The following is a 56376-nucleotide window of genomic DNA, read 5'->3' on the forward strand; positions in this document are numbered from 1 at the left end:
AGCCGTTCGGCTTCGACGTCGACGAGGCCCCCTACGAACACCTCACCGCCGTCACCGAGGAACTCCTCGGCCGCCGGTTGCCCCCGATCGTGCGCCGGTGGGCCGGTGTCTACAGCCAGAGCACCGACCCGAACGCCATCGTCACCCGCGCGCGAGCCGACGACGACGTGTGGGTCGTCACCGGTCCCGGCGGCCGCGGCATGACCCTGGGCCCCGCCATCGGCGAGGAAACCGCCGACCTGCTGAACCTCTGAAGGTCCCGACTCCGCGAAGGGAAATACTTTGTCCGACGAACGCATCGAGTTGGCCGTACTGGACATGGCCGGAACCACGGTCGCCGACGGCGGCCTGGTGTTGCGCGCCTTCGACGCCGCCGCCACCGCGGCGGACATCCCCGCGCGGGGCCCCGAACGCGAGGCGGCCACCGATTACGTGGTGCGCACGATGGGCCAGTCCAAGATCACGGTATTCCGCGCGATCCTCGGCGACGAGGAGCGCGTCCAGCGGGCCAATCGCGCCTTCGAGGCCGCCTATGCCGGTTTCGCCGCCGAGGCGACCCCCATTCCCGGTGCGGCACAGGCGATCACGCGACTGCGCGAGGCCGGGATCAAGGTCGCGCTGACGACAGGTTTCAGCCGCGGCACCCAGGACTGCCTGCTGGACGCGCTGGACTGGCACGAGATCGCCGACCTGACCCTGTGCCCCGCCGAGGCCGGACGTGGCCGCCCCTATCCGGACATGGTGCTCACCGCGCTGCTGCGCCTCGGCGCGGATGCGGTGGATCGTGTTGCGGTACTGGGCGATACGGCCAGCGATATCGAAACCGGCCTGGCCGCGGGCGCACGCGTCGTGGCGGGCGCGCTCACCGGCGCGCACACCGAGGACCGGCTGCGCGAGGCCGGCGCCACCCACATCGTGCCCTCGGTGGTCGAATTCGCCGACCTGCTGCTGGCCGAACACCCCCGACCCTTTCATCGCTCTCTTCCGCTCTGAACGAAAGTTGCAGTCATCGTGCGTATTTCGATCTCCCGCCTCGCACGCACCACGTTGATCCCGATTTCCGCCGCCGCCCTGACCCTGTCCGTCGCGGCCTGCGGCGGCACCGGTACCAGCGCGGGCGACGGCAAGACTGTCACCGTGTACTCCGCCGACGGCATGGCCGACTGGTACAAACCCGAATTCGCCGAATTCACCAAGCAGACCGGCATTTCGGTCAACTACGTGGAGGCCGGTTCCGGTGAGGTGGTGAACCGGATCGACAAGGAGCAGTCCAATCCGCAGGCCGATCTCGTGGTGACCCTGCCGCCGTTCATCCAGAAGGCCGCCGAGCAGGGGCTGCTCCAGGACAGCGGCGTCGACACCGGCGCGATCGCCGCGGCCGACAAGGATCCCGCCGGCAAGTACGTCACCCTCGCGGGCAACTACCTGACCTTCATCGCGAACCCGTCGGTCCACACCGAGGGCATCACCTGGGACGATCTGCTGAAGCCCGAATACAAGGGCAAGCTGCAGTATTCGACGCCCGGACAGGCCGGGGACGGCACGGCGGTGCTGGTTCTGCTGCAACAGCTCTACGGCAAACAGGGCGCACTGGACTACCTGGCAAAGTTGCAGGCCAACAATGTCGGCCCGTCCTCCTCGACCGGCAAACTGCAGACCAAGGTCGACAAGGGTGAGCTGCTGGTCGCCAACGGCGACATCCAGATGAACCTCATCGAGATCAAGGACAACGGGGCGAAGTTCGGCCTGTTCTATCCCGCGACGGCCGACGGCAAGCGCAGCACGGTCGCCCTGCCGTACGTCATGGGGATGGCCAAGGGCGCACCGCATCGCGACGCGTCCGCCAAGTTGATGACCTTCCTGCTCTCGGCCGATGTGCAGAAGACCCTGGGCCCGGACGCGATGGCGATCTCGGCACACACGGACCTCAAGGACGCCCCCGCGGGAACTCCGTCTCCCGCTTCGTATCTGAAGGACGTCACCGTGCTGACGCCGGACTGGAACAAGGTCCTCGACGATCTCGACGGCGATGTCGCCGCGTATCAGAAGGCCACCGGCAGCTAGACCGAAACCCCCAGGAGCGCAGCATGTTCGCACCGGCGACCTCCGCCACCGGCACCGACGCCGCCACCGGAACTTCCACCGAACCCGCGATCGTCTTCGATCGGGTCGGCGTCAGCTACGGTCGCGGCCGTCGGGCCACGACCGCCCTAGCCGAATTCACCCTGCGGGTGGCCGCCGGTGAGACGGTCGCGCTCCTGGGGCCCAGCGGTTCCGGGAAATCCACCGCGCTGAAGGCGCTGGCCGGATTCGTGCGGCCCACCTCGGGTGCGGTCCGGCTGGCCGGACGCGATGTCACCGATCTGTCGCCCGCCAAGCGCGGCATCGGCGTGGTCGTCCAGTCCTACGCGTTGTTTCCGCATATGCGGGTGTTCGAGAACGTCGCGTTCGGCCTGCGCTCACATCGGGTGCCGCGCAGGCAGATCCGGGATCGGGTGCGCGAGGTGCTGGAGATGGTCGGAATGGCCGACTACGCGCAGCGGTTGCCGCGCGAGCTGTCCGGCGGCCAGCAGCAGCGGGTGGCGATCGCGCGGGCCCTCGCGATCCGCCCCTCGGTGCTGCTGCTGGACGAGCCGCTCGCGGCCCTGGACGCGCAGTTACGCCAAGCCATGCTCGCCGAACTCCAGCAGCTGCGAAAAGCTCTGCCGGACACGGCGATGCTGTACGTCACCCATGACCAATCCGAGGCGTTGGCCCTCGCGGATCGGATCGCGGTGATGCGCGATGCCCGTCTGGTCGACGTGGACACCGCCGAGAACCTGTGGCGGCGACCGCCGAGCAGTTTCACCGCGGCGTTCCTGGGCGGGGCGAATCTGTTGCCGTGCACGGTGAAACATATTGCCGGTGACACCGCACTGGTCCAGTGCGGTGAACGCACCTTGCGTGCACAAGCGCCGAAACCCGGTGTCGGGCAGCTCGACTGGAAGCCCGATGACGACGGCCTGCTCTGCATGCGCCCGCACACCGTGCAGATCTGCTCCACCAACGAGCGCGACGCCGTCCTGGCCACCATCGTCTCCCGCGTATGGCGCGGCGCGACCAGCAGACTCCAACTGGACGTCACCGGCCTGCCGATCGAACTCACCGCCGACGTCCCCGGCCCGCTGGACATCGCGGACGGCGCCGTCGTCGGCGTCCGCCTCCCCGACCCGGCGGGCACGCTCATCCCCACCGCGGTCGGTGCGAGGCCGGGGGCTTTCACATGATCCGCACCCGCCCCACCGAAGCGGCCTCAGCACAACATAATTCAACCGTCATGCCACGAGCCGACGACGCACTCGATCCCCGCGCGGAGGCGCGTATGCGGCCACGCGACACTCGACGAACTCGGTACCGCACGCCCATCGGGCCCTGGGGGCACACGGAGGTCGATTGGGGGCAGCCGGATACCGAGAACCTCCCCGTACGGTGCCATCACACCACAAGAGTTGTTGCGGTCAGACCACATCGACCGGCCGGTTCGTCGGCCGGGTACCCGGTCCATGAGGGGGATTGGGTACCCGGTCGCACCATGTACGCCGGAGGGGAGTGGGCCCGATGAGCACCTCACTCGCCGTCGAACCGTCCGTCACGGGCGCAACCTCCGAACGGGAGGCGGCGCAGCGCAGCTGGCGGCCGATCGTCTGGTCCACCCCGCCGCTGCTGGTGGTGTTGCTGTTCGCGGTCTACCCGGTGGTGCGGGTGCTGACCGAATCCACCGCGAAGTCCGGGGCCTGGTCCCAGGTGCTCGGGTCGGCATCGTTCCGGAACGCGTTGTGGCGCACGGTATCCATCGCGGTCTGCTCGACCGCCGGATGCCTGGTGCTCGGTTCGTTCGTCGCGGTGGTACTGGCCTTCGTCCCCTTTCCCGGATCGGGCGCGGTGGGGCGGCTCATCGATACGGTGCTGACCCTGCCGTCCTTCCTGATCACGCTGGCGTTCACCTTCCTCTACGGCAGTGCCGGCGCGCTGGACGCGCTGCTCGCCCAGCTGACCGGAAACCACTCCCGCGCACTGAATTTCCTGACCACCCCCACCGGAGTCGTGCTCGCCGAGATCACCTACTTCACCCCGTTCGTGGTCCGGCCGCTGCTGGCCGCGTTCGCCCAGCTGCCGCGTGAGCAGTTGGACGTGGCCGCGAGCCTGGGCGCCTCACCATGGCGGGTGCTGCGACGCGTGGTGCTTCCCGAGGCGTGGCCCGCGCTGGCGGCGGGTGGCAGTCTGGTTCTGCTGTTGACGCTCAACGAATTCGGCATCGTGCTGTTCACCGGGGCCAAGGGCGTCATCACCCTGCCCGCGCTGATCTACACCCGCGGCATCGTCACCTTCGATCTGCCCGGCGCGGCGGTGCTGGCCACGGTGCAGGTGGCGCTGTCGCTGGCCCTGTACATCGCCTACCGCCTCGTCTTCGCGCGGCTCGCCGTCTCCCGCACGACCCAGGAGGGCTGATCATGCTGGTGTGGACCCGTCGCGGACGCGCGGTGGTACTCGCGGTCTTCGCACTGGTGGTTCTCGTGGTGTTCGCCGCCCCGATCGCCACCGTGGTGGCCGCGGCGCTGGCGGGCCGATGGACCGGTGCGCTGCCCGCGGAGCTCGGGCTGGGCAATTTCCGGCACGAATTGTCCGGCGAGCAGGCCGCCGGCCTGTCGGTGAGCCTGCAGACCGCCCTGCTGGCGGGCGCGATCTCACTGGTTCTGGGCACCTGGGCCGCGCTGTCGGCCCGGGAAGCGCCGAGCTGGTGGCGGCGGCTGACCGACACGGTATTCCATCTGCCGGTCGCGGTGCCGTCGGTGGCGATCGGGCTCGGCGTGCTGATCGCCTTCAACCAGCGGCCCATCCTGCTCGGCGGCACGAAATGGATTGTCATCGTGGCACATTCGGTGCTGGTACTGGCCTACGCGTTCAGCGCGGTCGCCGCGGCGCTGGACCGGCTCGATCCGAGTTACCGGCAGGCCGCCGAATCCCTCGGCGCGAGTCCGGCACGCGTGCTGACGCGGATCACCCTGCCTCTGCTGCTGCCCGCACTGGGCGCGGCCGCCGGTCTGGCGATCGCACTGTCCATGGGCGAGCTGGGGGCGACCGTGATGGTGTATCCGGCCACCTGGAAGACGTTGCCGATCAGCATCTTCGCCGATACGGATCGCGGCCGGGTGTTCGATGCCGCGGCAGGCACCACGCTGCTGGTGGCGGTCACTCTGCTGGTCCTGCTGATTCTGGGCCGGGTACGCGGCCGCGCGGTATTGCGTTGAGCTGGAGGGTATTACGCCGGACCGCAGGTTGATCCGATCACTGCTCGGGCAGCCTGCGACGGCCTCCGGCCACATCGATGACGAGATCGGTGTACCCGTCGACGAGTTCGGCCAGGTGGTACCAGTGCTTGTGGGTGGTGTCGCTGCGAGCGCCCTCCCGGTCGATGGCCTGGTTGGCCTCGACCCAACTGCGTGCCATCCGGTCGATCACCGCGCCGAGGCTTTCGGTGTGCAGCGAAGCGCCGTTGCGGTGCTGGGGCATCGCCCGCTCGACCCAGCCGTTGATGTCGTCCACGAGTTCGCCCCGCTGACAGTCGATCTCGGCGGCCATCATGGGGTCGCGCAGCCGCACGCGACGGGCGTGCATCTCGGCCAGCGCCCGCGCCGATCGCAGGAGTACCTGGTCATCCAAGCGTCGTCCCTGAAACGCGCACAACAATTGCGGCGCCGTCGGCAGCACACCAGCTATCGACATCGTCATTGCCGCACCCCGAAAAATCGGGACTGCACCAATATTTGCACCAACATAATTGGTCTCCGGATTGAGTTGTACCGGTCATCGGATCGGTGGAACACGACTAGGTTAGCTCGAATCATGCACGCACAAATGCAAGAACGCAAGATTGCATCCGCATCGGTTCGGTCAACCTCCGTTACCTTCTACCTGCGCAAGGATCGCCTGAGCCACATCGGCTTTCCGCCACGAAAGCACACCGGCCGCCCGGTTTCCGATCATTTACTGGACACGTCATCGCCAGACTGCACGGTACGCATTCCCCTGCGTCGACCTCCGGTGAACAACCGGCCTCGATTCCAGCCGGAACAATCAGCGCCGCAGCGGAAGTTCGCCGAAAGTATGCTGAAAAGTCCTCGGAAATAGCTCGGCGGATCAACCCGGACGGACGGTCCGGTATCCCGGTCACGGTCGGTGCGCCGACTCCGCCACGAGAACCGAAGCTCCGACTTCGCGAACCAGCCTCTCGTCGCGCCGCGTCCGGCACGAATCCCCCGTCCATTATGATCACCCACCTGCCACAACGCACGGGCGTGGTCCCGAATCGTGCACCTGGATCCCGATGCCCGGAACGTCCGGAACATCACGAACCGCATATCGCATCGATTCCCGATCCGTATCGTTGCGTGCCGGTTGCGGAGGGTCGGCAACCGCCGATATCCGCAGATGGCCGGGTTCGTGCCCCACTCGGCACGCAAGGCGAATAGGCTCTGCCCCAGACACATCGACGCATGCGGAACGCACGAGCGCATTCCGACGAGTGCACACGGGAGAGGGCGCGATGGCAGGTAAGCGCACTGTGCTGACGGTCCAGCTCAGACGGCTGGCGGTACTGCTGCAGGAGATGCGGGAGGAGGCCGGGATCAGCAAGGAGGAGGTCAGCTCCCAGACCGGGATCAACGTGACCACGCTGTACCGGATCGAAACCGCGCAGGCCCGCCCGCAACGACGCACGCTGATGACGATGCTCGACCTGTACGGCGTCGCGGAGGAGCGTCGCAACGACGCGCTGAAGCTCCTGTCCGAGGCGCTCAAGCCCGGTATGTCCCGCCCGTTCGAGGCCGCGGTGTCCGAGGTGTACGCCGCCTACATCAATTTCGAGACCGAAGCCCTCTCGGCGCGGCTGTTCCAGACCTCGTTCATCCCCGGCCTGCTCCAGACCGAGCGGTACGCCTGGGCGGTGCTGGACACCGCGATGCCCAAGGTCGAGGCGTCGGTGATCGAACAACGTCTGCGCGCGCGCGTGGAGCGCGGCAAGGTCCTGGCGCGCGAGGGCAATCCGCTCGAGCTGTGGGTGGTACTGGACGAGGCCGCGATCCGTCGCGTCGTCGGTGGCCGGGACGTGATGCGCGATCAGCTCGAACGGCTCAGCGAGTACTCCGACAAACGCAACGTCATCCTGCAGGTGCTGCCCTTCGACGCCGGCGCCCATCCGGCGATGGTCGGCTCGTTCGTGGTGCTGGACTTCCCCGAACCCGGCGACCCGGAACTGGTTTACGTCGAGGGCATCGCCGGCGACGACATCGTCGAGGGCCACAACGAGATTCGCCGTTTCGGGGTGATGTTCGACCAGCTCCGCGCGATGGCTTTGAGCCCGCGCGATTCGGCCGCCCTGGTCGCCGAGGCGGCCGCGCGACTGCGCTGAGCGGTTCAGGTCCGGCTGGCGCGGTTGTAGCCGACGACGGCCGGTATCGCGAAGACGACGATCGCACCCACCGACCAAGCCACGGTGGCCAGCAGCGGCACCCGGACCGGACCACCCAGGGACAATCCGCGCATCGCCTCGATCGCATACGTCATCGGCTGGTGCGCCACGATGGGTGCGGCCCAGCCCGGGTAGGCCGCCAGCGGCACGAATCCGGTCGAGAAGAACATCATCAGCGATGATCCGAGCGAAATCGCTTCCACCAGTCCGGATTTGGCGGTGAACACGGCCGCGGCGGTGACCAGGGTGGCGAAACCGAGGCCGTACAGCACGGGCACGCCGAGCAGCGCTATCGCGGCCGGAATCCCTTGGTGGAAGCGGAATCCCAGCGCGACGCCCACCGTGAACAGCACGACCGTACAGGTCAGGATCCGCACCGCCTCGGCCACGATGCGCGCCATCAGGCCCGAGGCGCGATGCACCGGCAGCACCCACAGCCGCGCCAGCAGTCCCGCATCCCGTTCCCGGCCCAGGGTGATCGCCCCCGCCAGCGAACCCGACATCACCCCGACCAAGGTCACCATCGGCACCGAACCGTAGAGCGCGCTCGCTCCGGAGAACGCCGTGACCTGATGCCCCAGAACGGTATTGATCATCACCAGCAGCAGCGCCGGGAAGCCGAGCGACTGCACCATCGTCACCGGATCGCGACGCCACCGCACCAGCAGCCGACGGGTCTGAATCATCGTCTGCGGCAACAGGTTCCGCAGTATCTCGGTGCGACCGGCCACCCGGGGCAGGTCCGTGACGGCCGTCATCGATGCCTCCGTCCCGCGACCACCGCCGAGGCGACGCCGAACAGCACCAGCCCGGCCAGCAGCCACAGCAACCCCGGCCCGAGCACCGCCCAGCTCACCGTATCCGTGTCACCGGACAGCGCCCGCATCACGTTCACGAATCCGGATACCGGCTGATTCCGCGCGAAGCCCTGGATCCAGCCCGGGAATTGATCGGCCGGTGCGAATCCGGTGGACACCATGCCCAGGATCAGCTGCGGCAGCACCAGCGCCTGGGTGGTCGCCTCCGGACTGCGCGACAATGCGCCCAGCAGATCACCCAGCAGACCGAGCAGCAGTCCGACCAGTACCGAGAAGAGCACGAAACCTACTGTGTGCCAGGCAGTTCCACGGAATCGTGCGCCGATCACGTACCCGCACACGATCGCCGCCGATACCGCGACGACGATGCGGTACAGCGTGGCGGTGGTGCGGGCGGCCAATGGCGTGACGACCGGCATCGGCATCGAGGCGAACCGGTCGTCCAGCCCGTCGCGCGCATCGGTGGCCGCCCGCAGCGCCGCCGCACCGGCGCAGAACGAGACCGCCTGCATCACGATCATCGGCATGAGGAATTGCGCATAGCTGCCGAACCCGTGCCCGAACGACATCACCCGATTCAGCGGAACATAGAACCCCAGCGTGAACACGCTGGGAGCCAACAGCGCCGTCACCAGCTCCCCGTTACGCACCGACGCCCGCACCATACGCAGCGTCAACACCCACCACTGCCGGGTCGCGGACGGCACGGATGCCGATTCGCCGCGACCCACAACCGCGGTGTACGCCTGCATCGCCGCACCTCGTTCCGACTCACGCGCCGACCGGATGAGCTCTCATCACACCAGACGAAACATCCTGAACAGCGCATTGACATGACCGGCCGGATGCACCGATTCGCGCACCCGGCCCCGACACTCGCTCAGAACACGTCCCCATCACCGCGCAGGTTCACCGCGGCCCGAGACTTCCCCATCAGGTTCCACCTCGACGGTACTCACCCTCCGCCGTACAACATCACAACGCCCCTGCACCCAGCACTCGAACACATCCCGCACCGCGGAAAACCTCCCCTGCTGACGACCCGGCCGACCGCCCTGCACGCGGCGGCCCGGCACCTTCGGCCCGCCGCGGGTGCGCCTGGTCCGGAACACCTCGATGAAACCGTTCGGCGGACCGGGCGAGTGCGGTGCGGCTACCCGATCCCGTACCGACGCAAGCACCCCAGGGTGCAGATCACCCCACCCTGCGAGGCGTACACGCAGCACTGGGGTTGCTGCCGAATCTCGTTGCGGGAAACGAGAGTTGAGGTACCGCGAATGCGGGGGTGCTCGAATCCGAAAGAGAGATGACGATGACGAAGCCGATTACGCCGTCCGGCGATACCTGCCATCCCACCCGGCCGCAGCACCCCCTCGCTCCCGCCGGACAACGTCACCGCCCGGCGGTGGCGGGTGTCGACACGCCCGATCCGCGCGAGCTGGATCGCTGGTCGAACCGGCTGGCCCGGATGCTCGTCGAGCACGGAGCCCGCCCCGGCAGCTGGATCGTCACGGCCGGTCTGCCCGCGCTCGAACGCGCGGTCACCCGCTGCGCCATCGCCAAGATCGGCGCGACCGCGACCCCGGCGGTCTGCACCGACACCCGCGGTCGCGCTCACCTCGGTGTGACGACCAAGGCCGCCCGCGGCGGATTGTCCGACGACATCACCTGGCTGGTGCTGGACGATCACACCACCCTGGTCCGCTACCTGACCGGTTCGGACGCACCGCTCACCGAGGCCGAACGGAACACGATCAATCGAGTGCACTGATCCGCGGGCGCGCACCACCCGGCAACCGCTGCGCAAGCGGTCCGGCGATCCGTTTCGCGCGGCCGTCGCGCTGTCAAGCCCCCGTACGGCCGTTGTGACGATTCAGCACGGTGAGTGCGCGCCTGGCACTCGGCCGCGCACTATGCTGACCGCCGTGCTCGAACCCAACGCCCCCGTCGCGCCTCACCCCGACATCGCCCGACTCGCTCCGCTGCTGGGCGTCTGGCGCGGTTCCGGACACGGCGAGTATCCGACCATCGAATCCTTCGATTATCAGGAGGAGATCCACTTCGGGCACGTGGGCCGGCCGTTCCTCACCTATCGTCAGCGCACCCGGCACGCCGCCGACGGCCGCTCGCTGCACGCGGAAACCGGCTATCTGCGCTGTGCGGGCCCGGATCGGATCGAGCTGATCCTCGCGCACCCGACCGGCATCACCGAGATCTGTGAGGGCACGCTGTCGGTCGACGACGACGGCCTGCACCTGGACATGGGCTCCACGTCGATCGGCCGGACCACCACCGCCAAGATGGTCACCGCCCTGGGCCGCACCTTCCGCGTATCCGGCGACACGATCGACTACACCCTGCGCATGGCCGCGGTCGGGCAGCCGGAACAGCATCACCTGGCCGCCAGCCTGCGACGCGCGGAGTAATACCGAAGCGAAACCAAATCGAGACCCGTCCACCGACCTGCGCAGCAGCCGGGTTTCGACGGCTTTTCCCCTGATTGGGGGGTTGTCGGCACGGAGCGTCCCGTTCTACCGTTTCGTGACCAGCTAACAACTGGCGATCACAGTTTCGGGACCCTTCGATCTCATACGCCCCCACGGGAGAAACCCTCATCGACAAGGGAGAAGCCCATGAAGCGGTCGACATTAGCCGTCATCACGGCGGGCATGATTCTGGCAGGTACCGGGGCCGTCGAAATCCTCGGCGACTATTCGGTCAGCTCCACCACCCCCGACCAGAACACCGCCCCCGCCGTCGCGCACGGCGACCTGAAACCCATATCCCAGCGCTGAGTCTCCACCGACCAATCCGCCACCGGCACGACGGTTCACCGGCGCGTAGCACCCTCATCCCGCTGGACCCGTACGCCACACTCCGACCATTCGGTGGCGACTGAAAACCCTTATGCCACCGCCGAGCTCGGGCCGAGCGCTACTCATCGCCGTGAGATTCCACGGCGACTCGCGGCTACCTCACCCCGCGCCTCGCCGACGAAATCACGCTTCGCCCGGTGGGAGCGCGGCGAGCATGTCCCGGGTGACGTCGACGGCGTTGTCGGAGCTGCCGCCGTCGACGAGCAGGGTCGCCCAGGCCATATCGCCGCGATAGCCGATGAACCACGAGTGGGATCCGCCCTCGACCTCGGCCTCACCCGTCTTGCCGTACACCTCGCCCTGGTCGGCGATGCGGGTGGCGGTGCCTTCCAGGACCACCTTGCGCATCATCAGCCGGAGCCCGGCGATCACCGTCGGGGCGGGCGCGGGACGCGGAGCGGAGACCTTGGTCGGATGTCCGGACAGCAGGTACGGCACCGGTGCGGAGCCGTGGGCCACGGTCGCGGCGACCAGGGCCATGCCGAACGGGCTGACCAGGACCCGGCCCTGGCCGATACCGTTCTCGGTGCGCTGGGTCAGGTCGTTGGTCGGCGGGACCGAGCCGGAGACCGTGGTGAGCCCGGTGATCGAATAGTCCGGGCCCACACCGAATCTCGTGGCCGTCGTGGTGAGCGCGTCGGCGGGCAGAGCACTGGCCAGTTTCGCGAAGGAGGTGTTGCAGGAGCGCGCGTACGCCTGCGACATCGGCACATCGCCCAGGCCGAACTCGTCGTAGTTCGGAATCGTGCGCTCCCCGATGACGATTCGTCCCGGACACGGCAGCACCGTATCGGGCGTGGCGGCGCCGGAGGCCATCGCCGCGGCAGCGGTCACCGTCTTGAAGGTGGACCCCGGCGGATACAACCCCGACATCGCGATCGGCCCGTCCGCATCGGCCGGTTCGTTCTGCGCCACGGCGAGTATCGCGCCCGTGGAGGGTTGTACGACAACCATCACGGTCTTGTCCGGCCGCCCGTCCACGGCCCGCTGCGCGGCATTCTGCACGGCCCGGTCGAGACTGAGCGCGAATGATGGAACAGGCTGCGGCGCAACCTCTTTCAGCACATCGGTATCGACGCCGTTGGCGTTGACGGTGACCACATCCCAGCCGTCCTTACCGTCGACCTCGTCGATGACGGTCTTGTGGACCTGCGCGATCAGATCCGGGGCGAAGCCGCGATCGGTGGGCACCATATCCCACTCCTTCGCGGTGGTGACCCCGGGAAGCCCCAGCAGATCGCCGCTGACCTGGTTGAACTCCACCTCGCTCAGCAGTGCGACGGTGTACGCGGCACCGGCTCGGCGCGCGGCGTTCGCGATGCCGTTCGCGGTGATGGTGTCGTCGAACCGGTGCAGTGCCGCGGCGAGCGCCCAGGTGCTGTACCCCGGATCGGTGGCCTGCGCCAGGGTGAACGTGATCCGGTGTACCACACCGGGAATCAGCACATCGGTCCCGGAGCGTTCGTTGACGCGGGCACGCGGCGCGGGCGTCTCCCGCAACGCCATCGTCTGGGTGTCGCCGAGCTGCGGATGGATGTCCGAGGCGGTCCACCGCAGCTGCCAGCCACCATCGACGCGCCCCATCTGCAATTGCCCGGTGTAGGTCCAGACGCGGTTCTTCGCCAGATGCCATTCGTAGGTGTAGTCGACGGTGGCGGTATCGCCGCTGACCCGAGCCGAGCCGGTATGCGCCGACATCGTTCGCGCGCCCAAGTTGTCCCATGCCGAGGCCAATGCCGTGGCGGCCTTGTCGGGCTGATTGGTGAGCCCCGCCGCCGCCTGCACATCGTGCCGGGCGAAGTCGGCGACGAAATCGGCCGCGGCGGCCAGCGGCCCCTTCGGCCCCGTCGCACACGCGTCCGCCGATACCGCGACCACCACGGCCGTCAACACCACGCCTGTCCGGCGACGCAGCTGCCGACAGTTGCGGAGTGACAGCGGAATTCGCAGTTTCACCATCGGGCGAAATGGTATCCAGCCAACGCCCCGCCAACCGGGCGACACACGGCACGGACAGACAGTACGGGCCGGTCAGTCCACCAGAATTGTGGCGAACGTGCCGATCTGCCGGAATCCGATGGCCGCATACGCGCGGCGGGCAACCTCGTTGTAGCTGTTCACGTACAGACTCGCCGTGCGCCCGGACGCCACCACCGAATTGGCCACCGTCGCGGTGCCCGCGGTGCCGAAGCCCTGCCCGCGCCGGTCGGGATGCACCCACACACCCTGAATCTGCCCGGTGCGCCGGGACATCGCACCCACCTCGGCCTTGTACACGACCTGTCCGTCCTCGAAACGCGCCCAGGCCCGGCCGGACTGGATCAGACTCGCCACCCGCCGCCGATAGCCGCGCCCGCCGTCCCCGGCGCGCGGATCCACCCCGATCTCCTCGGTGAACATCGCCACCGCGGCCACCAGATATCGATCGATCTCATCGATGCGCACTCGGCGCACCGCCGGATCGGCGAGCACCGCCGACGGCCCGTCCAGGGCCAGCAGCGGCTGTTCGGGCCGCACCTCGCGCGGCGGCCCCCACCGGCCACTCAGCAGCTCCCACAGCGGCAGCGCCAACTCCTGACGCCCCACCACCGAAGAACACACCCGCGGCCAGCGCGCCGCACGATCGGCGAACGCCTTCAGATCGTCGGGACCGCCGCGCAGCGGAATCAGATTCGCGCCGGAGAAGCACAGCGACTCCGCCGGACCGCCCCGGCTCCAGACCTCACCGAGCCCGCTGCGGGTCTCGATGCCGTATTCCTGTAGCCGGGCCACCACCATGCAGGACGCGACCGGATCGGCATCCAGCACCTGCAACACCCGGGACAAATCGCGATTGGTCAGCTGACGCGCACCGGACAACCGATTCCGTCGAGTGGGTTCCAGCACGCTCCGCACGATCACAGCCTGCCATGAACGGCCGGACCGTGCGGAGATTTGCGCCGGTCATTACCCGACGGTGACAACCGGCTCGCCCGAACCGGAGCCCTCGCCCATCTCCTCGGCGATGCGCATGGCCTCCTCGATGAGGGTTTCCACGATCTGGTGTTCCGGGACGGTCTTGATGACCTGGCCCTTCACGAAGATCTGCCCCTTGCCGTTGCCCGAGGCGACGCCCAGGTCGGCCTCGCGCGCCTCACCCGGACCGTTGACGACACAACCCATCACGGCCACGCGCAACGGCACCTCGAGTCCGTCCAGTCCGGCGGTGACCTCGTTGGCGAGGGTGTAGACGTCGACCTGCGCGCGTCCGCAGGACGGGCAGGACACGATCTCGAGTTTGCGCGGACGCAGATTCATCGACTGCAGAATCTGGTCGCCGACCTTGACCTCCTCGGCAGGCGGCGCGGACAGCGAGACCCGGATGGTGTCGCCGATCCCCTCGCTCAACAGCGCGCCGAACGCCACCGCCGACTTGATGGTGCCCTGGAACGCCGGCCCCGCCTCGGTGACGCCCAGATGCAGCGGATAGTCGCTCTGCGCGGCCAGCTGGCGGTACGCCTCGACCATGACCACCGGATCGTTGTGCTTGACCGAGATCTTGATATCGCCGAAGCCGTGGTCCTCGAACAGGCCCGCCTCCCACAGCGCCGATTCGACCAGCGCTTCGGGGGTGGCCTTGCCGTACTTCTCCAACATCCGCTTGTCGAGCGAACCGGCGTTGACGCCGATCCGGATCGGGATGCCCGCCGCGCCGGCCGCCTTGGCGACCTCCTTGACGCGGCCGTCGAATTCCTTGATGTTGCCCGGATTCACCCGCACCGCTGCACATCCCGCGTCGATGGCGGCGAAGATGTAGCGCGGCTGGAAGTGGATGTCGGCGATCACCGGGATCTTGGATTTGCCGGCGATGGTGGCCAGCGCGTCGGCATCCTCCTGCCGGGGGCACGCCACGCGCACGATATCGCAGCCCGAGGCTGTGAGCTGCGCGATCTGCTGCAGGGTGGCGTTGACGTCGTGGGTTTTGGTGGTGGTCATGGACTGCACCGAGATGGGGTGGTCGCTACCCACCCCCACAGTGCCGACCATCAGCTGGCGCGTTTTGCGTCGCGGTGCGAGGACCGCCGCTGGTGCGGCGGGCATACCCAATGCGATGGCACTGGTCACGTTCGGCTGCCTACTTTCCATATCTGCTCCACCGGATCTGTTGCCGAGTCTAGTGCTGCCGAATTGGCGGGCGCTGTGTGAGCCTCGATGCAGGGCAGGCCGGACCGGCCTGCGGCAGGTATTGAGCCGTACACAAGATATTCGGCGCACTACGACGGCTGGTTGGGTGCAACAGGTTTCACACCTGGACGACCCCCGTGACCGGCTCGGACCGCGTGGCAGGTGTGACCGATCACACAGCGCCGGACTCGGCGTCGGCCCTGCTCGGTCGTCCCCGCGTGAGAACTGCCGTATACCAACGCAATCCGGTTCATCACAGATGAGGGCGCGCCGGTCGACGGCGCGTCCGACAACGACATGGCTACCGGCATGATGCCGATTGCACACCGCGTCACCACCGTGCTAGCGTCGCGGCGATCGTGATCTATCAGCAGGAGGTGAGCCCCATGAACGCAGTATCCGCAGTGGGTGCTCCCCCGCAGTCCACGATCGCGCGGCTGAAGTAGTCCCGCCGGGAGCGCCGTCAGGCAATTCGCGAAAGGCGACTCCCGTGAACACAACACCTTCTTCAACTCCGCCCTTCACCTCGACGACGGCCTCCGACCGGCCGGGATCAGCCCAGGATCAGCCGCAGGTCGACGCGACCGGGCGGTTGCGCGCCACGGGTGAGCGCGCGTTGGTCCTCCACGGTGGTGGATCGGCCGGCAACGCGTGGGAGATCGGCGTCATCGCCGGTCTGTTGGATGGCGGACTGGATGTGACCGAGGCTGATCTGACCATCGGAACGTCGGCTGGAGCGACGGCCGCGGCCCAGATCACCAGCACCTCCCCGGCCGACCTGCTCGCCGCCATCCTCTCCGCCGCACCTGGCCAGCGGCCTGGTCCGGTCGGTCCCGGCGGTGGACGGGGTCCCATCGGCCCAGCGGCGAACCACATGGAGGTGACGAACCGGATCATCGCCGCCGCCGAGGATGCGGCCGACATGCGCCGCAGGATGGGTGCGGCGGCGCTCGACACGGACGCGGCGTCGGACGGCTCCGGGGCAACGCGGTGGCGCGCCACGGTCGCGGCACGACTGCCCGGCGTGCACTGGCCGGAACGAGCGATGCTCATCACGGCGGTCGACGCCCGTACCGGCGAGCCGGTCGTGTTCGACCGCCACAGCGGAGTCGACCTGGTGGACGCGGTCGCCGCCAGCACTTCCAACGGCTTCGGTGTCCCTCCCTACAGCATCGGCGACAGCCGATACATCGACGGCGGCTACCGACGCAACGAGAATGCCGATCTGGCAGCCGGATACGCACGGGTGCTGGTGCTGTCGCCCTTCGGCGGTCGATCGCGGCATCCGCTGGAGTGGGGCATGCAGCTTGCCGCGCAGGTCGACGAACTGCGCGCGGGCGGCAGCAGGGTCGAGACGATCTTCCCGGACGACGCCTCGCTCAACGCGTTCGGTGTCGACATGATGGATCTGTCGACGCGTCAGCCCGCGGCTCGAGCTGGTTACGACCAAGGCAGAGCCCTTGCCGAGCAGCTCACCGGATTCTGGCGCTGACGCCTGCCGATCGGGTCGCGCTCGGGCGGCGGTCATTCTCGGCGTGGTTGCCGCCGATGACGCCGCCCGGAGCGGGCGGGCTCCCGGCCGATCGGCTCGCCCGGGACGCCCCGGGGATAGTCGGGGCTCTCGCGTTGCCTACCGATCGAACCCACCCTCCGAGAGCCGATCGGTGAACGCATCCCACTCGAGTGAACCGAAGATCAACGCCGGGCCGGACGGATTTTTCGAGTCGCGGACGCCGACCATGCCCTCGTTCAGATGGGCGACTTCGACGCATTCTCCGCCGCTCACGCTCCGGCTACTCTTGAACCACCGCGCACCCGATAGATCAATGGTCATGATCCGTACTCCTTCTGCCTCGCCTCGATGAGACTGCGGGTGTCGTTCTCGCTCAAGGCTACTCGCTCGATGTCGGTCCAAGCGGCCCGATACATCTCGATCTCAGCAGGTTTATCCAGGTAGAGCGCACCGGCAATGCTTTCGAAATAGACGATCGGCGACTCCGTGAGAGCTGGATTCAGATGTTCCGGAAAATCAAGGAGGACAAAGTCTTTGCTATACAAACCCAGATGCACAGGAGCCCCGACGGCAACAGCCCGGATTGAAACATTCGGAAGCTGGCCGATCTCGAGAAGGCGGCACATCTGTTCGACCATAATCTTCTTGCTGCCCACATTCTGATGGAGTACCGATTCTTTCAGGAGGGCTTTCAATTTGAAGTTCGGATCACCAAGCCGTTCCTGCCGTTTCGCGAGTAGCCCGAGTTCGCTGTCGAGGTCCACGGGCCGCCCTTGCAACCCCCACAGTGATTGCCGATACTCAGGAACCTGGAGCAATCCCGGCAGAATCGCTGATTGCCAGGTCGAGTAGCTATGAGCCGCTGCCTCGAGGCCGATATACAGCTCTACCCACGGCGAGAATCCACCTGCGAACGACTGCCACCACCCGTCCTTCCGCGACTCGGCCGCGAGCCAGAGCAGAACCTCCCGGTCCTCGTCGGCGACCTCGTACAGGTCACACAGCAGATTGACGGTCACGCGCTTGATAGTGCTACTGCGTCCGGTTTCCAACCGCCACAACGTCTGTGCACCCATCTCGCACCGCCGGGCGGCGTTGGTCCGGGTCATCTTGCGCCCCTCTCGGAACTCACGCAGACGGCGACCGAGCTCGCGGCGCGGCAGAGAACTGTTGTGCGGTTCGTCAGACACTGAAACACCTACCTTCCGTTTGCGGGACCACCGTTCTGTATGACGTTCGGACTCGTTCCATTTCAAGTGGAATGTCTCGATCGTTCCAAACCAGATGGAGTGATTTCGTCTCCGGGCGAAATCCAACGGTGGCCTCCCACCGTACCCGTTCGGTGATTTACTGGGAGGCGTTCGTGACCACCGGTTCTCATCGGTCGGTTGTCCATTTCATCAATGCCACAACACTTTTCCAAAACGAACTCTTTCACACGACATTTTCCGAATTGCAGTTTCCCAAAAGCACCTGCACCAATCGCGTGACGTTCCAAACTGACAACCGACCAGAGGAAACGAAACATGCTGTACTACACCAGAACCGGCGAAACCATTGTCATCCCGTCGACAGTGTGTGAACGCGCCGAACTCGGCCTCGCGCACGACCAGATGCAGCGCCACCTGGACTGCCGGATCGACAGGTGCGCCTGGAAGTGGGTCGCCCATGCGACGCTCGTCCACCACGGCCGCGTCGTCCCACCACTCACCGGTCCGCACGAGCGAGCGTATCGCCGCGGCCTCGCCTTGCCCGTCGAGGCGACCGTGACGCGTGCACCGAATATCACTGAGCCGCAAACATTTCAGAAGATCCTCGACGGTCTCGACCGGCTCGCCCGGGAACTGCGCGGACAGGGCGATGCCCCATGAACCCGATGTCCGCGTGGGATGAACTGTCCAGCATCGTCACCGTCATCGCCGGGTCCGCGGTAGCCGTACTCGCCGTCGGCTGCGTGTGGCCGACTGCCCACCCGAACCGCCGCCGGCCCTCGCAGGCCCGCCACTCGCGACCACTCGGTAAGCCCGCACCCTCGAGCTGCCGAGCCTTCCCGAACTGCCACTGCCCCAACTCATCAGCCTGCACCTCGACCTCACAACGCCGCCGCCCGCCCCGGCCCCCGGTGGGAGCAACCGGCCAGGTCATGCCAGCGGCTCGGCCGGGATGCCCCACGCTCTCACCCTGTAGCCCTCCCTCTCAGCCGTTCACCCTGACCGACGCCCACCGCGACATGCAACTCCACCGTGACCACACCTGCGCCCGCAAACGCGCCGCCTTCGCCGCCCTGGTAGCCGCCGGATGCATCACCCCCGACTCCAGCCGCCCCCGCCAGCCATGACCGAAAAAGACGAAATTCATAGTACTCCAACGACATTCGTGCCGTTTTGGCTCGATGCGATAGCCCTCACCGCCCGCGCCGCCACCCTGGGCTACCGCCTCGTCCGCGACAACCCGACCCCCTACCAATGGCAACTGCTCGACCGCACCGACAACACTCCCCTCTACACCGCGGACACCCTCGAAGACATCGAAAACTGGCTCGACACATAGCCGTCCGCCACTTCGGCCAACGACACCGAGGCGAACCACATCGGTTCAGCACCCCTGAGCAACCGCGCGGCTCGACCCACACCAGCCCGACAGAGGTTCGGCCTGCGCAAAACGCCGAACTCCCGGCATATCCGAACGCGGCGTGAGTGGACGGTTCGCAAGTGAGACGAACGGCTCCTACTGGCGGGTGGAGAGTTCGCCGAGCAGCTTCCAGGTCCGGCGCTGGTCGTCTGTGCCTGCCAGGTCGGTCGAGGTGAGTACCACCTCGGTGGCGCCCGCGTCGAAGTAGCGCTGGATTTCGGCGGCAACAGTGTCTTCATCGCCGATAACGGCCAAGTCGGCGGCCCGTGTCGCGCCTTCGAGCTCGATCACCCTGCGGTAGGACGGTACCTGTTCGTAGAACGCCAGTTGGTGCACGGCCTTGGCGCGCGTGCCCGCGATGTCCGAGGTCACCACGCCCGGCACGAAAGCGACGATGCGCGGGGCGGCCCCGGCGGACTTGGTCACGGCGGGGACGATGTGCTCCCCGAGTGTCTTCGGTCCCGCCAGGTACGGCAGGATGCCGTCGGCGAGTTCGCCACTGACTCGCAAAGCCTGTGGGCCCATTGCGGCCACCAGCACCGGAACCCGTGGCCGTGCCCCGATGACGGCGGTCGGCAAGGGCGGTGTGACGGTGAACAGTTCGCCGTGGAAGTCGGCGGCCTCGGTGTCGAAGAGTTCCCGTAGCCCGGTGAGGAATTCGCGCAACCGGGCGATCGGCCGATCGAACTCGGCACCGAAAGCGCTTGCGGCAAGCGCTGATCCGAGGGCCAGACCCAGATGGTAGCGGCCGTTCGTCGCGGCTTGCGCGGTCTGGGCTTGCGCGGAGACCAGCAGTGGATGGCGTCCGATCACTGGAATCGCCGAGGTGCCGACCTGTAGTTCCGGAACCTCGCGGCCCACTATCGCGGCCAGCATCGGTGAGTCGTAATCCATCCGCTGCCCGAACCACACCGAGCCCACGCCGCGCTCCGCCACAGCTCGCGCCTGTTGCACGATCTCCTCGACATAGTTGACGACAGGCGTATGGGCCAGTGCGACTCCGAGTGTCATGGCCGGACCAACATTGTTCTCCGCGTACCTATTCCGCCGCGGCGGGACAGTCTTCGCTCGGGGACCCGGTACCGGCATCCGCAGCCTGCCCGGATACAGCCCGGCCTCGCGATTCTACGGCAACGCTCTGAAAACTAGCAAAGCTAGACAAAGTAGCGGGCCGATGTTATCGTTGCTCCAGTTTCTAGCGCCGCTAGATCATAGAAAAGGGAGCCGAAATGCTCGTTGTCACCGGCCAGATCATTGCCACCGTCGCCGTTCTCGCCAATGCCGTCATCTATGGCACCGATGTCTGCGGGGCCGTGATCATGCGGTCCGTATACCGCAAACTCGATGACGCGACCGTGACCATCAGCGCCGGATGGGGTCACTATTACGGCGACAGGCGCATGCCGGTCTTCGGCGCGGGCGGTGTGGTCACCGCCGTGCTCACGCTGCTGATCGCGCTGTTGGCCGGGCAGATCGGCGCCGCCATCGCGGCGGGGATAACGGTGGCGGCACTGCTGACCTGGCTCGCCTGCTACGTCCGCATCGCCAAGCCGATCAACACCCAGCAGACCGCCGCCGCGCAGAGCGGCATCATTCCGGCCAATGCCCGTGCGCTGCAGGACAAGTGGGACAGCATTCTGAAGTACCGGGTCGCCCTGCAGTTCATCGCCGTCGCCGGACTGTGCGCCACGCTGATCCTGTTCTGATCCCGGAGCGCGGGGCAGGCCGCGCACCCGACAACTTCCGGCTCATCGCCGGGGGCACACATGATTTCGAAATCACCGAGGAGTAACCGACATGACCTTCACCATCAATGAACAGAAGTTCCTGGCGGAGGCGGGGATCGGCCGGCTGGCGACCGTGTCGCCCGACGGCGTTGTGCAGAACAACCCGACCAGCTATCGAGTCAACGCGGACGGCACGATCGACATCGGAGGCATGCGCATGCGTGCCAGTCGCAAGTACCGCAATGTCGAGGCGGGCAGCCGGGTGTCGTTCGTCGTCGATCAACAGGTTTCCTTGGAGCCCTATGTGATTCGCGGCATCGAGGTACGGGGCACGGCCGAGGCGCTCGCTGACCAAGAGCCGCCGTTCCCACCCCAGGAACGCGCGGTCATCCGGATTCACCCCGAACGGGTCATCTCCTGGGGCATCGACGGCGGATCCTTCGACTTCACCAGTCGCGGCGCCGAGTAGCCGGGCATCGCGGGCGATCCCCGCGAAAGGCCGTCACCGATCGAGAGGAAAACAGCCGGGAACGACTACCGGCTCCTCGCGGATTCAACTCTTGGACCGGCGCATGAGAGCGGTGACTCGGAGGGGAGGGCACGCCGGATCATCCGGAAGTACGAAGGCCGGCTATCCAGGCGTTCCCGGATGGCCGAGACCGACGAGTTTGGTCAGGAATCGGTCGAGTTGTTCAGCGGCGGGGGGCCAGGGCATATCGGGTTCGTTGATGCGTTGGGCGAGCATGCCGTTCACGGCGGTGCGCAGGTCGATGGCGACCGTGGTCGGGTCGTCGGCAGGGGCGAGGTTCGCGTCCATGCAGCGCCGCACGGCGTCGACGGTGCGCTGGACCATCACCTCCTTGAAGGGCATGCCGAGCCTGCGGTGCACCGAACTCTCGTGCAGGACCTTGTACAGACCGGGATGCTGCTCGGCCCAGGCGACCTGGGCCAGCATTCGCGCGCGCAGGCCGCGGCCGGGATCCGGCGCACCGGCATCCGCCATGTCGCCGACGCCCACCAGTTCCTCATGGCAGCGCTGAGCCACCGCGAGCACCAGCGAATCCCGGTCGGGGAAGTGCAGATACACCGAGGTGGCGGCGATCCCGATGGTGCGGGCCACAGCGCGCAGCGACAGCGCCTCATCGTCGGCGAGTTCGTCGAGCATCCGCATCGCGGTCCCGACGATCTCCTCCCGGAGCATCTCGCCGCGGCCGCGAGCGTTCGGGCGGCGGCGCGGGGCCGAGATCTCGTCCATAACAGGCATTGTAACCGGACAGCCATAGCGCTACATTTATAGCGCTACAGCTGTAGCGCAACATCTGTTCATAAAGATAGGAATGGTCGCCATGACCGCAGTCACTCCCTCCCCCGGGACCGAGGTCACCGCACTGGACGCGATGTTCGCGCAGATGGACGCGGCCACCGCTCGGCACGTCAACGGGATATCCGGCCTGACCGACCGGGAGAAGGCGCTCCTGCGCCTGACCGCCGACGTTTGCGCCCAGACCCTCGGGCTCCCCTTCGAACTTCACCTCCGCGCCGGACTGCGCATCGGCGTGAGCACGGCGGACGTGCGCGCTCTGCTGCGCCTGATCTCCTACGACAGCGGCTATCACACGGCGCTGGCCGCATTCGATCGCCTCGCCGAGCTGGAAACAGCTCTGGGCCTGCCGCGCCCGGACGTCGCGGAACTACCCGGCGAACTGCTGACCACCGGACCCGACGCCCCACTGTCGCCGCTGCCGGACCCGGTGCGCACCACCCTGGCCGAGCTGGATCCGCACTTCCTGGACTACTTCGATCTCCAGTCCCGGATGCGCACCCCTTCCGGTCCGGACACCCTCACGGTTCGCGAAAGAGCCTTCGCCACAATGAGTATCGATATCCACTACCAAACCCTGGGCGACACCTTCCGCATCCACGCGCAACGAGCTCTCGGCGGCGGCGCGACCGTGAACGACGTTCGGGACGTGTTGCGCTTCAACGCCCAATTCGGCGCCACGCGAGCCTGGCAGGCATGGCAGGCATTTCATGCCCACGCCGCCGAGGCGGGATGGGACCTCGGCTGACGCCGCGCCGCGACGGCATTCACCGGCCGCCCCGCGGCCTGATCCCGCAACAGACCGAATAGCCCGGCACACAACGTAATCGGCAGTTACAGACGTTCCAGGGGACGCCGCCGGCGCGAGATGATCTCGGGCCGGTCGGTCGATCGAACAACTGTGATCCAGATAACAAGTTACACGACATATATGTCGTGTAATGTATCGATCATGACCAACACACACCCCACCCTGGTTTTCGTTCCCTGCTTCTCCGGTGCCCCCTGGAGCGCCGACCAGCTGGCCCCTTACGGCGACCTGCCGGTACGCACCCTGCGCCTGCCCGAAGGCGTCTCCGACATGGAGGAATACGCCGACCATGTCGCCGCCGCCGTAGCCGACCTGGACGACTACGTGCTCGTCGGCGATTCCTTCGGCGCGAACATCGCCCTCGCGCTGGCCGTGCGACAGCCCGCGGGTCTGCGAGCCCTGGTGATGTCGGGTGGGTTCGCCGCCAACCCGGTCTCATCGGCGCCGTGGAAGGTGCTGATGCGCACCATGGGCAAGCTGCGCGGACCGCTGTACCGGCAGATGGTGTTGCGCACCCACGCACACCGGCTGGCCTCGCCCTTCGACGGCGAAGGTCAGATCCCCTGGAGCGAGGCGCGGAGCCGGAAGTTGTTCCTGGACAGCACCCCTGCCGCTTCGTTCGGTGCGCGGGTCGTCGCTGCGCTGAACGCCGACTACGTCGCCGCCCTGCCTCGCGTGCAGGTGCCCACCCTGATCATCACCCCCGAGCACGACGAGCTCATCGGCGAAGAAGCCGCCACGATCATGCGGGAGGGCATCCCCGATTCCCGCGAGGTGGTGTTGCCGCGCACCGGTCACATGTTCCGGTTCTCCCACCCGGCCACCTACGCTGGCGTGGTGCAGAACTTCCTGACCGAAACAGTCCCCGACGCGACGGTGGGCGATGCGGCGCGCTGAACATCTGCGCTTCGCGATCCTGGCCGCCCAACGCGAAGGCAACAGGCTGCTCGCCCAAGCACTCAAACCGCTCGGCGTCACGCCGTCGCAAGCCGAGGTGCTGCGCCTGCTGCAACAACGAGGCCCCTTGTCGCTCAACGGAATCGGACAGTTACTGGTCTGTGAGAGCGGCAACAGCCCGAGCAGGCTCGTCGACCGCCTGGTCGCGCTCGGCCTGGTCGATCGCCGCACCGCCGCCGAGGACCGCCGCCACGTGGAAATCAGCCTCACCCCCGAGGGCAACCGAGTCGCTACCGCGATCGCCGAGGTCGAGCAAAACCTCTACGCCATGATCGACGCCGTCGCCGAAGGTCACGACACCGACGCCCTGCTGAGCTTCGTGCACAGCTTCGTCGACCAGTTGCCCTCCGGCCAAGCACTGGCCCGGCGCCTCGACGACGGGTGACACCCCGTTCCGCCTCTTCCAACTCGTAGGCGGCGCGCGCCTACCGCTCACCGGCAGGCGCGCGCAGTCGCCGGAACTGGAACGTTGCCGGCTGCCGTTCACGCCCCGTCGGCACTGATGTCGACCACGAGGACGACCGCGCGACCGATCGGTGTCGTCGACGATGGCCGGGCCCGGAACAGCGACGGCGCCTTTCCTGTCTACATGCCGAAGCGTGCACGCCGCACGGTCTCGACCGCCTCGGCGGGACCGCTGAGTTCCACCTCCGCGGCGCTTCGGCGGCCGAAGAGATACAGCAGCAACTCGCCCGGGAGGCCCGCGACACGCACCGTGGGTTCTCCCCGCCGAGCTCTGACGGTCTCGGCTGTGCCGGCCCACTCGAGTTCGAGTCCGGGGCCGTGCAGACGTCGGGCGAGCAGCCATGGTGCGCGGCCGACGTTGTACCAGAGCGCGGCGTCCATGGCCGGCGAGTTCGTGCGGGGACCGAGGCCGTTGGCCCGGCGCACGTCCTCGTGGTGAACGAAGAACTCGTTGAGGTTGGGGACGCGGCGCACCCATCCGATGCGGAAGAAGCCCGGTGGCGGCCCGCTTCGGATGGTAGCCACCAGCGTGCGGAAGTCCTTGTGTGCGAGCGCCTTTCGTCGCCGTTCCGCGAAGCGACCCCATGCACCCGGTACGACCAGCCCGGGCGCGGCCAGAGCCTGGCGCTCGCGGAGTACCAGGTGTGCGGCAAGGTCACGCGTCGTCCACGGTTGGAGAAGCGTCGGCGCCTCGGGACCGAGTTCCTCGAGCAGGTCGGCGATGCGTTCTCGCTCGACGGCGTCGAAGAGCGGATCTGCCATGCCCGGAAGTGTAGCGAGCGCCACATCCTCAGCTACGTTCGTCGACACGAACAAATCGGGCGTCGACATGTGTGAGTGATCCGCAAGATCGCCCGACGCCTATAGCGCACCGAACGACCGGTATGCGGCCATAGCGGACGCCCTCGAAAGGGACATGCTGGAACAGTCGCCGAGACCTGTGGATGGGGAGGTGGCCGCCCGGAGGAGCGGCCATCGAACACCCCGCCGCGCCATTTCAGACGATTTCGACGGATGCGCCGGAGGATATCCGGCGGTACGGGGCGCCGATGCCGGGACCGTTGTCGCCCAGGAAGCCGGTGACCATCGCGACGCCGATGTCGTTGAGTGCACCGTCGTGGACGGCGAGAGCCTGGCGCGGGGCCACTTCCCGCACATAGTCGATCAACTGTCCGGTGGTGGACCAGGGCCCGTGCACGGGCAGCAGCAGGGTGTCGACAGCGACGTCCGGGACGGTGAGGGCGTCGCCGGGATGGAACAGGGCGCCGTCGATCAAGAACCCGATGTTGCCGACACGCGGGACGTCGGGATGGATGAGCGCGTGCCAGGTGCCGTACACCTTCACCTCGAAGCCGGCCGCGGTGAACACCTCACCCGCACCGACGGCGGTGACTCGCGCACCCAGGCCGTCCAGCTTCCGGGCCACCGCGGTGTTGGTCCAAATCCGCAGGGCCGGATTCTGTTGTGCGGCTTCGCGAAGCGTCGCTTCGGAGAAGTGGTCGAAATGTTCGTGGGTGACCAGGACCGCATCGGCGCCCTCCAACACCCGCGCATCGGTGAGGCCACCCGGGTCGACCACCAGGCGGTGGCCGTCGGTTTCGACACGGACGCAGGCATGACCGAACTTGGTGAGTTGCATGAGTCTCCTCGGGGTTCCCGAATAATACAACCTAACTGTACAACACAGTTGTACAGTTAGGTTGCCTTGTTCGGATAGGATGGAGCAATGGACGACGCACTTGCCGAAGATCTGCGGCACGCGATCGGTGAGCTGGTCCGCGCGGTGCGGGTCACCGACACCATGCCGGCCGGAGAAGCGGCCATCCTCGGCTTCCTCGACCGTGATGGCCCGCACACCACCGCCGAACTGGCGCACCGGCGCAACGTGACGCACCAGTCGGCCGCCAAATCCATCAAGGAGCTGCTCCGCGCCGACCTGGTGCGCACCGACCCGCACCCCGATGACGGCCGCAAGCACCTGCTGCACATCACCGATGCCGGCCGTGCCCGCCTGCGGCGCGAACGTACCCAGCGCGCCACATCACTGGACAGCGCCATCCACACCACGCTCAGCCCCGACGAGCGGCAGCAGCTGCGGGATTGCGTCCCGTTGCTGACCCGCATCACCACACATATGAGCGCAACCCGCCCGTGATCGGGTCACGGCTGAGTCACTGCCGAACAACCTCGAAAACACCTGTGCGAGAAGGTGTGTGATGTCGCGAGGGCCGATCGCGCGGCTTGGGGACGTCGAGCGCTTCCCCCGCGAGAATTCGGCCACTACTACCCCGACCGAGCCGACCAGATGCATCCGCACTTTCGCAACACACCGAAAAATCGCCTGACGCGGGGACAGCGCATCGATATTGTGGCCCAGTAGCATTGGGGGTGCCTCGCATGAGGCGTGTCACGGAATCAGGGGGTGACGGTGTCTGGCCAGGTGACTCTCGTGTTGGTGCACGGCATTCTGTCCGGCGGCAGCAAGTGGACTCCCCTCGCGGATCTGTTGCTACGCGATGATGACCTGGCCGGCCAGGTGAAGATCATGCAGGTGGAGTATCCGAGCAAGGCTGTCGAACCCTCCCCGAAAAAGCAGCTTCCCGATCCGGACACGGTGGCAAGCTATCTCGGCACCCGGCTCGCCGAGGAGCTCGAACCCGACCGACCGGTTGTCTTGGTCGGACACAGTCAGGGCGGGCTGATCGTGCAACGCTATCTCGCCCAGGAGTTACGCGCGGGGCGCGGTTGGGACCTGAGACGAGTGCGGCGGGTCCTGATGTTCGCCACTCCCAACTCGGGCTCGGAATACCTCCTTTCGCTGCGTAAGCGGTTCAGCCGCAATCCGCAGGAAATCGAACTGCGCCCGCTCAACGAGAAGATCATCGAGACGCAGGCAGTCATTCTCCAGCAGGTCGTCTACGCAAAAGAGTTCACAGCGACGACCGCGCCGATTCCGGTCGAAGTGTTCGCGGGAATGTCGGACCGGATCGTACCTCCGCAATCCGCGAAAGCGGCTTTCCCATATCGTGGCGACCTCCCGGGCGATCACTCGACGATAATCGAGCCACGCTCGGTTGACGATTTAGTGTACGTGATCGTCAAAGCCCGTTTGCTTCGCGCGCTTCGAGGAAGCGAGCCTGGGACCGGCGATGTAGCAGCGGCGGCCAGTGTGGCGAAGTTGGAAGAGCGGATCGACCGTGGTCTGCAATCGCAGCAGGCACCGCCGCTGTCGGGATTTCCACTCAGCGAAGACGCGGTGAAGGCGATCACGACAGCGCTGGCGGAGATCGAAGATCTCGACGATCCGGCTACTCGCGAGCAGTTCGTGAGATCGATGCCCCGCAATATTCAGCAGCGGCAAGGTTTCGGTGGCACCAACCCGAAGTTGCAGTTCACTGCGCTCGTCCAGCATTGTGCCACTTTCGAGCTGGCCGGGCGCCAAGCGCTGACGAGCAGTCTCGAATACTTCTTCTCCGACATTCCCGCCGGGATACGCGCACTCGGCGTCATCGATGAGCACTGGCCCCTAGCACCGGAGGGCAACGCCTCACACACCGCGTAGGCGCGACGGCGAAGCCGACCAGGCCGCCGCGCCGCGTACACACAAGTCGGGGATCGACTCGCCTGCGGGTGTCCGGACGCCGCCGGTACCGCCATCGGAGTCCGCGTCGCACCGGGCACGCTGGGCTGCGGTGCTGTTCAGTGGGGTTGTGGTATTCAGCTTGCTGATTCTCGGTGCTTGCTGGGTCGTCGATCGGGGTTCGGCCCCGGGTGGATTCGACACCACCCTGATCGGAGCGGATTTCGCCGATCGCAACTGCAAAGACGGACAAGTTTTGCGTGCCACGGAGGACAATCCGAAATTCCTGTTGCGAATCATCGGGTCAACGCGTTGCAGGACCGCGTGGGCCGATATCGAGTGGCTCGGCCCATTCGATCAGCAGCCCGACCAGATCGAAGCCAGCATCTATCCGATGGGGTACGACCGGGCCGGACCACAAGCTCAGGTGGTGCGAAAGTCGGACACCCGCTACACGCGGACCGGCATGATCGAACGCGGCAGTCGCGGATCTGTGTGCGCGGTGGGGGGCGTGGTGGTCGACGGCCACCGATCGACATCGCAGGACGAGCTGTGCGACTGATCTATACGCAAAAATGCGCCCCTACGGTGTGAAAGTTCAGCGAGTCGAAGTCGGATGACGCCCATGCCGATACGCACGCGGTGCTCTTGGGGTTATTCAGCCGGACGTAAGGAGTCCACGCGGATGTCCCATTTTTTCCAGTCTTGATCTGGTAATCACCTGCCCTTGCCGTTCGGCCTTCGACGGTGATCTCTTGTTCCAAAGTGACGACGGAGGAGTACATTCCGCCGAACAAGACGACCCGGGCCCAGTTGGCATGACACGGCGAGGACCAACGAAGCTCGAGATAGCCGATGACTTTGCCTCTGGTGGGCCCACGATCACCTGTGAGCGGCCTCGACGCGACCACATACGCGCCTGCGCAACCGCGAGGGTCGCCGTCACCGCCTTGGTCGGCTCGAGCTACCGCTGGGCTGGACATTGCCACAGCGATCAGGGCCGATGCGACGGCGGCGGAGACTGTTCTTCGAAACATCGTGCTTATTCCCATCTTTCGAATTCGACCTGCGACTCGTGGCCCAGACGAAAAAGCCTGATCAGCAACGGTAGATCTCACGACCCCGACCTGTCTGTCCGTCGTTTCGCGGACAGCACGCAATCCGGATCTTCAGTCGTCCCGAACCGATCACCGCGCCGCCAACGGCTCCGGCTACTACATGCAGATCGCTGGATCGACCTTGACCTCGGTCGGACCGTTGCTCACCGATCCGGTTGCGCACAAACGGTCGGTCGGATCGTGTCGGACGATGACCATGGTGTAAGCCGAATCGACGTTGTACTCGTCGGCGAACTGTCGGGTGGGCCCCTGCGGATCCGAGAACTGGAAGATCGTGACCGTGATCCGATTTCCGAACCCGGCGTTATCCGTACGAGTCACCTTCGCCCACGCGGCGTCGCACGCCGCCGAGTAGAGGATCTTCAGTTCGAAGGCGCCGCCCGCAGAGCGGGCGCTGTTCGCGGTGACGACATCTTTCAAGCAGTCGGTACCCAAAGGATCGCCCCCCGTAGCGATTATCGCCCGCGCAGGCTGCGAATCATTGCGGACAATCCATCGCGTGGTCAAGGCGGTGAGGGTGATGGTGACGATCAGCAGGGCCAGTACGAGCACCACCCATTTCCAGTGTCGAATCACAGTGTTCCCCGCCATCTTTCGTGTGTGATGCCGATTCAGAGCTCGAGCAGTACGCAGCGGCCGAGCTGGTCGGCGGAAGTTTGGCGCCACGAACCTGTGGGAGATCGATCGATAAGCTATCGGGATGCTTCGACCATCGTAGCGAAAATGCCTGGGCGGCTGCGGAATTTCGCGAGTAGCCGTGGTGAGGCGTGATCGGGACGCAGACGTATCGACATCGCCGCACCGGTGTTGCTCCCGGACCAGCTCAATCGTCGAAAACTATGTCCATATAAATGATTTCGACGACTGTGCGCACGCGGCCAATCGACACGACCTCGCGCGCAAACACACTCGAATGTCGGCATAACGTCGACACGGGGGCACACCTACAATTCTGGTCGGTATCTTCTGTCTGCTCAACGCATGCCAAGCGGCAAGAGCGTGGGCCGAGCCCGATCCGCGCGAGAATTCGGTGGCCGCGGCACATCTGCGGGATGCATAGTTCGAGGATGGCGATCGAAGGTGTGGACGATGCCGGTTTCATCTGCCGGGAGGGTTCGATGGATCGGATCCAGCCCGAGTTCACCGCTGTCGTCGATCGGTTGCGCACCGCCCTGGCCCGCGTCTTCGGCCCGGACCGGCTGCACAGCGCCTACCTGTACGGCAGCGTCCCGCGCGGTACCGCGATACCCGGGACGTCCGATCTCGACGTCCTGCTCGCCCTGCGCCGTGAACCGGTCGCTTCGGACCGGTCGGACGCGGACATCATTGCCGCCGAACTGGATAGCGAATGCTGTGAGATCCGTGGTGTCGGTATCGAAATCGCGAGTGCGGCGAAGTTGTCGAGCGAGCTCGAGCGCTACGACCTGGGTTGGTTCGTCGCCTGCTTGTGCACGCCGTTGCTCGGTGACGATCTGGCCGCTGGCCTGCCGCGCTACCGGCCGAGTGCGCTACTGGCCCGGGAGACCAACGGAGACCTGATGCTGCAACTGCCGCGGTGGCGGTCGCAACGCGCGAACGCGTTCCGCGACCTGTCGCGAATCCGCTTGTCCCGCAAGGTAGCCCGTCGAATCGTTCGCACGGGACTGACGCTGGTGATGCCCCGGTGGGGCGGCTGGACCAGTGACCTGATCCGATCGGCGGAGGTATTCGGCGACTACTACCCCGACCGAGCCGACCAGATGCATACAGCGGCCGCCATCGCCCGGACGCCCACCGCCGATCCGGCCGCGCTCGGCATGCTGGTCGACGAGCTCGGGCCGTGGCTTGCCGCCGAATACCTCGCAGTGCACGGACCGAAGACACCTCGCCCCTGACCGGAACCCAGCCGCATGCACACGGTTACCAAGCGCGCCAACGTATCCCGCTGCGACAAGGGATGGCATGAGCGGGCGAATGCATCCCGATGACGAAGTCGCTCCAGGCGATCGACGCCGCGGCCTGGGTCACAGTAGCGGAGGCGGGTTCATTCCTTGTCCAGTCGGTAGGTTTCATCGATGGCGCCGGTACGCGCAAGCAAGGGGATGACTCCTGCGACGCCGGCGAGTTTTACTTTGGCGCGTAGCTGAAATCGTACGTTCAAGGGTTCGTCGGGCGGGCTGGTGACAAGCAGGCGAAGCTCGCGGTCCGCATGGAGGTATCGGTTGTCCAACGTGAGGAAGTCCCAGTAGCCGCGGGTGAAACCGGTTCCCGACGAGACGATTTGCGGGTAGTAGACGGTGCGTTTCTGGGAGTATTGCGGTGAGAGGTCGGCTCCCAGTGCGTTGGATGCGACGGTGAATTTCATTCCCAGTCCGACGGTGGTGGTCAATTCCACGGGCCGTTCGTCGACGACTTCCCGGGGGACCATGTCCGATATGCGGGCGGTCGGTGTGGGCGTGAGGTCGACTGTGAGTCGCGACCACTGGAATCGGCAGCGCGGATCGGAGTGCACCGCGCACATCAGTGTCACGTCGTAGCCGAGTATTCCGTCGTCGCTTTCGACGGGCACGGCCGTGTTCTTCGCGAGCGCAATCCGATTGCGCCGCAGCAGTAGTCGAATATCGCGATCGCCGATGATGTCGGTGGCGGTTTCGGGTCCGCGTTCGTCGGCGAGCCCTTCCTCGTCGAGATCGAGTTCCACGTCTGCGAAGGTGTGCATCGTATTCCTATTCCCAATCGCCAATGAGGATGAAGGGCGCCCATCGATGGAGTGAGTTCCATCGATCGGTGTGCTCCGCTACCTCGACCACGGCCCGGCGGAGTGCTTCGGCCTTGGTCGAGGTGGGTAGGTAGGTGTAGAACCTCGTCATGATTTCGGCAGTGGAATCATCGGCCACCCGCCAGAGGCCGGCCACCACGCTCGGCGCACCCGCGTACAGAAAACCACGCACGAGCCCCATCAGGTCGTCGCCTGGATGGTGTCTGCTCACACCGGTCTCGCATCCGCTGAGTGTGGCCAGCCATAGCCGCAGCCCGGACAACGCGGCGACGTCGCGAGCGGTGAGCAAGCCGTCTGCCAGCCGCAGCCCGGACGCCATCGGATCGTCGGCGTCGAATGTGGCATGCCCGGCGTAGTGCACGACATCGGCATCGATGAGGGCGGCCGTGAAGGCTCGGCGCGTAACGGCCTCGCCCAGTAGCGGTTCGGTGGTGAAGAATTCGGCCACGCTCTGAGATTCGGTTCTGGCGTGTGGGAGATTCCGGCCCGGATCGCCGAATACCGCTACGCGCCGCAGGCTGTCCGGGCGGACGGTCGCGCGGCAGGCACGCAGAACCGATGCGCTCGAGGTGTATGCGACCGGATTTCGTTCGATCAGATACCGGCCGTCGAGCCGCAACGCGTGCAGGGGCAGATAGTGCAGGAGTCCGTGTGGTGCCAGAACGACCAGCTCGTCGCGCCGGGCCCAGGTGGCGATAGGGGCGATGATCGAATCATAACCGTGCCAGAGTTCTTCGAGCCCACTGTGCACGAGGTCGCGTACACGACCGGCACTGCCGAAGTTGGTCAGCACGAAGCGTCGTAGCGAATCTCGTTCGATCGCAACCGAAACCGCCCGGGGCTCGGCCCAGTCGGACCGGACACCGAGTATCACCACGCGGTCGGCGGTGGTGAAGTACTGCACGAACAGCGTCGATTGGTCGAGCAGCGTTTGGGATTCGGTGTAGGACAGCGGTTTCGCGCCGCCCTCGGCGGCGGCACCGAGACGCTCGGCCAGTGCGCGTGCCTTGGCGCGTTCGCTCCAATCGAACGCTTCCGCCGGGCGACCGAGCGTGACACAGGTGGCCACCATTCTCTCGTATGCCTCGACGCGGGGTTCGCCGCCGAGGAACTGCAGACGCTCGGCTTCGTCGGCGAGGCTCGAGCGGCTGTTCTCGATCTGCTCGATGGCCTTGCGGTAGTACTCGTGTGCCGTGTCCGGGTCGTGCTGTTCGTGCGCCCTACCCGCGCTCAGATAGGCGAATCGAAGAAATCCTTCGGCCCCGAGCCGCTCGGCGTCGGCAACCGCATCGAGCACATACCGACGCGCTTCGGCGACCTGGGCCTGGCCAAGTTTCACCCAACTCATGCCCAGGCGGGCACCCAACCCCACCGACACCGGGGCTCCTGGCGCCGACGCCAGGACCAATGCCTCGCGGTACCACTCCTCGGCTTCGTCCGTTCTGCCCTGCACGCGGTGGGCATTGGCTATTCCACTCAACGCCATAACCCGGTGGTGTGCCGGCGAACTGGTCCAATCCTTGTCCTCGAACTGTGCGACATCGGTCAATCGGAGTATCCGATGCAGCCATTCCAGACTTTCGCTGTAGCGGCGCAGCGAGAACAGGAACGTCGCGCGATTGCGGCTGAAGACGCACTCTCGCATGGTGTCCCGGGTATCGACAGCGATGTCCAGGGCTCGGTCGATCAACTCCAGTGCCTGTTCGTTGTCGTGCAGGACCATCCCCACGACGCTGGCGCGGAAGGAGAGGCAGTCGGCATACGTCTCGCTGACCCTCTTGCTGAACGTCCTGATCAGGGCCAGTTCCTCGGGTGTGCTGCCGTCGCGTGTCACTGCGGTCGACAACAGCGATCGACAACGTGCGATCAGCCCACTGTCACCTTCGAGACGGGCCAGTGCTGCATCGATGTCCGCCAGAGCGCCACCGACATCTCCCAGATCGCGCCGCGCGCTGCCCGCTATCGCGCCCAGCTGCACCAATTCGTACTCGGCGCGCCACGTCACGAGCGCCAGCTTCGAACCGCCGGACCCGAAAATCCGCGTGCGCAAGTCCCGCGTCCCGTGCCGGGCAATCCGTTCGACCCGCGCAATGGTCTGTCGCAGGCGTGCTATTGCCTGTTCACCCTGCGCGATCGCACTCAGAGCCTCGGCATGCCGACCGGCCCGATGCAGATTCTGGGCCAGATTATGCAGTACCGCAATATATTCGACGATCCCTTTGCGCCTGCGGCAGATGCGCGCGGCCCACCGATCCCACCACACGGCCCGCGCGGGCTCCCCCGTCATCGAGTACGTCACACCGACGAACGAGACCACCTCCGAGCGTTCGGCACCCGGTTGCAGTAGCGACAACGGCACCGAAAGCAAGGCCATCACTCGGGCGAGGCGCACCCGTCCGCGCCGTGCGGCATCGCGAGCGGTTGCCTGCAAGGCCGACTCCAGCGCGAGCACGGTCGTCGCCCCCAAACAGGTCCCGGCCAGCACAGGCACCGCATACCAATTCAGAAGGGGCGCACCGGACCCCGCGAACGATCCTATGACCGCCGCGGCGATGCCGATCTCGATCAGCTCCCGGATGCCGAGCAGAACCAGCACGATCACCATCGTGGACCCGGCCAGCTGTTCCAACGCCCCCCGAACCGCCCACATCGCGAACGCCACTGGGACTGCGGTGAACAGCGGCGACATCCGCCACACTCCGCGTTGCCGCAGCCGCCGCGCTGTCACGAACCAGCCGGCCGACAACACCGACACCAGGACGGCCGGCGCCCACCAGCGCGCGACACCGGACGCGAGCGAAACGGGCAACCACCACGCCAGCAGCCCGATCAGGTAGTAGAAGGCGAACTTTCGTGCGAACTCGGCACGGCCGGGCATCCCCATCTCAGCCCGGGAGGACGTCGAGCCGCGCGCCGGTGATCAGCAGGATCACATATCCGCTCACCGCCGTGGCTATCTTGCCGATCCGGCCCCACGTCTCGATCCTCGACCCGGCCGGGTAGTCCTCGTCGACATCGACGCCGTCCCACCAGTGCAACCACCCATCGAAATACGAGATCTCCGCAATCATCGCCCATCCCCATCGAAAACGCCGCTACCGCAAGAATATCCACTGCGGAGAATGTCAGGAAGGAATCGTCCGGCCCGGCGACCGAGTCGCGGGGCAGGCATGCCGAGATCTGTGAGACTCGTTGTGCAGAAGGAGCTTCCGCAAGCCTCGCGTTGCACTCGGGTAGGGATACGGGTGTTCTGAACGCCCGGCTCAGCCGCCGCCGCGCTCAGGTCCTTCTTCGCTACCGCGCCAACCTGATTACCGCCCCTGGCAGACCTCGGAAGACGTCGCATACGCCCTGCCACGCGTACCGGGCGATGCGGAATTTCGGTGCGGGCACGCCACCGGGGCAGGCCGATTGCTGCCCAGCCGCACTTCGGGCGACCGCGCATACCGCTACGCGGGCAGATGCCGGCGCGGCCGATACCGGTGCGGACTTACGTCTTCAGGCCGCCGCGACGCTCGAAGTCCGTCGTCGTCTACCGTGCCGACCCGATTGCCGCCCCTGGCAGACCTCGGTCGCATACGCCTTGCCACGCATACCGGGCGATCCAGAATTTCGGTGCGGGCACGCCACCGGGGCAGGCCGATTACCGGTGCGGACTTTTCGCCTTGTGAACCCCTGATCACTCGCGGCGGGCGGACACCTCGACCGCGTGCGTGCCGAGCAATTCCGAAAGCGCGGACTCGAGGTCGTCGACGATTTCCGCGGTGTCCGGGACGGGTACGTCTTGCCAGCCGGGACCTGCCAGCAGGACTCGGGCGCCGCGTTCGGCGCATGTGCGCACAGCCGAGAGCAGGGCGGTCGATTCCTGCTGTGACCACAGCACCGCCGCCGAGCCCGATCCGCTGCGATCGAGGGCGTCACCGAGGGCGGAGGTGGGGACGTTGGGGCCGAGCATATGGGCCGGGACGTCGCATTCGGCGAGTGCCGCGCGCAGTACCTCGAGTGGCAGGGAGTGCGCTTCGCCGCTGGTGCAGGCGAGCAGTACGGGGGCCGCGGATGCGTCGGCCGGCGGCGGGATGGCGCGGTGCAGTGCGACCGTAATGCACCAGGACAGCAGGTGTTCGACGTCGATGCATCCCTCGCCCGCCCCCTGCCGCTGGACTATTTCGGCGAATGCCGGGCGGCACAACCGCTCCCAGGTGTCGACGACGCCGAACGCCTGAATATGGGCCAGCAGCAACGACTGCAGTCCGGTGGGCTCGGATGCGAATGCGGCGTCGAGGAGTGCGGCGTGGTCACCGACGACCGGCGCCGGTCCGCGCACGGACTCGGCCGCTCGCGCCGGGCTCGATCCGCTCCGTACGAGCACGACCATGCGCTCGAGTCGAACGATATCGGCCTCCGAGTAGAGGCGGTGGCGCCCGCGCTGATGCTGGGACGGGCCGATGCCGTAGCGCTGATTCCAGCTACGCAGCGTCGCGGTGGGGATACCGATGCGCTCCGCGACGGTGCGCACCGAGAATCCGGTCGCGTCGTTGTCGGGCGGCGAGTCAGCGGACATGGCGATCATTCTGCCTTTCGCGGGCATGGACGCCGCAACGTCACAGCGCTGCGGCGCCCGCGCGACGCGGGACGAAGCGGGCGGCGACCCCTCCATTATGCATCGATTGCGCATCGATAGATGTAGGATCACTGTGTCGTCGAACTCGAGTGCATCGAACGGAGGCCGCTGATGCTCGCACATCGCTCACAGATGGACGGACTCGGCGGCGTCGATCGGGGCGACTCGGCGATACATCGACAGTGGCGCGCGGCCGCCGACCGCGCGACCTTCCCGACGTCGATCGTGAAAATGCCTGGCATATAACCGATTCGGTGATCAGGAGACAGTATGCGATGTGTGGTGTTCGGTGCCACCGGCTACATCGGTGGCCGGCTGGTACCCGAACTGCTGGCCGCGGGCCATGAGGTGCGGGTTCTGGCCCGCACCCCGGCCAAACTCGACGATGCCCGCTGGCGCGACAGCGTGGAGGTCCGCCGCGGTGACGTACTCCGCGCCGACGATGTGGCCGCGGCTTGCGCCGATGCGGATGTGCTCTACTACCTGGTGCATTCGCTGACGCGAACGGATTTCGACGATGTCGACCGCCGCGCGGCGGCACTGGTGGCCGAGCAGGCCGCCCAGGCGGGAGTGCGCCGGATCGTGTATCTGGGCGGCATTGTTCCGCCCGGTCAACGGCTGTCCCGGCACCTGTCCTCCCGCGCCGAGGTCGGGAGAATCCTGCTCGGGGGATCGGTACCGGCCATCGCGCTGCAGGCCGCGGTGATCATCGGATCCGGGTCGGCCAGTTTCGAGATGCTGCGCTATCTCACCGAGCGGCTGCCGGTGATGGTCACCCCGCGCTGGGTGCGCAACCGCATCCAGCCGATCGCGGTGCGAGATGTGCTGTACTACCTGACCCGGGCGGCCGAACTACCGCCGGATGTGCGGGGCGCCTTCGATATCGGCGGCCCGGACGTACTCACCTACCGGCAGATGATGCGCGATTACGCGGCAGTGGCGAGGCTGCCGCGGCGGGTGATCATCCCGGTTCCGGTGCTCACCCCCTGGCTGTCGGCACAATGGGTGAACCTGGTCACCCCGGTCCCCAAGGCGATCGCCGTACCGCTGATGGAATCGCTGATCCACGATGTGATCTGCAAAGACCACGCGATCGCGCGGCACATACCCGATCCGGCGGGCGGGCTGACCGATTACCGCACGGCTGTCGAATTGGCGTTGGCGCGCATCCGAGACCTGAACGTACCCACCCGCTGGTCCGATGCCGACCAGCTCGGTCGTGAGCCGTCCTCTCCCCTGCCGACGGACCCCGCGTGGTCGGGCGGCTCGCTCTACGTCGACTTACGGGAACGGCCCACCCGGGCCGATCCGGCGACGCTGTGGGCGATGATCGAATCCATCGGTGGCGAACACGGCTGGTACTCCTTCCCGCTGGCGTGGTCGTTGCGAGGTTGGATCGACCGGCTGGCCGGAGGCGTCGGACTGCGACGCGGGAGACGCGACCCGCATCGGCTGCACGCCGGCGAAGCGCTCGACTGGTGGCGCGTGGAACGCATCGAACGGCCGCACACACTCGTATTGCGCGCGGAGATGCGGCTGCCCGGACGAGCGTGGCTGGAGCTGAGCGTCGACACCGACCCGCGTGGCACGATCTACCGGCAGCGTGCCGTGTTCGAACCGCACGGCTTGGCCGGACACCTGTACTGGAAGGCCATCGCTCCCTTCCACGCGCTCATCTTCGGCGGAATGACGCGCAATATCACCGGAGCCGCGGAAGAGGCTGTATCCCAGCCTGTCTCATAACCCGCGGCATGGGACGCCGAGCCCAAAGCGCGCGAGCGAGCCCCTGACTCCCCACCGCAGCGCGCCGCGGTGTCCCGACGCGGGCGCGATGCACGAAAATATCGAAATCCAGGCTTTCGATTCGATCCAGGATCTCCGAATACAGCGTGAGCGCGGTAGTCACGCAGGGCCGCGACCGCGGCGCGAGCATGGCGATGCCCACGCGGGCGTAGTTGTAGATGTCGCGGGTGTACGCGTGCTGGGCGATCAGCGCCCTCCGGACGCGGGGGTCGGTGCGGCGGTGCGCTTGACACCACTGCAGCAGATCTCGGTCGACGCCGTGCGCCGCCAGCTCGTCGGCCGGCAGATAGACCCGGTCCCGGAACAGGTCCTCGTCGACGTCGCGCAGAAAGTTGGTGAGCTGGAACGCCTTTCCCAGCGCTGCGGCGTACGGCGCGGCCTCCTCGATCGGGCACACCGTGCCCAGTACCGGCAGCACCTGTAACCCGATGACTTCGGCGGAACCGTAGACGTAACGGTCCAGAGCGCGTCGATCCGGATAGTCGGTGACGGTGAGATCCATGCGCATCGAATCCAGAAACGAGTCGAACAGTGCCGCGGGAATCCGGTAGGAGCGAGCGGTATGCGAGACGGCCGGGAGAACGGCGTCGGCGTCGGCGTCCTCGGCAGCGAACTGCTCGGCCAGCGCGTCCAGCCGCGCCGCGCGTTCGGTAGCCGGGCGGCCCGGGTCGATGTCGTCGAGAATGTCGTCGGCGCGGCGGGCGAAACCGTAGAGCGCATGGATCGCCGGGCGTTGTTCAGGGGCCAGCAGCCGGGTGGCGAGGAAGAAGGTCTTACCGTGGCGCGCGTTGAGAGTCCGGCAGGCGCGATAGGACCTGTGCAGTTGCGCGTCGGTGCGGCTGGTGTCGATGAATGCGATGGGAGACATGGGCTTCCGATCAGCGGATGGCGGCGGCGGTCGATGCCGCGAAGGCGGACACGGTTCGGCGCGCGGGACGGGAAGCGGGGACCGGACCGGTGATCCGGTCGGCTGCGAGCCGACCGGAGACCAGCACGGGTGGAATACCCACGCCGGGGACGGTGCTGCCGCCCGCCAGCACCACGTTCGCCAGTCCCCGGATCATATTGGCCGGGCGGAAGGGGCCGGTCTGAGTCACGGTGTGCGCCAACGCGAACGGGCTGCCGGCCAGCATTCCCTGCCGGGCCCAGTCGGCAGGCGTGGTGATGTGGAGCAATCGGGGATCGGACAGCGGAACCGGCAGCCGATCGCGGACGGTGTCCAGTATCTCCTCGGCGTAGTCGGGACCGAAGCGGTCCCAATTGATCGGTCCCCGAACAAGATTGGGTACCGGCGCGAGCACGTAGAGCAGATCCCGGCCGACCGGGGCAAGCGTGGGATCCCCCGCGGTGGGCCGGGTGAGCAGCAGCGACGGATCCGCCATGACGCGCCCGCGGGTGATGATGTCGGAGAACGTCTCGTCCCAGGCCCGGCCGAAAAGCAGATGGTGATGCGCCGCCTCGGGCATCGCCCCGCAGCCCACGTGCAGGACCACCGCGGACGGCGCCGCGGTGGGACGCAGCGGGCGGCGCGGAGAGCAGCCGGCCAGCCGGTAGGTTTCGGACAACTCGGTGGTGAGCACGACCGCATCGCACGGGATCCGCTCGCCGGTCGCGGTGACGACCGCGCGGACCCGAGACCCGGTGCGTTCCAGGCTCTTCACAGCGGTGCCATAGCGCATGACCACTCCGGCGTCCTGGGCCGCGGCCGCGAGAGCGTCGGGCAGCGCCCGCATGCCGCCACGCGGGAACCAGACGCCGGCGATCGCGTCCATATAGGCGATCACCGCGTAGGCCGCAATCGCCCGACCGGGCGCGACGCCGGCGTAGAGGGACTGGAAGGTGAACAGGCGGCGCAGATCCGGATCATCGATATATGCGGCGACGGCCCGGTCCCAGCGGCGGAATCCACCCATCGCCGCGAGCCGGGCCAGCGAAGGACTCAGCGCCGAAAGGGGCGAATCGAAATTCGCCGCGATGAACGAGTCGAATTCGGCGTGGTAGAGCCGGGTGAGCCAGGCACGAAGGCCCCGGTATCCCGCCGCTTGCCCGGCCCCCGCGAAGTCGGTGATCGCGGCGGCCATCCGATCGCCGTCGCTGTGGACCTCGAGTTGGCGGCCGCCGGCGAAATGGGCGCGATAGGCCGGGTCCACGGGTATCAGCGACAGACGGTCGCGCATGTTCTCACCGACCGCCGCGAACACCTCCTCGACGAGATGCGGCATCGTCAGCACGGTCGGGCCGGTGTCGAGGCGATAGCCGTCCACGTCGACGCGACCGGCGCGGCCGCCCGGGACCGAATCACGTTCCAGCACTGTGACCTTCCGGCCGCGACCGGCCAGATGCAGTGCCGCAGAGAGGCCGGCGAGGCCCGCTCCGACTACGACGACGTGGTCGCTGCGACCGGTGGTCGTGCGCATGTACTTCCTCCTCATGACTGCTGGGTGGTGCAGATGTGTCCCATTCCGTCGAGTACGCGCCGCACGGGTTCGGGCAGGGCCGCGCTCTCGACGATCCGCCGGGCCTCGCCGATCCGGTCGCCGATCATCGCCTCGATTCGGTCGGTCGCTCCGGAGGCGGTGATCAGTGCCCGCAGTCGCTCGGTAGCGTCGGCGTCGACGATCGGTGCGGACAGCAATGTATCGAGTTCGCGGCGGGCGGCTGGTTCGGCGAGCTGCTGGGCGGCGATCACCACGGTGGTGGCCTTGTGCTGGGTCAGATCCCCGTCACCGGGTTTGCCGGTGGCGTCGGCGGTCCCGAATACGCCCAGCAGGTCGTCGCGCATCTGGAACGCCTCGCCCACCACACGTCCGTACCGACTCAACGCCGACAGGAGGGGCTCGTCGCATCCGGCCATCGCCGCACCGAGCTCGAGCGGGCGGCGCACGGTGTAGTTGCCGGATTTCGCTCGCGCCACCACCAACACCTGTCCGAAATCGGGCTCGGTGCGGACATCGTTGAGCAGATCGCCGAGCTGACCGACGGCGAGCTCGATGCGCATCGCGTCGAATCGAGGCCACACCCGCTCCAGGCTGTCGGGGTGAATTCCGCTGTCGCGCAGCATCTTGTCGGCCCACACCAGGCAGATATCGCCGAGCAGTACGGCCGCCGACTCGCCGAACCGTGCGGGGTCGCCCGGCATCCGCCGGGCCCGGTGCGCCTCGGCGAAGGCGATCTGGCCGGTCGGTGCGCCGCGGCGGAGGGCCGATTCGTCCATCACATCGTCCTGGATCATCGCGAAGGCGTGGACCAGTTCCAGCGCGGCGGCGGCCCGCAGGGCGGCGGCATCGGGTGCTTCGCCGCACAACCAGCCGATGTACATGAAGGTCGAGCGCAGACATTTGCCGCCCGCCACGTACCGGCGCGCGATGTCGTCGACAGCGATGCCGCGCACGGAGCCGATCCGGTTCCGGCGCAGGAATGTATCCAGCTCGGTCAGAACACGGTCTCGCACGGCCGCGCGCCAGCGCGCGACCCCTTCCGTCGTATTCACCGAGTGGTCGGCGAGAATCGTTGCGGGGGAATGTAATCGGTGCAGTTTTTCGATGGTGGCGGTCACGTCCACTCCTCGGTTCGGCGATGCGACGCTGTGGGTGCCAGTTGGACCTTTGAGGCAGGGAGCGGGGCGAGGGCCGCATACTTCGGCGCGTCCAGGGTTCCTCCCTCGAAGGTCCGAGCTCAAGACTACAGCAAACGATGCATGAATGATGCACCACCATCGGGATTAATCCGCTACGGCGAGCGATGCGAGTCGGGAACACCTGTACCGGAAACCGTTTTCAACTGCGAGTTCATGTCGACACATGCCGGTCGGTGGGCCATACCGACGATCTGCGTCGATAATCGGAAACGCATCGCTTATGCATCGAATTGTGGGGTACCATCGCTGGGAAGAACCAACCAGAGGAGGCCCCGATGTTCCGTTCTTCCGCGCGTCACGCACTGTGCGCCCTCGCCGCCGGCGGTGGTATCGCACTGATGTCCGCCACATTGCCGGCCGCGCCGGCACTGGCGGACTCCACCAGCGCCTGCCCGGCGCCGGGCGCCGGCTCGGTCACCGACACGAGCGCCGATTCCGCCTGTTCGGCCGCCAGTGCCGGAGGTAGCGCGGCGGCCGCCTACGGGATCAACGGTACGGCCACCGCCAATGCCGGGCCGACAAGCTTGTCGCTGGCCATCGCGCAGGGCGGCGGGGTCGCCCGGTCCACCTCGGCACCGATGTCCGGTCCCGCGGCCATCGCGGTCGGCCCCGGCGCGCACGCCGATCTGACCGGCGTGCGGCCGGGCCTCGCCCTCGGCATCGCCGGACCGGGTGCCACGGTCTCGGTGTCGGGCGTCGGTAGACCGGTGTGTACCGGCGGGCCGGGTTTCGCGGGCGACTTCCAGACCCTGCAGGGCTGTCTGTCCATGCCCTGACGTCGACGTCACAAGCATCCGGCGTGGCGTACCGGAGTGATCCGCCCCGAGACGGGAGCGAACCGCGCATCGGCGCGTAGTCTCGAATGCGGCAACCCGCCGGCGAGTGTGTCTGGTCGTGCCGGCTTCCCTCGAAGCCCCGGGAGTCGATGTGGATCCACTGACCGAGGAATTGCGCCGCGACCGCTCTGATCGGGCGAGCTCCGTCGCCGCCACACTGAGGGCACGAGATATCGACGTCGTAGCGGTCACCTGGGTCGACACCAGTGGCATCGTCCGGATGAAAGCTGTTCCGGTGGAACGTTTCTCGCATGCCGCCGCATGGGGCATCGGCGCCTCTCCGGTCTTCGACGCCTTCCTGGTCGACGACTCCATCCTGACCGAGCACGTCGCGGGCGGTCCCACCGGCGATCTGCGGCTGTACCCCGATGTCGAGCGGGTGACCGCGTTCGCCGCCCTCCCGGGCTGGGCGTGGGCGCCCGCGGACCGCTACACCCAGAACGGCACGCCGCACCCGCGCGATCCCCGGTTGCTGCTACGCCGCCTCGTCGGCGAACTGGCCGACGACGGCTACGAGTTGCGCACCGCGATCGAGTTCGAATGGACAGTGTCGCGCCCCGACCCGCTCGACCCCGATGCGTTTCGCCCCGCCACCTCGGCGCCCGCCTACGGCATGGCCCGAGTGAGCGAACTGGCTCCATATCTGCGCGAGGTGGTGTCGAGGTTGCGCGACAGCGGCATCGCCGTCGAGCAGATACATCCCGAATACGAGGTGGGCCAGTTCGAATTATCTGTTGCCGCAAGCAATCCCGTCGACACGGCGGACACCGCGGTCCTCGTGCGCGAGACCATCCGGGCGGTGAGCGGCGCGCACGGATTGCGGGCCACGTTCAGTCCGATGGTCGTGCCCGGCGATGTCGGCAACGGCGGCCATGTTCACCTGAGTCTGTGGCGCGAGGGCATGAACCGAATGTACGGCGGCCCAGGGCCTTCCGGTATCGGCCGGGAGGGGGAGAACTTCGCCGCGGGGATCTTGGACCACCTGCCCGCACTGCTGGCCCTGGGCTGCCCGGCAGTGGTGAGCTATCTACGGCTGCGGCCCAGTTGCTGGGCCGGCGTCTTCCGATGCTGGGGGTTGGAGAATCGGGAGGCCGCCCTGCGCTACGTCACCGGCAGCGAGGGGGAACGCGAGCACGCGGCCAATATCGAGATCAAGACGTTCGATGCCGCCGCCAACCCCTACCTGGCTTCGGCGGGCCTGCTGGCGGCGGGCCGCGCGGGCCTGCGGACGGGCGCGACCCTGCCCGAGCCCGTAGCCGGGGACCCGGCCCGGCTGGACTCCGGCATCCGAGCCGCGCGGGGCATCACACCGTTGCCGACCACGCTCGCGGAGGCGGTGGCGGCATTCGACTCCGATGACGTGCTGTGCGCGGCCTTCGGCGACGAACTCGCCGACACCATCAGCAGTGTCCGGCGCGGTGAGATCGCGCTGTTCGCCGACGCCACCCCCGAACAGATCGCCGATGCCTCCCGGTGGAGGTACTGATCCTGCTGTTCGACCGAGCGCGGGAGCATACTGGCGGGGTGAGCGATCAACGAGGCGTGCCGTCCTTCCACATCGACCAAATCGACCATCCGGAGCAGGACCTGATCGTCCGAATACTCGACGACCAGGCCGCTCTGCCGGGTGTGGTGCGGATGCGCGAGTGGGCGCGTGCCGCATTGGCCCTCCAACCCGGCGAAACGGCTCTGGACCTGGGTTCCGGAACCGGAACCGAGGTGGTGGAACTGGCCGCTCTGGTGGGCGATGCCGGCCGGGCCATCGGTATCGATCCGAATCCGGCGATGCTCGCCGCGGCGCGCGAGCGCACCGCGGATGTGAAGGCCGAATTCCTCGAGGGATCGGCCTACGATCTGCCGCTGCCGGACGCATCCGTCGACGCGGTTCGCTGTGAGCGGGTCTATCAGCACCTGGACGATCCCGCGAAGGCCACCGCCGAGATCGCGCGGGTGCTGCGACCGGGCGGACGAGTGGTGCTGATCGACAGCGACTGGTCCACCGCGATCTTCCACCCCGGCGATCCGGAGCTCATCGCCGCGTTGCAGCACCGGATGGCGGCCAACAGTCCGAATCGCAACTCCGGCAGGCGTTTACGCGGCCAACTGGTCGAGGCGGGCCTGGTGATCGACGATATCGGGTCCGAGGCCGTGATCTGGGAACCGGAGTCGGTACTCGCGATGTGCGCCGCGATCACCGAACGGGGTGTTGCCGACGGATCGATCACCGCTGCCCAGCGCGACCGCGTCCTCGCCGATATCGAGCACGGCGCGAAAACCGGCGACTATCACTTCTCGGTGACCATGTTCGCGGTGGTGGCGCACAAACCCTGATCCGCGCATTCGGCGCGCCCGGCCCATCGAAACCGGGCGGGACCGGTCATCCGAGCGAAGCAGCATCCGAGCGGGCCGAGCAGGTTACGAACGGGAGCACCGCATGAACGATCATCCGGAACATACGCCCCGGGTTACGGCTTTTCCGCGGATCGACGACTACGCTTTCATCTCCGATTCCGAGGTCACCGCCCTCATCGCGCCCAGCGGCGCGATCGAGTGGATGTGCCTGCCCCGGATGGATTCGCCCAGCGTGTTCGGGGCCATCCTCGATCGGTCGGCCGGGTCGTTTCGCTTCGCTCCCGCCGACATCTCGACCCCGGCCGATCGCCGGTACCTCCCCGGGACGATGGTCATGGAGACGAGCTGGCGCAGTGGCGAAGGGTGGGCGACCGTTCGTGATGTCCTGCTGGTCGGGCCCTGGCGACACCAGCAGCCCGGCCGCAGTGCGCACCGCCGCGCGCCCACCGACTACGACGCCGAACATATCCTGCTGCGCATCGTGCACTGCGAGACCGGCCAGATCCCGTTCGTTCTCGACTGCCACCCCGCCTTCGACTACGGCCGAACTCGCGCCGGGTGGGAATACCTGGACAGTTACCACCTCGCCCAGGCCGGCGCCGAGGGCGTCGATCTGCCGCTGCGGCTGACCACCGACCTGCGTCTGGGCATCGAGGGCGGCCGCGCGCTCGCTCGCACCCTGCTCAAGAGCGGCGACACCCGCTTCTGCGCGCTGTCGTGGGGAAGCCGGGCGGCTCCCGAAAACATCGAGGAGGCCCGCGAACGGCTGGTGCGGACCGTACACCACTGGCGGCACTGGCTGGCCGGCGGACGGTTTCCGGACCACCCGTGGAGCGCCCAACTCACCCGCAGCGCCCTGACCCTCAAGGGCCTGACCTTCGCCCCGACCGGCGCCATCGTCGCCGCACCCACTACGTCACTACCGGAAACCCCTGGCGGAGAACGCAATTGGGACTATAGATACATGTGGATCCGAGACTCGGCCTTCGCGCTGTGGGGTCTGTACACCCTGGGCTTCAACTGGGAGGCAAACGACTACTTCTCGCACATCATCAATCTGGCCGAGGGCGACGAGGACATGCAGATCGTCTACGGCATCGGCGGCGAAACCGACCTGCGCGAGCAGACACTGGACAACCTTCGCGGTTACGAGAATGCCGCCCCGGTACGGATCGGCAACGATGCCTATCGCCAACGCCAGCACGACGTCTGGGGCGCGGCGCTGGACGCGGTCTACCTCTACGCCCGTCATCAGGACCAGATCGACGCGCGTACCTGGCCGCTGCTGCGGTGGGCGGTCAAAAGTGCGCTCGCGGTATGGTCCGAACCCGATCACGGCATATGGGAAGTGCGTGGAAAGCCGCAACACTTCACCTCCAGCAAAGTCATGTGCTGGGTCGCCGCCGACCGCGGCGCGCGCCTGGCTCGGATTCACCAGGATTTTCAACGGGCTGCCCGCTGGCAACAGGCGGCGGCGGACATCCGGGCCGACATCTGCGCCAACGCGGTCGACTCGCGGGGTGTCTTCACCCAGTACTACGGCGGCACCGCGCTGGACGCCTCGACGCTGCTCATCCCGCTGGTTCGCTTCCTGCCTCCCGAGGACGAACGGGTGCGCAAAACTGTGCTCGCCATCGCCGACGAACTCACCAGCGACGGACTCGTCCTGCGCTACCGCACCGACGAAACCGATGACGGATGTACCGGGGAGGAAGGCACTTTCACGATCTGCTCGTTCTGGCTCGTGTCCGCACTATCGGAAATCGGCGAGAAGCACCGGGCCAAGCAGTTGTGCGAGCGACTCCTCGGCTACGCCAGCCCGCTGGGCCTCTACGCCGAGGAGATCGCCCCGCGGACCGGCCGGCACTGGGGCAATTATCCCCAGGCGTTCACTCACCTCGCCCTGATCAACGCCGTCATGCACGTGATCAGGGACGAACAGATCGAGTTGCGCACCGCGCTCGGCGGAGAATCCATCGCGCCTCGCCTGGACGATGCCACGTTCACCGGCGGATACATCCACATCTGAGCACGCCCGATGCCGGGCCCGCTGTTATCCGCTCGCGGCCGAGAACCTTTCGGGCGCTGGATATCTCACCGTCGGCCGCTACGGCACCAGCGGACCGGACAACGCGCGCTCACCGGCGGCGCGGTCGCCCGACCATGTGAACGCGGGGTCGGAGAGAGGCTTGCGCCCCCACAGCGCGAGGAGCAGATCCGCGGCGGCGCCGGACAGTTGGGCAGCCGGTTCGGCGGGGCCGTAGATCCAGCTGCCCCCGGTGTCGGTGGCATGAATGCGAATCGCCGTATCCGGCTCGGTAGCCAAGGCGCGCTTGATCATTCGAGGCGCGAAGAGTTCGAAAACCTCCGCGATGCCGTCGGCGGCCGGGTCCGGCGCGAACGGCGCGGGTGTGCCGAGGGCGTTCTGCCCGTCCCACAGGTGCATCAGCGTCTCGTGCATCCGACGCCGCCGCCAGAAACCTACGGTGCGCGGCAGCTGGCTGGTGAAGGTCCAGGCCGGAGTCCGCGGATCTGCGGACAGCGCCGCGACGAGCGCGGACGCGGTGTCGTCGAACCAGTCCCGCAACCGGACCGGATCCGTGGGCGCGGGTTCACCGTGGTGATCGCCCCGCCCCTCTCGCACGCCGATCACCACCCACATATTGCCGTTGCCCAGGTGGTCGGCCAGATCGAGGAAAGTCCAGTCCCCGCAACTGGGCACGGGCGCGGACAGGTCCAACTCGGGGGTGATGAGCGCACCGAACTCGATCAGCTTTGCCCGCAACACGGCAAGGTGGTCCATACCGCTCACTGTATCCGCCACATCACAATCCCGCTCTCGACGAAACAACCGGGCCGACAACCGGTTCTGGCGCGCAACGACGACTCTCGGTCAGGCCCTGCGCACCATCGGGAATCCACACGATCCGGCAACACACCGTGGCCGACGCCGACACCGGATGCCTTGTCGGGACAGGTGATCAGAAGACAGCGATCGAGATCCCCGTTCATCGGCATGACCGCGCGGACCGCGAGAGCGCCTGTCGGCCAACGATTGTGAGGTGATCGATGCACGAGTGTGCGGCGATGCGGTGCGTTCGGATCGGAGCCGGGATCGGCGGTAAGCCTGCATATCGCTGGTTTCGGTTCGGTGTCGGTGCTCGATGGCACCATTGGCCCGTGACTACTTGGCATCAGTTCGAACAGGAGGCGTCGGAGCTCGCGGCACAGGTGAAGCTTCGATTCGAAGCACACGAGACCCATGTTCTGGCCACCCTGCGCAAGGATGGCAGTCCACGAGTCAGCGGTTCGGAGGTGGACTTCCGTGGGCCCGATCTGACATTCGGTTCGATGCTCGGCGCGGTGAAAGCCCGTGACCTGCAACGTGATGGCCGGTGTGCGATTCACGCTCACCCGTCCGATGGCGACGCCAAGGTAGCGGGCGTAGCCATCGAGGTCACCGATGCCGACGGCAAGGCAGCGCTGACGACGGGAAGCGAACCGCCGGGCGATTTTCACGCCTTCCGGCTCGATCTCACCGAAGCGGTGCTCACCACGGTCGATCAGGAAGAGCAACTACTGATCGTGCAACTCTGGCGGCCGGGGCGCGGAGTCACCGTGACCCGCAGACGCTGAGCCGCGGCCGGACGCGCTGTCCGCAGCGCCTGCGTATGCGCTCGGCCCGTCACGTGCTCTGCCTACCCGAATCGTCGATCACCCAGGCGGCGATTTGTACTCGGGAGTTGAATCCGAGCTTGGTGAGGATATGTTCGACGTGGCCCTGGGCGGTGCGTTGGGATATCACGAGTTTCGCGGCGATCTGCTTATTGCTCAAGCCCTGAGCGACCAGGTCGGCGACCTGTCGCTCGCGATTGGTCAAGAGATCGGCGGGGCGCGAGGCCGGAGCAGTGGTGACCTCCTTGCCGATCGCGAAGGTGACCGCGGCATCCATACCCATCGCCTGACCGCGCCGGAACGCGGTGACGAATTTTCTGCTACCGAGTGCGCGACTCGCTGTCTCCTTACATCTCCTGTGGAACAGCGAGGCGTCGGGAGAGACGATCGTGGCACTGCCCTCGGCCGGCCACATGGTGTCGGTCGCCCCCATCAACACCGCGGCTCGTTCGGGATCGGCATCCGCCACAACCCATGCCAGGGATTGAAGAACGAACGATGCGGAAACCGGGCTGTTCAACTCGCTGATCAGACGCAGCGCGGTCTGCAGCAGCCGCTGCGCGCGGTCCCGATCGCCCTGTTGCCAAGCGGCCACACCCATTCCTCGAAGGGCGGCACTGCGATAGGCCATCTCGCCGGACGGTTCCGTATTCGGATGCCCCGTCAAACGACCCATAGCCCGCTGTTCACGCAGAAAACGCGCCCTGCTATCAGCATCCAAAACGCCGGTCGACACCTTCACCGCAACAATCCGATCCAAAGCAGGCTGCCAACACCGATACACCACACCGAAACCACCACGACCGATCTCCACCGCATCCTCGAAACCCGCAGCCCCCAACTCCGCCGCGACAGGTGTCAGAACCTCACGACGCGTATGCAAAGCTTCATCATCATTCATCGGCCACTCGGGGCATCCTGCGACTCGGTGGACACCAGGCATCCTTTGCTCATCGTTCGCCACGCCCAGCCTATCGCCCGAAATCACATATCCGCGCGGATAGCGGGATCGCGTCCGCGGACACCGTTTTCTCTCGGTCGAAAACCGTTGTTGCCCAAGGGAATCATCCGGGCCCGGGTACGTAGGATGTCCGGGTGGACGTCTACCGCGCGGTGCAGACCAGACAGTCGATTCGGGCCTTCACCACAGCGACCGTGGATCGAGCGGTCCTGGAACGGGTGCTGAGTGTGGCGGCCCGTACACCATCCGGGGGCAATATGCAGCCCTGGCACATCTATGTGCTGAGCGGTGATCGGCTGGCGGAGTTGAAGAAACGAGTCGGCGAGCGGATCGCGGCGGGTGATTCCGGGGACGAGCCGGAATTCGCGATCCACCCGCCCGATCTGGGCTCGCCGTACCGGGAGCGGATGGCCGACATGGGTGCGCGCCGCTACGGCGCGATCGGCATCGACCGCGACGACGCTCGCGGACGAGCCCGCGCCAGAGCCGAGAACTGGAACTGCTTCGGCGCGTCCACCGCCCTGTTCTGCTACCTGGATCGCGACATGCCCGCACCACAATGGGCCGACGCGGGCATGTACCTGCAAACGGTGATGCTGCTACTGCGCCAGGAGGGCCTGCACAGCTGCGCCCAGATCTCCTGGTCCGAATACCACCGCACGGTAGCCGAGACGATCACACCCCCGCCGGGGCGAATTCTGTTCTGCGGCATGTCCATCGGTCACCCCGACCCCGACGTCCCGCATCCGTACAGCGTCCGAGCCCCGCTGTCGGAAACCGTGACGTTCCTCGACTGAGCGTCACCGATTCGCACGCACCGGCCGGGCCCACACCGGAACGCGGCGAGGACCTACGAAAGCTGCGACGCGCCATTCCACGGTGTGTGAACCGAGCGACCTGTTACGACCCCCGACCGCGTGCGGCCTGCGACACCGACCCGGCTGAAATCTCGGTGAGTAGAACCCTTCTCCAGCGTGCCCGGCCGCCCTGGCGCGGCTGATCGAGTCGACGCTGGAGAAGAAGGTCTGCCCACCGTGAGCGCGATCGGGATCGCCGCGCCGATTCTGTTGCTGCTCTTGCGAATTCTGCAGGGGTTCGCGCTCGGCAGCGAATGGGCCGGAGCGGTGTTCGGCGGTGTAATACAGTCCGCGCCGGCCTGCGGATATCGCGCGGCGACCGCGGTGATCAGTGTCGTGGCGACGCGATTCACCGACGAGGACGACCGGCTGACCGCCTGAGCATCCGGCCCGCGGGAACCGGTCCCGGGGCCGGATGCGAGGGCATCACCCGAGGGTGGCCACCTTGGCCGTGCCCTTCACGACATTGCCGTTACGGTCCACCAGCGCGGCGCGGACCTGCACACGCTGACCTCTCGCCATCGGCGTGCCCTGCAGGACCACTACGGCCGAGTGCTGGGCACTGTCACAGGTGAAGGCGTTCTGTGTACCGGTCGCGGAGGGGTGGTCGGCATCCGGCGCACCTGCCATCACCTTGACCGCGGTCACCCCGGCAGAGGGATCGCAACTGTAGTTCACCATGACATTGGTGGGTCCGATACCCGTGACATCGATGCCGTTGGCCGCGAACGCGGTCCCCGCGGCCAATGCCACGGCCGCACCCACACCACCTGCGACGGTAGTCAACCGGGCGGTATGCCGGAACTTGCCGAAAATCGCCATAGTCGTCATTCCTCCTGTGTAGCGGACATGGATCGCTGGACACACTCAGAACGCATCACGGCGCCGGCTGTGCTGCGCGCCGCACGACCATGGTCCCGCACACCACCCCGCCGCCGCTACCCACCCCGGCCGATCACCCCGCGGCAGGGCGCATACAGCCGCGCAGGGAGTCGATATAGGCGGACATGGCGTCGCGATTGCGGGTGAGCAGATCGACGCGCTCGGTCAGGCGGTCGCGCTGATGTTCCAGCACGGCGATGATCTCCGGTGTGGCGTCGGCGAAGTGGATGTCGCTCGGGTCCTGCAGGCACGGCAGGATCTGCTTGATGATCCGCGTCGGTAGCCCCGCGTCCAGCAACCCCCGGATGTGCACCACCTGATCGACGAGCCGCTCGTCGTAGTCGCGATAACCGTTGGCCGCGCGCTCGACGCGAATGAGGCCCTGCTCCTCGTAATAACGCAGCAGACGTGGTGCGGTCCGCGTGCGCTGCGCCAGCTCCCCGATCCGCATATGCCGCTCCTCACAACAACTTCCGATTGACCCTCACATATGTGTAAGAGTTCGAGCATAGCGATATGAGCACAGACATCACCCTCTTCGACTACAGCCCGATCATCGACCGCGCGCCGATCCATTGGCCCGGCGGCAAGCGTGTGGCCTTCTACGTCGGGCTCAATATCGAGCACTTCTACGTCGATCTGCCCGGTACCGCAATCTATCCGGGCACCACCGCGCTGACCCCGGACTCGCTCAACTACGGCTGGCGTGACTACGGCCCGCGCGTAGGCATCTGGCGACTGATCGACACGTTGGACAAGTACGGCATCAGGGCCAGCGCACTGCTGAATTCCGATGTCGGCGAGCGGTATCCGCAGATCATCCGCGCGGGCGTGGATCGTGGGTGGGCGTGGCTGGCGCACGGCAGCAGCAACAGTCACTTGCACAGCGGACTGTCTCTCGAACAAGAGCGAATTGCCCTGCGCGATATCGTCACAACCATCGAGCGCAGCACCGGGCAACGGCCGCGCGGCTGGATGGGACCGGGTCTCACCGAAACTTTCGACACACCGCGGCTGCTCGCCGAGCTGGGCGTGGACTACGTCCTGGACTGGACCAACGACGACCAGCCCTATCCGCTGAACGTCCCGGGGATGCTCAGCGTCCCGTATTCGGTGGAGCTCAACGACATCGGGATCTTCGTGAGCAAGGGACTCACCGGGCCCGATTTCGTCCGGATGGTCGTCGATCAGCTCGACCAGCTCTACGAGGACTCCGCCGACAGCGGCCGCGTGCTGCCCCTGGCGCTGCATCCGTTCGTCACCGGCCAGGCATTCCGCCGCCGCTATCTCGACGAGGCCCTGGAGTACGTCACCAATCACCCGGGCGTCTGGGTCGCGACCAGCGACGAGATCGCCGCGCACTATCGGCAGACGGTGCTGAACAGGGAATAGTCGTACCGGGGGCCAGGGCGGCCGTGACGGCGTCGGATCGGCCGCATCGAGCAAGCCGGGGCGCGTTCGACGAATTCGCCCGCAGCCGTCGACGGACCGGACCGACCGCCGCCCGGCGCGACGGGATCCGGCCGCGCTCACCCGGCCACGTCCCCACAGGCCGCTAGATTGGGCTCATGCGGATGGCAATGGCAGCGGAACTTCCGGACGACCCGGAAGCGGCTGTAGCGCTGCAGGACCGGCTACGCGGGCAGGTGGACCCGACCGATCCGGCCCCGCCCCGGTTCGAGACGGTCGCGGGACTGGATTCGGCCTACGACGAACAGGGCAACGTCGTTGCCGTCGTGGTGGTGCTGGACACCGCGACGCTGGAGCCGATCGATCGGGCGACCGCGCACGGAACGACCCAATTCCCGTACATTCCAGGGCTACTCGCATTCCGAGAGCTGCCGACCATCCTCACCGCCCTCGAAAAGCTGGATACGACACCGGATCTGATGGTGTGCGACGGACAGGGCCTGGCTCATCCGCGCCGCTTCGGACTGGCCTGTCATCTGGGGCTGCTGACCGGCCTGCCCACCATGGGCGTAGCGAAGTCGTTGTGGGGCAATGCTTGCGAGCCCGGGCCCGAACGCGGCTCGATGAGCGACATCCTCTTGGACGACGAGGTCGTCGGCCGGGCGGTGCGCACCCAGCCAGGGGTCAAACCCGTCTTCGTCTCGGTCGGACATCACATCTCACTGGATACCGCATGCGCGACCACACTCGCTCTCGCGCCGCGTTATCGCCAGCCCGAGACCACGCGCCGGGCCGACCATCTGTGCCGAACCCTGTTGCGCGAGAAGGCCCTGCCCCGGTAGCTCGGCCGCCCGCGCGCCGGGCCGCACCGCATACCGGATCCGAGCCCGTTCCTCAGAAGAGTTTGATCGGGTTGACGATGTCCGCGGCCAGCACCAGGATCATGTACGCCCCGCCGATGACGACGACCACATACGTGGCCGGTAGCAGCTTCATGTAGTCGACCGGGCCGCCGGCCTCCAGACCGCGCCGCCCGCGCAGCAGGTTACGGATCTTCTCGTAGAGCACCACCGCGATGTGCCCGCCGTCCAGCGGCAGCAGCGGCAGGATGTTGAACGCGCCCAGGAAGAAATTCAGGCTGGCCAGCACGAGGATGAAGACGTTCCACAGGCCGTGCTCGACGGTCTCACCGCCGATCTTGCTGGCACCGTACACACTGACCGGGGTATTCGGATCACGTACACCACCGGTGACCGCGTGCCACAGGTTCACGACCTTGGTGGGCATCTGCGCCAGCGATTCGAAAGTCTTGCCGAACATATCGCCGGTGAACCCGATCGAGGCGGGGATGGCCGTGAGGACGTTGTAGTGCGAGGTGTCGTAATAGTCCTGCAGGACGCCGATCTTGCTGGCCTCCACCGGCGTGGCGGCGGGCTTGTTCGTCTTCGGGTCGATCGGGTAGCTCTTCACCCGCACGGGGTCGACCGTGATCTGCAGGGTCTTGCCGTCCCGCTCGACCGTGTAGACGATCGGTCCGGTGCGGTCCTTGGTCTCGGTCGCGATCTGCTCGATGTTCTGCACGGCCGTGCCATCCACCGCGACGATCTTGTCGCCGCGGCGCATACCCGCCACCTGGGCCGGGCCCGCACCACTGCACTTCTGATGGGTGCCGTCGGCGTTGTCCGCGCCCACACAAGCCACCGCGATCTGGTTGGCCGGCGGGGAATCCAGACGCGGCAGCCCCCACCCGACCGCCAGGATCACGATCAGGATGAAGCCGAGCAGGAAGTTCATCAGGATGCCGCCGACCATCACCACCAGGCGTTTCCAGGTCTTCTGGCGGTACATCGCGCGATCCAGATCCGCCGGATCGATCTCGTCCAGCGCGGTCATCCCGGCGATATCGCAGAAACCGCCCAACGGCAGGGCCTTGAGGCCGTACTCGGTCTCACCGCGGCGGAAGGAGAACACCTTCGGACCGAATCCGATGAAATAGCGGCGCACCTTCATACCGGTGGCCTGGGCGGCCCACATATGCCCGCATTCGTGCAGCGCCACCGACGCCGTGATACCGAGGGCGAACAGCACGAACCCGATCGCGAACCCCATGCGGTGTCGAACCCTCCTGTGTCGATCAGGCATGAGCCGGGAGCCTGTGTGGTAACGCTCCGCTGCCGCCTGGCGGCCCTTCCGGCTCATGCCATAGTCAGTTGCCTACGTACGTGCGCGCACGCTGTCTCGCCCACGCGTCCGCCGCGAGCACTTCGTCCAAGGTACTGGGTTCCGCGCGCCACTGGTCGGCCGACTCGACCACAGCCGCGACCGTGCGCACGATACCGGGAAAGCCGATCCGCCCGTCGAGGAATGCCTGCACCGCGATCTCGTTGGCCGCGTTGTAGGTCGCGGTCACGGTTCCACCCGCCTGACCTGCCTGCCTGGCGAGTTCGACCGCCGGGAACACAGCGGCGTCGACCGGCTCGAACTCCCAGGTGTGCGACCTCGTGAAATCCAGCGGCGCGAGGACGCCGGGCACCCGGTCGGGCCAGCCCAGGGCCAGTGCGATCGGCAGCTTCATATCGGGAGGGCTGGCCTGGGCGATCGTCGAGCCGTCCGCGAAGGTGACCATCGAATGCACGATCGACTGCGGGTGCACGGTGACGTCGATGCGGTCGTACGGGATGCCGAACAGCATGTGCGCCTCGATCAGCTCGAGCCCCTTGTTGATCAGGGTGGCCGAGTTGAGGGTGTTCATCAGGCCCATCGACCACGTCGGATGCGCCTTGGCCTCGTCCGGGTTCACAGATTCGAGCATCTCGGTGGTCCAGCCGCGGAACGGGCCGCCCGAGGCGGTGAGCACGAACCGGTCCACCTCCTGCGCACGTCCGCCGCGCAGGCATTGCGCCATCGCCGAATGTTCCGAGTCCACCGGGACGATCTGACCGGGTTTGGCCGCCCTGGTCACCAGCGAACCGCCGGCGACCAGGGATTCCTTGTTCGCCAGCGCCAGGCGGCGGCCCGATTCCAGGGTGGCCAGAGTCGGTTCGAGTCCGAGCGAGCCGACCAGGGCGTTGAGGACGACGTCGGCCTCGGTCCGGC

General features: G+C 66.8%; 58 protein-coding genes (2 of these 58 cut by a window edge). 32 read left to right on the forward strand and 26 right to left on the reverse strand.

Annotated features, from left to right (window positions below):
• The 6 genes from NV1_RS09630 to NV1_RS09655 all read left to right on the forward strand — a co-directional run.
• Positions 1-254, forward strand: the 3' portion of a protein-coding gene (locus NV1_RS09630; RefSeq protein WP_067888099.1) for a TIGR03364 family FAD-dependent oxidoreductase. Its footprint begins 862 nt before the window's first position; the window shows 254 of its 1116 coding nt (coding positions 863-1116); its start codon lies beyond the left edge, outside the window; it ends in the stop codon at positions 252-254.
• Between the two features lie 28 nt (positions 255-282).
• Entirely contained in the window at positions 283-993 is a 711-nt protein-coding gene (locus NV1_RS09635; protein ID WP_084525217.1) for a phosphonatase-like hydrolase, read from the forward strand.
• An 18-nt stretch (positions 994-1011) separates the two neighbouring features.
• On the forward strand, positions 1012-2064 hold the full coding sequence (locus NV1_RS09640) for a 2-aminoethylphosphonate ABC transporter substrate-binding protein (RefSeq protein ID WP_157116724.1): 1053 nt from the start codon (positions 1012-1014) through the stop codon (positions 2062-2064).
• 23 nt (positions 2065-2087) lie between these two features.
• Positions 2088-3266: an ABC transporter ATP-binding protein gene (locus NV1_RS09645; protein WP_067888102.1), complete on the forward strand. Its 1179-nt coding sequence runs from the start codon at positions 2088-2090 to the stop codon at positions 3264-3266.
• 331 nt (positions 3267-3597) lie between these two features.
• Positions 3598-4488 carry a 2-aminoethylphosphonate ABC transporter permease subunit gene (locus tag NV1_RS09650; RefSeq protein ID WP_067888105.1) on the forward strand — a complete coding sequence of 297 codons (891 nt, stop codon included), beginning with the start codon at positions 3598-3600 and terminating at the stop codon, positions 4486-4488.
• A 2-nt stretch (positions 4489-4490) separates the two neighbouring features.
• Complete coding sequence (locus NV1_RS09655) at positions 4491-5288, forward strand: ABC transporter permease (RefSeq protein ID WP_067888107.1); 798 nt, start codon at positions 4491-4493, stop codon at positions 5286-5288.
• Positions 5289-5325: 37 nt separating this feature from the next.
• On the opposite strand, the gene NV1_RS09660 is transcribed toward NV1_RS09655, so the two are convergent.
• Complete coding sequence (locus tag NV1_RS09660) at positions 5326-5769, reverse strand: DUF4254 domain-containing protein (RefSeq protein WP_067888111.1); 444 nt, start codon at positions 5767-5769, stop codon at positions 5326-5328.
• A gap of 814 nt (positions 5770-6583) precedes the next feature.
• Here NV1_RS09660 and NV1_RS09665 point away from each other — a divergent pair.
• Positions 6584-7447, forward strand: a complete 864-nt coding sequence (locus NV1_RS09665) for a helix-turn-helix domain-containing protein (RefSeq protein ID WP_067888880.1) — start codon at positions 6584-6586, stop codon at positions 7445-7447.
• A gap of 5 nt (positions 7448-7452) precedes the next feature.
• On the opposite strand, the gene NV1_RS09670 is transcribed toward NV1_RS09665, so the two are convergent.
• Positions 7453-8265 (reverse strand): ABC transporter permease, encoded by an 813-nt coding sequence (locus tag NV1_RS09670; protein WP_067888114.1) that lies wholly within the window; start codon positions 8263-8265, stop codon positions 7453-7455.
• Complete coding sequence (locus NV1_RS09675; RefSeq protein ID WP_067888117.1) at positions 8262-9077, reverse strand: ABC transporter permease; 816 nt, start codon at positions 9075-9077, stop codon at positions 8262-8264. The genes NV1_RS09670 and NV1_RS09675 overlap by 4 nt, the downstream gene beginning before the upstream one ends.
• A 560-nt stretch (positions 9078-9637) precedes the next feature.
• Between NV1_RS09675 and NV1_RS09680 the strand changes: the two genes are divergently transcribed.
• The 3 genes from NV1_RS09680 (at position 9638) to NV1_RS43375 (ending at position 11120) form a co-directional block, all read left to right on the forward strand.
• Positions 9638-10096, forward strand: a complete 459-nt coding sequence (locus NV1_RS09680) for a hypothetical protein (protein ID WP_157116726.1) — start codon at positions 9638-9640, stop codon at positions 10094-10096.
• Positions 10097-10238: 142 nt separating this feature from the next.
• A complete protein-coding gene (locus tag NV1_RS09685) occupies positions 10239-10751 on the forward strand; it encodes a peroxynitrite isomerase (protein ID WP_067888123.1) in 513 nt (170 codons plus the stop codon).
• 207 nt (positions 10752-10958) lie between these two features.
• Positions 10959-11120, forward strand: coding sequence for a hypothetical protein (locus NV1_RS43375; protein WP_157116728.1), 162 nt, complete (start codon positions 10959-10961; stop codon positions 11118-11120).
• A gap of 204 nt (positions 11121-11324) precedes the next feature.
• Here NV1_RS43375 and NV1_RS09690 read toward each other — a convergent pair whose 3' ends face one another.
• From NV1_RS09690 to ispG, 3 genes are all read right to left on the reverse strand, one after another.
• Positions 11325-13160: a penicillin-binding transpeptidase domain-containing protein gene (locus NV1_RS09690; RefSeq protein ID WP_084525218.1), complete on the reverse strand. Its 1836-nt coding sequence runs from the start codon at positions 13158-13160 to the stop codon at positions 11325-11327.
• Between the two features lie 72 nt (positions 13161-13232).
• A complete protein-coding gene (locus NV1_RS09695; RefSeq protein WP_245713629.1) occupies positions 13233-14096 on the reverse strand; it encodes a GNAT family N-acetyltransferase in 864 nt (287 codons plus the stop codon).
• A gap of 51 nt (positions 14097-14147) precedes the next feature.
• Positions 14148-15305: a flavodoxin-dependent (E)-4-hydroxy-3-methylbut-2-enyl-diphosphate synthase gene (gene ispG / locus NV1_RS09700; RefSeq protein WP_067888126.1), complete on the reverse strand. Its 1158-nt coding sequence runs from the start codon at positions 15303-15305 to the stop codon at positions 14148-14150.
• A 550-nt stretch (positions 15306-15855) separates the two neighbouring features.
• Between ispG and NV1_RS09705 the strand changes: the two genes are divergently transcribed.
• Positions 15856-16857, forward strand: a complete 1002-nt coding sequence (locus NV1_RS09705; RefSeq protein ID WP_067888129.1) for a patatin-like phospholipase family protein — start codon at positions 15856-15858, stop codon at positions 16855-16857.
• A gap of 138 nt (positions 16858-16995) precedes the next feature.
• Here NV1_RS09705 and NV1_RS09710 read toward each other — a convergent pair whose 3' ends face one another.
• Both NV1_RS09710 and NV1_RS09715 read right to left on the reverse strand, forming a co-directional pair.
• On the reverse strand, positions 16996-17199 hold the full coding sequence (locus tag NV1_RS09710) for a DUF397 domain-containing protein (RefSeq protein ID WP_067888132.1): 204 nt from the start codon (positions 17197-17199) through the stop codon (positions 16996-16998).
• Positions 17196-18068: a helix-turn-helix domain-containing protein gene (locus NV1_RS09715; protein WP_157116730.1), complete on the reverse strand. Its 873-nt coding sequence runs from the start codon at positions 18066-18068 to the stop codon at positions 17196-17198. The genes NV1_RS09710 and NV1_RS09715 overlap by 4 nt, the downstream gene beginning before the upstream one ends.
• A 336-nt stretch (positions 18069-18404) precedes the next feature.
• Here NV1_RS09715 and NV1_RS09720 point away from each other — a divergent pair, with 336 nt between their 5' ends.
• Together NV1_RS09720 and NV1_RS43380 are read left to right on the forward strand one after the other, a co-directional pair.
• Positions 18405-18749 carry a hypothetical protein gene (locus NV1_RS09720; protein ID WP_067888137.1) on the forward strand — a complete coding sequence of 115 codons (345 nt, stop codon included), beginning with the start codon at positions 18405-18407 and terminating at the stop codon, positions 18747-18749.
• 463 nt (positions 18750-19212) lie between these two features.
• Positions 19213-19428, forward strand: coding sequence for a hypothetical protein (locus tag NV1_RS43380; RefSeq protein WP_157116732.1), 216 nt, complete (start codon positions 19213-19215; stop codon positions 19426-19428).
• Positions 19429-19605: 177 nt separating this feature from the next.
• On the opposite strand, the gene NV1_RS09730 is transcribed toward NV1_RS43380, so the two are convergent.
• The gene (locus tag NV1_RS09730) at positions 19606-20520 is read right to left on the reverse strand and encodes a TIGR03564 family F420-dependent LLM class oxidoreductase (protein ID WP_067888141.1); all 915 of its coding nucleotides are present in this window, start codon (positions 20518-20520) and stop codon (positions 19606-19608) included.
• A gap of 218 nt (positions 20521-20738) precedes the next feature.
• On the opposite strand from NV1_RS09730, the gene NV1_RS09735 reads away from it, so the two are divergent.
• A complete protein-coding gene (locus NV1_RS09735) occupies positions 20739-21215 on the forward strand; it encodes a DUF1772 domain-containing protein (RefSeq protein WP_067888143.1) in 477 nt (158 codons plus the stop codon).
• Positions 21216-21306: 91 nt separating this feature from the next.
• Complete coding sequence (locus NV1_RS09740) at positions 21307-21705, forward strand: PPOX class F420-dependent oxidoreductase (protein WP_067888146.1); 399 nt, start codon at positions 21307-21309, stop codon at positions 21703-21705.
• Between the two features lie 162 nt (positions 21706-21867).
• Here the strand turns inward: NV1_RS09740 and NV1_RS09745 are convergent, their stop codons facing one another.
• Complete coding sequence (locus NV1_RS09745) at positions 21868-22491, reverse strand: TetR/AcrR family transcriptional regulator (protein ID WP_157116734.1); 624 nt, start codon at positions 22489-22491, stop codon at positions 21868-21870.
• 91 nt (positions 22492-22582) lie between these two features.
• Here NV1_RS09745 and NV1_RS09750 point away from each other — a divergent pair, with 91 nt between their 5' ends.
• The 3 genes from NV1_RS09750 (at position 22583) to NV1_RS09760 (ending at position 24710) form a co-directional block, all read left to right on the forward strand.
• Entirely contained in the window at positions 22583-23305 is a 723-nt protein-coding gene (locus NV1_RS09750; protein ID WP_067888889.1) for a carboxymuconolactone decarboxylase family protein, read from the forward strand.
• 204 nt (positions 23306-23509) lie between these two features.
• Positions 23510-24265 carry an alpha/beta fold hydrolase gene (locus NV1_RS09755; RefSeq protein WP_067888151.1) on the forward strand — a complete coding sequence of 252 codons (756 nt, stop codon included), beginning with the start codon at positions 23510-23512 and terminating at the stop codon, positions 24263-24265.
• Positions 24252-24710 carry a MarR family winged helix-turn-helix transcriptional regulator gene (locus NV1_RS09760; protein ID WP_084525219.1) on the forward strand — a complete coding sequence of 153 codons (459 nt, stop codon included), beginning with the start codon at positions 24252-24254 and terminating at the stop codon, positions 24708-24710. The genes NV1_RS09755 and NV1_RS09760 overlap by 14 nt, the downstream gene beginning before the upstream one ends.
• Before the next feature lie 200 nt (positions 24711-24910).
• Here the strand turns inward: NV1_RS09760 and NV1_RS09765 are convergent, their stop codons facing one another.
• Complete coding sequence (locus tag NV1_RS09765; protein ID WP_067888895.1) at positions 24911-25552, reverse strand: TIGR03085 family metal-binding protein; 642 nt, start codon at positions 25550-25552, stop codon at positions 24911-24913.
• Positions 25553-25787: 235 nt separating this feature from the next.
• Positions 25788-26429, reverse strand: a complete 642-nt coding sequence (locus tag NV1_RS09770) for an MBL fold metallo-hydrolase (protein ID WP_067888154.1) — start codon at positions 26427-26429, stop codon at positions 25788-25790.
• A gap of 87 nt (positions 26430-26516) precedes the next feature.
• Between NV1_RS09770 and NV1_RS09775 the strand changes: the two genes are divergently transcribed.
• The 3 genes from NV1_RS09775 (at position 26517) to NV1_RS09785 (ending at position 28932) form a co-directional block, all read left to right on the forward strand.
• A complete protein-coding gene (locus tag NV1_RS09775; RefSeq protein WP_067888157.1) occupies positions 26517-26945 on the forward strand; it encodes a MarR family winged helix-turn-helix transcriptional regulator in 429 nt (142 codons plus the stop codon).
• Positions 26946-27230: 285 nt separating this feature from the next.
• Entirely contained in the window at positions 27231-28352 is a 1122-nt protein-coding gene (locus tag NV1_RS09780; protein WP_067888898.1) for an alpha/beta fold hydrolase, read from the forward strand.
• A 148-nt stretch (positions 28353-28500) separates the two neighbouring features.
• Positions 28501-28932 carry a hypothetical protein gene (locus tag NV1_RS09785; protein ID WP_157116736.1) on the forward strand — a complete coding sequence of 144 codons (432 nt, stop codon included), beginning with the start codon at positions 28501-28503 and terminating at the stop codon, positions 28930-28932.
• A 652-nt stretch (positions 28933-29584) separates the two neighbouring features.
• Here the strand turns inward: NV1_RS09785 and NV1_RS09790 are convergent.
• The gene (locus tag NV1_RS09790) at positions 29585-30079 is read right to left on the reverse strand and encodes a DUF2690 domain-containing protein (RefSeq protein WP_067888163.1); all 495 of its coding nucleotides are present in this window, start codon (positions 30077-30079) and stop codon (positions 29585-29587) included.
• Positions 30080-30555: 476 nt separating this feature from the next.
• Here NV1_RS09790 and NV1_RS09795 point away from each other — a divergent pair, with 476 nt between their 5' ends.
• Positions 30556-31362: a nucleotidyltransferase domain-containing protein gene (locus NV1_RS09795; RefSeq protein WP_067888166.1), complete on the forward strand. Its 807-nt coding sequence runs from the start codon at positions 30556-30558 to the stop codon at positions 31360-31362.
• Positions 31363-31511: 149 nt separating this feature from the next.
• Here NV1_RS09795 and NV1_RS09800 read toward each other — a convergent pair whose 3' ends face one another.
• The 4 genes from NV1_RS09800 to NV1_RS09815 form a co-directional block, all read right to left on the reverse strand.
• Positions 31512-32186 (reverse strand): immunoglobulin domain-containing protein, encoded by a 675-nt coding sequence (locus tag NV1_RS09800; protein ID WP_067888169.1) that lies wholly within the window; start codon positions 32184-32186, stop codon positions 31512-31514.
• A gap of 7 nt (positions 32187-32193) precedes the next feature.
• Positions 32194-35124, reverse strand: coding sequence for a CHAT domain-containing protein (locus NV1_RS09805; protein WP_169813309.1), 2931 nt, complete (start codon positions 35122-35124; stop codon positions 32194-32196).
• A gap of 7 nt (positions 35125-35131) precedes the next feature.
• Positions 35132-35317 carry a hypothetical protein gene (locus tag NV1_RS09810; RefSeq protein WP_067888175.1) on the reverse strand — a complete coding sequence of 62 codons (186 nt, stop codon included), beginning with the start codon at positions 35315-35317 and terminating at the stop codon, positions 35132-35134.
• A 608-nt stretch (positions 35318-35925) separates the two neighbouring features.
• Positions 35926-36807, reverse strand: coding sequence for a MerR family transcriptional regulator (locus NV1_RS09815; protein ID WP_067888901.1), 882 nt, complete (start codon positions 36805-36807; stop codon positions 35926-35928).
• A gap of 330 nt (positions 36808-37137) precedes the next feature.
• On the opposite strand from NV1_RS09815, the gene NV1_RS09820 reads away from it, so the two are divergent.
• A complete protein-coding gene (locus NV1_RS09820; RefSeq protein WP_067888178.1) occupies positions 37138-38610 on the forward strand; it encodes an SDR family oxidoreductase in 1473 nt (490 codons plus the stop codon).
• Here NV1_RS09820 and NV1_RS09825 read toward each other — a convergent pair.
• Genes NV1_RS09825 through NV1_RS09835 form a run of 3 tightly spaced genes read right to left on the reverse strand, consistent with a single transcriptional unit; the run spans position 38567 to position 42226 of the window.
• Entirely contained in the window at positions 38567-39538 is a 972-nt protein-coding gene (locus NV1_RS09825) for a phytoene/squalene synthase family protein (protein ID WP_067888180.1), read from the reverse strand. The two genes, NV1_RS09820 and NV1_RS09825, sit on opposite strands and share 44 nt — an antisense overlap.
• A gap of 10 nt (positions 39539-39548) precedes the next feature.
• Positions 39549-41087 (reverse strand): phytoene desaturase family protein, encoded by a 1539-nt coding sequence (gene crtI / locus NV1_RS09830; protein WP_067888904.1) that lies wholly within the window; start codon positions 41085-41087, stop codon positions 39549-39551.
• 11 nt (positions 41088-41098) lie between these two features.
• Positions 41099-42226 carry a polyprenyl synthetase family protein gene (locus NV1_RS09835; RefSeq protein ID WP_245713630.1) on the reverse strand — a complete coding sequence of 376 codons (1128 nt, stop codon included), beginning with the start codon at positions 42224-42226 and terminating at the stop codon, positions 41099-41101.
• A gap of 356 nt (positions 42227-42582) precedes the next feature.
• Between NV1_RS09835 and NV1_RS09840 the strand changes: the two genes are divergently transcribed.
• The 4 genes from NV1_RS09840 to NV1_RS09855 all read left to right on the forward strand — a co-directional run bounded on the left by NV1_RS09840 (position 42583) and on the right by NV1_RS09855 (position 47524).
• Positions 42583-43083 (forward strand): DUF6764 family protein, encoded by a 501-nt coding sequence (locus tag NV1_RS09840; RefSeq protein WP_307628596.1) that lies wholly within the window; start codon positions 42583-42585, stop codon positions 43081-43083.
• Between the two features lie 151 nt (positions 43084-43234).
• Positions 43235-44629 (forward strand): type I glutamate--ammonia ligase, encoded by a 1395-nt coding sequence (locus NV1_RS09845; RefSeq protein ID WP_245713631.1) that lies wholly within the window; start codon positions 43235-43237, stop codon positions 44627-44629.
• Between the two features lie 38 nt (positions 44630-44667).
• Positions 44668-45474 (forward strand): methyltransferase domain-containing protein, encoded by an 807-nt coding sequence (locus NV1_RS09850; protein WP_067888917.1) that lies wholly within the window; start codon positions 44668-44670, stop codon positions 45472-45474.
• A gap of 103 nt (positions 45475-45577) precedes the next feature.
• Complete coding sequence (locus NV1_RS09855; RefSeq protein ID WP_067888182.1) at positions 45578-47524, forward strand: glycoside hydrolase family 15 protein; 1947 nt, start codon at positions 45578-45580, stop codon at positions 47522-47524.
• 78 nt (positions 47525-47602) lie between these two features.
• Here the strand turns inward: NV1_RS09855 and NV1_RS09860 are convergent, their stop codons facing one another.
• Positions 47603-48298: a maleylpyruvate isomerase family mycothiol-dependent enzyme gene (locus NV1_RS09860; protein WP_067888920.1), complete on the reverse strand. Its 696-nt coding sequence runs from the start codon at positions 48296-48298 to the stop codon at positions 47603-47605.
• A gap of 377 nt (positions 48299-48675) precedes the next feature.
• Here NV1_RS09860 and NV1_RS09870 point away from each other — a divergent pair, with 377 nt between their 5' ends.
• The gene (locus NV1_RS09870) at positions 48676-49131 is read left to right on the forward strand and encodes a pyridoxamine 5'-phosphate oxidase family protein (RefSeq protein ID WP_067888186.1); all 456 of its coding nucleotides are present in this window, start codon (positions 48676-48678) and stop codon (positions 49129-49131) included.
• 49 nt (positions 49132-49180) lie between these two features.
• On the opposite strand, the gene NV1_RS46320 is transcribed toward NV1_RS09870, so the two are convergent.
• Positions 49181-50134 carry a LuxR C-terminal-related transcriptional regulator gene (locus NV1_RS46320; protein ID WP_169813310.1) on the reverse strand — a complete coding sequence of 318 codons (954 nt, stop codon included), beginning with the start codon at positions 50132-50134 and terminating at the stop codon, positions 49181-49183.
• 131 nt (positions 50135-50265) lie between these two features.
• On the opposite strand from NV1_RS46320, the gene NV1_RS09880 reads away from it, so the two are divergent.
• Both NV1_RS09880 and NV1_RS09885 read left to right on the forward strand, forming a co-directional pair.
• Positions 50266-50928 (forward strand): nitroreductase, encoded by a 663-nt coding sequence (locus tag NV1_RS09880; protein ID WP_067888190.1) that lies wholly within the window; start codon positions 50266-50268, stop codon positions 50926-50928.
• Between the two features lie 237 nt (positions 50929-51165).
• On the forward strand, positions 51166-51369 hold the full coding sequence (locus tag NV1_RS09885; protein WP_067888194.1) for a hypothetical protein: 204 nt from the start codon (positions 51166-51168) through the stop codon (positions 51367-51369).
• 45 nt (positions 51370-51414) lie between these two features.
• Here the strand turns inward: NV1_RS09885 and NV1_RS09890 are convergent, their stop codons facing one another.
• Both NV1_RS09890 and NV1_RS09895 read right to left on the reverse strand, forming a co-directional pair.
• Positions 51415-51819 (reverse strand): hypothetical protein, encoded by a 405-nt coding sequence (locus NV1_RS09890; protein WP_157116740.1) that lies wholly within the window; start codon positions 51817-51819, stop codon positions 51415-51417.
• 124 nt (positions 51820-51943) lie between these two features.
• On the reverse strand, positions 51944-52321 hold the full coding sequence (locus NV1_RS09895) for a MerR family transcriptional regulator (RefSeq protein WP_067888200.1): 378 nt from the start codon (positions 52319-52321) through the stop codon (positions 51944-51946).
• A gap of 65 nt (positions 52322-52386) precedes the next feature.
• On the opposite strand from NV1_RS09895, the gene NV1_RS09900 reads away from it, so the two are divergent.
• Together NV1_RS09900 and NV1_RS09905 are read left to right on the forward strand one after the other, a co-directional pair.
• Positions 52387-53262 (forward strand): polysaccharide deacetylase family protein, encoded by an 876-nt coding sequence (locus NV1_RS09900; protein ID WP_067888202.1) that lies wholly within the window; start codon positions 52387-52389, stop codon positions 53260-53262.
• 176 nt (positions 53263-53438) lie between these two features.
• A complete protein-coding gene (locus tag NV1_RS09905) occupies positions 53439-54122 on the forward strand; it encodes an endonuclease V (protein WP_067888205.1) in 684 nt (227 codons plus the stop codon).
• A gap of 52 nt (positions 54123-54174) precedes the next feature.
• Here NV1_RS09905 and NV1_RS09910 read toward each other — a convergent pair whose 3' ends face one another.
• Entirely contained in the window at positions 54175-55389 is a 1215-nt protein-coding gene (locus NV1_RS09910) for a M50 family metallopeptidase (RefSeq protein WP_067888208.1), read from the reverse strand.
• A 97-nt stretch (positions 55390-55486) separates the two neighbouring features.
• A protein-coding gene (gene dxr, locus NV1_RS09915; protein ID WP_067888210.1) for a 1-deoxy-D-xylulose-5-phosphate reductoisomerase crosses the window boundary here: on the reverse strand, positions 55487-56376 show its 3' portion. The gene runs 268 nt beyond the window's last position; the window shows 890 of its 1158 coding nt (coding positions 269-1158); its start codon lies beyond the right edge, outside the window; the stop codon is at positions 55487-55489.

Origin of the sequence: Nocardia vaccinii NBRC 15922, from assembly GCF_001613305.1 — a bacterium.
GTDB lineage: Bacteria > Actinomycetota > Actinomycetes > Mycobacteriales > Mycobacteriaceae > Nocardia > Nocardia vaccinii.

Bases quoted from the DNA above. Each gene is read 5' to 3' on its own strand.
- NV1_RS09645 (WP_067888102.1), top strand. From the start codon at position 2,088: ATGTTCGCACCGGCGACCTCCGCCACCGGCACCGACGCCGCCACCGGA.
- NV1_RS09650 (WP_067888105.1), top strand. From the start codon at position 3,598: ATGAGCACCTCACTCGCCGTCGAACCGTCCGTCACGGGCGCAACCTCC.
- NV1_RS09655 (WP_067888107.1), top strand. From the start codon at position 4,491: ATGCTGGTGTGGACCCGTCGCGGACGCGCGGTGGTACTCGCGGTCTTC.
- NV1_RS09660 (WP_067888111.1), bottom strand. From the start codon at position 5,769: ATGACGATGTCGATAGCTGGTGTGCTGCCGACGGCGCCGCAATTGTTG.
- NV1_RS09665 (WP_067888880.1), top strand. From the start codon at position 6,584: ATGGCAGGTAAGCGCACTGTGCTGACGGTCCAGCTCAGACGGCTGGCG.
- NV1_RS09670 (WP_067888114.1), bottom strand. From the start codon at position 8,265: ATGACGGCCGTCACGGACCTGCCCCGGGTGGCCGGTCGCACCGAGATA.
- NV1_RS09675 (WP_067888117.1), bottom strand. From the start codon at position 9,077: ATGCAGGCGTACACCGCGGTTGTGGGTCGCGGCGAATCGGCATCCGTG.
- NV1_RS09680 (WP_157116726.1), top strand. From the start codon at position 9,638: ATGACGAAGCCGATTACGCCGTCCGGCGATACCTGCCATCCCACCCGG.
- NV1_RS09685 (WP_067888123.1), top strand. From the start codon at position 10,239: ATGCTGACCGCCGTGCTCGAACCCAACGCCCCCGTCGCGCCTCACCCC.
- NV1_RS43375 (WP_157116728.1), top strand. From the start codon at position 10,959: ATGAAGCGGTCGACATTAGCCGTCATCACGGCGGGCATGATTCTGGCA.
- NV1_RS09690 (WP_084525218.1), bottom strand. From the start codon at position 13,160: ATGGTGAAACTGCGAATTCCGCTGTCACTCCGCAACTGTCGGCAGCTG.
- NV1_RS09710 (WP_067888132.1), bottom strand. From the start codon at position 17,199: ATGACCATTGATCTATCGGGTGCGCGGTGGTTCAAGAGTAGCCGGAGC.
- NV1_RS09720 (WP_067888137.1), top strand. From the start codon at position 18,405: ATGCTGTACTACACCAGAACCGGCGAAACCATTGTCATCCCGTCGACA.
- NV1_RS43380 (WP_157116732.1), top strand. From the start codon at position 19,213: ATGACCGAAAAAGACGAAATTCATAGTACTCCAACGACATTCGTGCCG.
- NV1_RS09730 (WP_067888141.1), bottom strand. From the start codon at position 20,520: ATGACACTCGGAGTCGCACTGGCCCATACGCCTGTCGTCAACTATGTC.
- NV1_RS09735 (WP_067888143.1), top strand. From the start codon at position 20,739: ATGCTCGTTGTCACCGGCCAGATCATTGCCACCGTCGCCGTTCTCGCC.
- NV1_RS09740 (WP_067888146.1), top strand. From the start codon at position 21,307: ATGACCTTCACCATCAATGAACAGAAGTTCCTGGCGGAGGCGGGGATC.
- NV1_RS09745 (WP_157116734.1), bottom strand. From the start codon at position 22,491: ATGGACGAGATCTCGGCCCCGCGCCGCCGCCCGAACGCTCGCGGCCGC.
- NV1_RS09750 (WP_067888889.1), top strand. From the start codon at position 22,583: ATGACCGCAGTCACTCCCTCCCCCGGGACCGAGGTCACCGCACTGGAC.
- NV1_RS09755 (WP_067888151.1), top strand. From the start codon at position 23,510: ATGACCAACACACACCCCACCCTGGTTTTCGTTCCCTGCTTCTCCGGT.
- NV1_RS09760 (WP_084525219.1), top strand. From the start codon at position 24,252: ATGCGGCGCGCTGAACATCTGCGCTTCGCGATCCTGGCCGCCCAACGC.
- NV1_RS09765 (WP_067888895.1), bottom strand. From the start codon at position 25,552: ATGGCAGATCCGCTCTTCGACGCCGTCGAGCGAGAACGCATCGCCGAC.
- NV1_RS09770 (WP_067888154.1), bottom strand. From the start codon at position 26,429: ATGCAACTCACCAAGTTCGGTCATGCCTGCGTCCGTGTCGAAACCGAC.
- NV1_RS09775 (WP_067888157.1), top strand. From the start codon at position 26,517: ATGGACGACGCACTTGCCGAAGATCTGCGGCACGCGATCGGTGAGCTG.
- NV1_RS09790 (WP_067888163.1), bottom strand. From the start codon at position 30,079: ATGGCGGGGAACACTGTGATTCGACACTGGAAATGGGTGGTGCTCGTA.
- NV1_RS09795 (WP_067888166.1), top strand. From the start codon at position 30,556: ATGGCGATCGAAGGTGTGGACGATGCCGGTTTCATCTGCCGGGAGGGT.
- NV1_RS09800 (WP_067888169.1), bottom strand. From the start codon at position 32,186: ATGCACACCTTCGCAGACGTGGAACTCGATCTCGACGAGGAAGGGCTC.
- NV1_RS09805 (WP_169813309.1), bottom strand. From the start codon at position 35,124: ATGCCCGGCCGTGCCGAGTTCGCACGAAAGTTCGCCTTCTACTACCTG.
- NV1_RS09810 (WP_067888175.1), bottom strand. From the start codon at position 35,317: ATGATTGCGGAGATCTCGTATTTCGATGGGTGGTTGCACTGGTGGGAC.
- NV1_RS09815 (WP_067888901.1), bottom strand. From the start codon at position 36,807: ATGTCCGCTGACTCGCCGCCCGACAACGACGCGACCGGATTCTCGGTG.
- NV1_RS09820 (WP_067888178.1), top strand. From the start codon at position 37,138: ATGCGATGTGTGGTGTTCGGTGCCACCGGCTACATCGGTGGCCGGCTG.
- NV1_RS09825 (WP_067888180.1), bottom strand. From the start codon at position 39,538: ATGTCTCCCATCGCATTCATCGACACCAGCCGCACCGACGCGCAACTG.
- crtI (WP_067888904.1), bottom strand. From the start codon at position 41,087: ATGCGCACGACCACCGGTCGCAGCGACCACGTCGTCGTAGTCGGAGCG.
- NV1_RS09840 (WP_307628596.1), top strand. From the start codon at position 42,583: ATGTTCCGTTCTTCCGCGCGTCACGCACTGTGCGCCCTCGCCGCCGGC.
- NV1_RS09855 (WP_067888182.1), top strand. From the start codon at position 45,578: ATGAACGATCATCCGGAACATACGCCCCGGGTTACGGCTTTTCCGCGG.
- NV1_RS09860 (WP_067888920.1), bottom strand. From the start codon at position 48,298: ATGGACCACCTTGCCGTGTTGCGGGCAAAGCTGATCGAGTTCGGTGCG.
- NV1_RS09890 (WP_157116740.1), bottom strand. From the start codon at position 51,819: ATGACGACTATGGCGATTTTCGGCAAGTTCCGGCATACCGCCCGGTTG.
- NV1_RS09895 (WP_067888200.1), bottom strand. From the start codon at position 52,321: ATGCGGATCGGGGAGCTGGCGCAGCGCACGCGGACCGCACCACGTCTG.
- NV1_RS09900 (WP_067888202.1), top strand. From the start codon at position 52,387: ATGAGCACAGACATCACCCTCTTCGACTACAGCCCGATCATCGACCGC.
- NV1_RS09905 (WP_067888205.1), top strand. From the start codon at position 53,439: ATGCGGATGGCAATGGCAGCGGAACTTCCGGACGACCCGGAAGCGGCT.
- NV1_RS09910 (WP_067888208.1), bottom strand. From the start codon at position 55,389: ATGGGGTTCGCGATCGGGTTCGTGCTGTTCGCCCTCGGTATCACGGCG.